Here is a 41777-nt window from a genome sequence, read left to right on the forward strand (position 1 = left end):
GTCTTTCGTTCAAAAAGGCGGACAGTAAGCGCAAATCGGGCGCTTATATCTGACGCTCGCCGGCCGGTGTGCTGTGCGCGGTGCGAAGAGGAATTCCCGCGCGTGGTGCCCGGCCGGCGTGCTCGGCTTCGGGCGGGTTCTGCCCGGCCCGTCGATACCGGATCCCGACATGTGGATCACGGCTCCGGGGCGGGTAGGGTCCGAGGCGTACTCTGCTTCAGCTGCAATGCAGCCTTGGGTCAATTCAAGGATCGGTCGGACGTACTTCGGGGCGGGCGGCCGAGTATCCGGAAGGAAACGTGTGGAAGCCAACACTCCGAGCACTGGGCGTCTGCCAGCTGCCTTCCTGACGCCTGGATCCTCGTCATTCATGGACTTCCTCGGGCAGCACTCGCCCGAGCTGCTGCCGGGCAACCGCCAGATGCCGCCCGTGCAGGGTGCCTTCGAGGCCCCGCACGGCACCACCATCGTGGCGGTCTCGTTCCCCGGCGGTGTGGTGCTCGCCGGTGACCGCCGGGCGACGATGGGCAACGTCATCGCGCAGCGCGACATGGAGAAGGTCTTCCCGGCCGACGAGTACTCGGCGGTCGGCGTCGCGGGCACGGCCGGACTCGCGATCGAGATGGTCAAGCTGTTCCAGCTGGAGCTGGAGCACTTCGAGAAGGTCGAGGGTGCCCAACTCTCCCTGGAGGGCAAGGCGAACCGGCTCTCGACGATGATCCGCGGCAACCTCGGGATGGCCATGCAGGGCCTCGCCGTGGTGCCGCTGTTCGCCGGCTACGACCTGGAGCGCGAGAAGGGCCGGATCTTCTCCTACGACGTCACCGGCGGGCGTTCGGAGGAGCACGGCTTCGCGGCGACCGGCTCCGGCTCGGTCTTCGCGCGCAGCGCGCTCAAGAAGCTCTTCCGCGAGGACTTCACGGAGCATCAGGCCGCCACCGCCGTCGTCCAGGCGCTCTTCGACGCGGCCGACGACGACTCGGCGACCGGTGGGCCGGACATGGCGCGGCGGATCTACCCGATCGTCACGGTGATCACCGAAGAGGGATGCAAGAAGTTGACCGAGGCGGAGGTCTCGGAGATCGCCCGCGCCGTGCACGAGCGGCGCCTCGACCAGCCCGACGGCCCGCGCGCCGCGCTGCTCTGACGGGACGGATGGTTTCGTGGTGCGCCCCCAGACAGCGAGAGAGCTTTTGACAGGAAGGGACGGATAGCCGGTGTCGACGCCGTTCTATGTCTCACCCCAGCAGGCCATGGCCGACCGCGCCGAGTACGCCCGCAAGGGCATTGCGCGCGGCCGCAGCGTCGTGGTGCTGCAGTACACCGACGGCGTGCTCTTCGTCGCCGAGAATCCCTCCCGGGCCCTGCACAAGGTCAGCGAGATCTACGACCGGATCGCCTTCGCCGCGGTCGGCAAGTACAACGAGTTCGAGAACCTCCGGATCGGCGGCGTGCGCTACGCCGACCTGCGCGGTTACACCTACCACCGGGAGGACGTGACCGCCCGCGGGCTGGCCAACGTCTACGCCCAGACGCTCGGCACGATCTTCTCCAGCGCCGCCGAGAAGCCCTACGAGGTCGAGCTGATCGTCGCCGAGGTGGGCAACGCCCCCGAGGACGACCAGATCTACCGGCTGCCGCACGACGGCTCGATCGTGGACGAGCACGGCTCGGTCGCGGTCGGCGGCAACGCCGACCAGATCAGCAGCTACCTCGACCAGCGCCACCGCGACGGGATGTCGCTGGCGGAGGCGCTGCGGCTGGCGGTCGACTCGCTCTCCCGGGACACCAACGGCGGCGAGCGGACGCTGACCGCCGAGCACCTCGAGGTCGCGGTGCTGGACCGCACCCGCCCGCAGAAGCGGAAGTTCAAGCGGATCCTGGGGCGGCAGCTGTCCCGGCTGCTGGACGAGCACGCCGCCGCGGAGAAGGAGAAGGAAAAGGGCAAGCCCGCGGCCGGCGAGGGCGAGTCCTCGGACGGCCCCGCGTCCGGCAACGGCAAGGGAGCCGGCAAGGACACCGCCGCGGAGGCGGACGGCGGCGAGTCGGAGTCCGGCGCCGCGGACGACTGAGGACCGCGGCACACCGCTTCCGGGCCGGCAGCCCGGACCGCGCGCCCCGGTGGGTCATCACCCGCCGGGGCGCGCGGTGTTGTCCGCGGCGTCCGGCGGCGGCGCCGTCGAGCCGCGCGGGACGAGCGTGACGGGGAGGGTGGCGGCGGCGGCCGGGGTGCCGTCCAGAACGGCCATCAGCGCCCGCATACCGGCCTCGCCGAACTCCTCGGCGGGGAGGCGTACGGTCGTCAGTTCCGGCTCCACGGCGACCGCGAGGGCCAGGTCGTCGAAGCCGGTGACCGAGATGTCCTCGGGGATCCGCAGGCCGAGGCGGCGGATCGCCTTGCAGGCGCCGGCGGCGATGATGTCGTCGTCGCACAGCAGCGCGGTGGGGCGGGGGCCGGGGGCCGTCAGCGCGGCGTGCGCGGCCCGCAGACCGGCGTCGACGCCCAGGGGGGCGGGCTCCCGGCGCAGGACCGTGCCGGGGACGTCGGCCAGGGCGTCGGTGAGGGCCCGGGCGCGCACGGCGAACGTCCAGGAGTCCACGTCGGCCGCGAGGTGGGTGATCCGGCGGTGGCCGAGGCCGGTGAGATGGGCGGCCAACTGCCGTACGCCGTCGGCGATGTCGAGGTTGACGGCGGCGGAGGCGGCGCGGTCGTCGGGGTCGCTGTCGAGCATCACCAGCGGCAGCCCGGCGCTGCGCAGCGCGGAGAGGGCGTCGGCCGCCATCGACGAGGCGATGACGCCGTCCAGCGCGGCGGCGGCGGAGTCGAAGGGGTCGGGGGCCGGGCCGGTGCCCTCGGGGGAGGGGTAGAGCACCACGCCGAAGTCGTGGTCGGCGGCGATCCGGGCGGCGCCGGTGTAGACCCGCGCGAAGAACTCGGTGGTGAGCGTCGGGACGACGAGCAGCGCGGTGCGGGTGCGGCCGGTGCGCAGGCTGCGGGCGGCGAGGTTGGGGCGGTAGCCCAGCTCGCGGGCGGCGGCCCGGACCACCTCGGCCTTGCCGGAGGAGACCCGGCCGTGCCACTTGTCGCCGAGGACCAGGGAGACCGCCGCCTGCGAGACGCCGGCGGCGCGGGCCACGTCGCGGCTGGTGACCCGGGCGGCGGCCCGGCCGGGGGTGCCGCCCGGTGGCGGCTGGGGGCCGTCGGGCGCGGCCTCGTGGCTGGTCACCGGGCGCGTCACTCCTTGGGTCCGGCACTGCGGGGGTGGACCCGCGGGTTGCCGTCATGGTACTTATGACGCCGCACGTTATACGTAACACTTCCCGGCTCGGGCCGGGCGGAGAGGGGCAGGCGTGGCCGCGGGATATGCGGATTTGCTCAAGACCCGGTATGCCGCTCGGCTGCTGACCGGGACGCTGGTGGGCCGGCTGCCGAACGCCACCGCGGCGCTGGCGGTGGTCCTCTTCGTCCGGGGCCAGGGCGGCAGCTACGCGCTGGCCGGCGCGCTCTCGGCGATCTACGGCGTCTGCAACGCCATCGGCCAACCGCTGCTCGGCCGCGCCGTGGACGTCTACGGGCAGCCCCGGGTGATGCTGCCGGCCTCGGTGCTCTCCGCGCTCGGCATGGCCCTGCTCGCCGCGGTCGGGGTGGAGCCGCGGTGGCCCGCCTACGCGGCCATGGCGATCGCCGGGTTCTTCACCCCGCCGCTGGAGGGCGGGCTGCGGGCACTGTGGCCGGGGGTGCTCCAGCGGGCGGACCGGGTGCACGCCGCGTACGCGCTCGACGCGGTGGCGCAGGAAGTGATGTTCGCGGTCGGGCCGTTGCTGGTCACCCTGTGCGTGGCGGCCTGGTCGGCCGCGGCGGCGCTGCTGGTGATCAACGCGATCGGGGTGCTCGGGGCGCTCTCCGTCGTGGTCTCCCCGCCGTCCCGCCAGTGGCGCAGCGCGCCCCGGGAGGCGCACTGGCTGGGGGCGCTGCGCTCGCCCGGACTGCTGGTGCTGATCAGCGCCTTCTTCTTCGTCGGGCTGGCGCTGGGGTCGATCGCGGTGGCGGCGGTGGCGTACGCCGACCAGCACGGCGGCGGGATGGTCTCCAGCTATCTGCTCTCCGCGCTCGGCGTGGGCGCGCTGGCGGGTGGTCTGGTCTACGGTGCCCGGGACTGGCCGGGACGCCCGGAGGCGCGGCTGCGGCTGCTCGTGGTGCTGCTGGCGCTGGGCTACCTGCCGTTGTTCCTGGTGCCCGGGGTGGCCGGGATGACGGCGCTCACCGGTCTCGCCGGGGTGTTCCTGGCGCCGGCGCTGGCCTGCGCGTTCGTGGTGGTGGACCGGCATGCGCCCAAGGGGACGGTGACGGAGGCGTTCTCCTGGCTGGTGACGACGTTCGGGGTCGGTTCGGCCGCGGGCGCCTCGGTCGCCGGCCCGGCGCTGGAAGGCGGCGGACCGGCCGCGGGGTTCGCGGTCGCCGGTGTCTCCGGAGTCGCCGGTCTGCTGGTGCTTTTGTCGATGAAGCGATTCCTGGGGGATCCGGTGCTGCCCGCCGAGGACGCGGTCCGGGCGGAAAATGATCGAAACGGGGCCGTCGAACCCGGTTTCAGAGCAGGCCATCAGGCGTAATGTTCAGTCATGGACCGCCGCATTTTCGGGCTGGAGAACGAGTACGGCGTCACGTGCACGTTCAGGGGACAGCGCCGACTGTCACCTGACGAAGTGGCTCGGTACCTCTTCCGCCGTGTCGTGTCATGGGGCCGCAGCAGCAACGTCTTCCTGCGGAACGGCGCCCGCCTGTACTTGGACGTGGGTTCACACCCGGAATACGCAACTCCCGAGTGCGACAACGTGACCGAGCTGGTCACCCACGACAAGGCCGGCGAACGCATTCTCGAAGGTCTGCTCGTCGACGCCGAACGCCGCCTGCACGAGGAGGGAATCGCGGGCGACGTCTATCTCTTCAAGAACAACACCGATTCGGCGGGAAACTCCTACGGTTGCCACGAGAACTATCTGGTGGCCCGTCATGGGGAGTTCTCCCGGCTCGCGGACATCCTCATTCCGTTCCTCGTCACCCGGCAGCTGTTGTGCGGTGCCGGCAAGGTGCTGCAGACGCCGCGCGGCGCGGTTTACTGCGTCAGCCAGCGCGCCGAGCACATCTGGGAGGGCGTCTCCTCGGCGACCACCCGCTCCCGGCCGATCATCAACACCCGGGACGAACCGCACGCGGACGCCGAGCGCTACCGCCGGCTGCACGTCATCGTCGGCGACTCGAACATGTCCGAGACCACGATGATGCTCAAGGTCGGGGCCACGGACCTGGTGCTGCGGATGATCGAGGCGGGCACCGTCATGCGCGATCTGACGCTGGAGAACCCGATCCGGGCGATCCGTGAGGTCAGTCACGACACCACCGGTCAGCGCAAGGTGCGGCTGGCCAGCGGTCGTGAGGCGTCCGCCCTCGAAGTGCAGCAGGAGTACTACGAGAAGGCCGTCGATTTCTGCGACCGCCGCGGAATTCGCACGGGCACCGTCGAACGCGTCCTGGAGTTGTGGGGCCGCACCCTCGAAGCCGTCCGTGACCAGGAGCTGGACCGTATCGCGACCGAGATCGACTGGGTGATGAAACATCAGCTCATCGAGCGGTACCGCGCAAAGCACAACCTCAGCATGTCCCACCCGCGTGTGGCGCAGATAGACCTCGCGTATCACGACATCCACCGCCGCCGGGGTCTTTACTACCTCCTGGAGCGGAAGGGCCAGGCGGCACGGATCTGTAACGACTTGAAGATCTTCGAGGGCAAGTCGGTTCCGCCGCAGACCACGCGTGCGCGGTTGCGTGGCGACTTCATTCGCCGGGCTCAGGAGCAGCGCCGTGATTTCACGGTCGACTGGGTGCATCTGAAGCTCAATGACCAGGCGCAGCGCACGGTGCTGTGCAAGGACCCGTTCCGTTCCGTCGACGACCGGGTGGAGAAGCTGATCGCCGGGATGTGACGCCAGGAAATCGCAGGGGTGCGCCGGGAGCATGAATGCTCTCGGCGCATTGCCGTGCAGCGGTGGGCTGCTGTGTTAACAGGAAGCGGTCACAGCGACAGGTCGTAGAGTGGCGGGCATTGCCCATCTTCCCCACGAGCCCGAGTTGGACAGATGCTGAATTCTCCCGGGGGGCGCTTCCCCCGTCCGTTCGCCACGCACGCCCGTCGCGCCGCCGCTGCCGCGCTGGCGGTGCCCGTTCTGCTCCTCACCGCAGCCTGCGGGTCCGATGACGGCAAGACCTCCGACGCCGCGGTGGCCAAGGTGACCGGCCAGCCCGGTGCGAAGCCCACGATCTCCGTGCCCAAGGACGCCAAGCCGGCCGACAAGGTCGTCACCAAGACCGTGGTCGAGGGCAAGGGCGCGGTCGTCAAGAAGGGCGACCTGGTCCGCCTGGACTTCACCGCGCAGACCATGAAGGGCCAGAACCTGGGCAGCAGCTGGACGCCGCAGCCGGGCGCCAAGCCGGGTGCGGCACGCAGCCAGGTCGTCACCGAGGTCACCGACCAGATGACGCAGCAGATGCTGCCGCCGAAGGTGCTGACCGCCGCGGCCGGGCAGAAGGTCGGCAGCCGGTTCGAGGTCGAGGGCACCGCCAAGGCGCTGATCGGCGAGGGCCTCAACCCGCAGTCGGGGATCAAGCCGGAGGACGGCCTGGTCTGGGTCGTCGACGTGGTCGGCGCACAGAAGGTCGACAAGAAGGCGAAGGCCGAGGGCACCCAGGCGGCGCCGGAGAGCGGGATGCCGGAGGTGAAGGCCGCGGACGACAAGGCCGCGACGATCACCATCCCCGAGGGGGAGAAGGCGCCCACCAACCTCAAGCAGCAGGTGCTGATCAAGGGCAAGGGCCCGGAGGTGAAGGCCGGTGACGGCCTGATCGCCCAGTACACCGGCGTGAAGTGGGAGGACGGGAAGAAGTTCGACTCGTCGTGGGACCACGGTGGGGCGACGGCCTTCCAGATCGGCACCGGGCAGGTCGTCCAGGGCTGGGACCAGGCACTGGTCGGCAAGCACGTCGGGGACCGGGTGGAGATCGTGATCCCGCCGAAGCTGGGCTACGGCGCCAGCCCGCAGCACGAGCTGGCGAAGAACACCCTGGTCTTCGTGGTGGACATCGTCGGCACGGTCTGACCGGACGGTCTTCGGGATCTGCAAGACTGGCCCGGTAATCGAAAAGATTCGCAGGTAGGAGCACATACGTGAACATCGACAAGCCCGAGATCGACTTCCCTGAGGGCCCGGCTCCCACCGACCTGGAGATCGTGGACCTGTGGGAGGGCGACGGGCCGGTCGCCAAGGCCGGGGACATGGTCTCCGTGCACTACGTCGGCGTCTCCTTCACCAGTGGTGAGGAGTTCGACGCCAGCTGGAACCGAGGCAAGCCGCTCCAGTTCCAGCTGGGCGCCGGCCAGGTCATCCAGGGTTGGGACAAGGGCGTGCAGGGCATGAAGGTGGGCGGCCGGCGCCGGCTGACCATTCCGCCGCACCTCGCCTACGGTGAGCGCGGTGCCGGCGGTGGCGTGATCGCCCCCAACGAGACGCTGATCTTCGTCTGCGACCTGGTCTCCGTCTGAGACCCGTCCGGCGTTCCGAGGGCCCATGCTTGATGGCATGGGCCCTCGGCTTTGCCGTAGGCACCCAGGGCGGTACGGTCACCCGTTGGGAGCTAACAAGAGAGGGCGTCGATGGCGATTGCCAAGGCTGAGCGGCTGATGAATCTGGCGCTGTGCCTGCTGGGGACGCGACGCCCGCTGACCAAGCACGAGCTGCGGTCGTCCATCGAGGCCTACGTCGAAGCCTTCGGGCCGGGCACGGGAGCGGGCTTCGGGGCGGGGCACTCCGCCGGCGACGAGTCCTTCAACCGGATGTTCGAGCGGGACAAGGACGATCTGCGCGAGCTGGGCCTGGTCATCGAGACCGTGGACGGCATCGACGGCGAGGTCGGCTACCTCGCCCGCCGCGACAGCAACCGGCTGCCCCCGATCACCCTGGACGCCGAGGAGTCCGCGGCCCTCGGGCTCGCGGCCAAGGTCTGGCAGCAGGCCCGGCTGGCCGGCGCGGCCAGCGGTGCGCTGCAGAAGCTGCGGGCGGCCGGGATGCCGCTGGCCGGGGAGCCGGACGAGGAGGACGCCGGGCAGCCGCACAGCGCGCTGGAACCCCGGATCCCCACCCACGAGGCGGCCTTCGAACCGCTGATGCTGGCCTGCCGGGACCGTCGTCCGGTCGTCTTCGACTACCGCAAGTCCAATGCGGCACGGCCCGAGCAGCGGCACCTCGAACCGTGGATCCTGGAGTGCTGGCGCGGCCACTGGTACGTGGCCGGCTGGGACCGGGACCGCAGTGCCGAGCGGGTCTTCCGGCTCTCCCGGATCACCGGCAAGGTCCGTTCCCGGCAGGGGAAGTTCACCGCACCGGTGCCCGACCACGTCACCGTCCGCGAGACCGTCGAGCGCTGGGCGGGGGAGACCGCCACCGGCACCGCCCGGATCAGGCTCCGCGCCGGGCACGGCTATCCGCTGCGGGCCCGCGCCCTGGCCGTCCACGCGGTGGACGGCGACTGGGACGAGCTGGAGATCCCCTACGGGCACGGACTCGACGCCTGGCTGGTGGAGTTCGGGCCCGATGCGGTCGTACTGGAGCCGGCGGAGCTGCGGGCCGAGGTCATCGACCGGCTGCGCGCGGTGGCCAAGGGCTGAGAGGGGACAGGACCATGGCTGCGAACGCGATCGACCAGACCCGCCGGATGCTGTCGCTGGTGACGTATCTGCGCGAGCGCCCCGGCGCCCGCGTCGGCGACGTCGCGCGCGCCTTCGGCATCACCGAGGACGAGCTGATCGCCGACCTCGACGTGCTGCCGATGTGCGGGACGAGCTTCCGCGGCGGCGACCTGATGGACATCGACACCGACGGCGACCGGATCTGGTGGCACAACCCCGACGACGTCGCCGAGCCGCTCCGGCTGGCCGCCGACGAGGCCACCGCGCTGCTGGTCGCGGCCCGTGCGGTGGCCACCCTCCCGGGGCTGCGCGAGGGCGACCGGCAGGCACTGCTGCGGGCCACCGCCAAGCTGGAGGCGGCGGCCGGGGAGGCGGCCGGGGCCAGTTCCCGGCTGTCGGTGACCTTCGAGTCCGAGGGCGGGGTCTTCGCCGACGTGGACCGCGCCATCGCCGAGCGGCGCCGGCTGTGGCTGCGCTACTACTCCCCGGCCCGCGACGAGCTGACCGAGCGCGAGGTGGACCCGATCCGGCTCTTCGCCGTCGGCCACACCTATATGGAGGCGTGGTGCCGGCTCTCCGAGGCCCGGCGCACCTTCCGGCTCGACCGGGTCGCCGAGATCAGGCTGCTGGACGCGCCGGCCGACCCGCCGCCGGTCGAGCTGCGCGACCTGTCGGAGGGGCTGGTGCAGCCCGCGGCCGAGGATCCCGAGGTCGCCGTCGAGGTCGGGCCCGGTGGCCGGTGGGTCGCCGAGTACTACCCGCACGACAGCGCCGAGGAGCTCCCCGACGGGGGGCTGCGGATCACGCTGCGCACCCCCGACCCGGCGTCGCTGCGGCGGCTGGCGCTCCGGTTGGGCGGGGACGGCCGGATCGTGTCGCCGCCGGCGCTCGCGGCGAGTGCCCGGGAGACCGCCCGGCAGGCGCTCGCGGCGTACGGCGAGTGAGGCCGGCCCGCCCCGGAGGCGGGCCGGCGCACCGATGACCGTAGGAGGAGGCAGCGAAGGATGACGACCACGATGGTGACGACCACTCTGGCGGGCATGACCGCTCCGGTGCTCTTCAAGGCGGCCTGCCCGGAGTGCCGAGGGCGTTTCGAACTGGCCTCGGACGCCTTCCGGCTGGCGATCGGTGGCAGCCGCCGCACCACCTTCTACTCCTTCACCTGCCCCGAGTGCGACCGGGCGGTGCGCAGGCCGGCCGGGGAGCGGATCGTGGAGCTGCTCACCGGCGGCGGGGTGCGCACGCTGCGGCTGCACACCGGCTGACCGGGACGAACGGATAGGCTCGCGGCATGCTCTGGCCCATGATCGCTGTCGCCCTCGGGTTCCTGGGGATCGCCGTCCTCGGCGTCCTCGCCGTCCGCGTCTTCGCGGAGGTGCGGCGGCTCGCCCGGGAGGTCGGTACGGCGACCGAGCGGATCCAGCGAGCCACGGAGGACCTGGAGCGGGCCGCGGTGCCGCTCGCCTCCCGGATGCACGACCTGGGACGCGAACGGACCTGAGCGCGGTCGCACCCTGCTGTCCCGTGCCCCCGGCAGGTAGGCTGCTGAGCAGTTCAGACCGTGCGGTGGTGCGGGCAATCCGGAGTATGCACGGGGATTGCCGGACGTTCACCGCCGAACGTTACGATCGAGGGACCACCAGGACGCCAGTCCGACCCCATCGGCAGGCACCACAGGAGACGCCGCCCCGGCGAGAAGGTAGTCGCACATGCTAGCCAACCTGAGGCTCCCCGAGATTCTGCTGATCATCGCCGTGATCTTTCTGCTGTTCGGCGCCAAGAAGCTCCCGGACATGGCGCGTTCGCTCGGCAAGTCGGCCCGCATCCTCAAGAGCGAGGCCAAGGCGATGAAGAAGGAGGGCGAGGCGGAGCGGTCGGCTGACGGCGGCACCGCGGCGCAGTCTCCGGCCGACGCCGCCCAGCAGGCGCCTCGTACGATTCAGGCTTCGCCCGGTGACGTGGCGAGCTCGCGCCCCGTGGCCGAGCCGAACCGCACCACCCAGAGCTGACCGAGCCGATCCCGGCCGTGCCGACACCGTCGGTGCGGCTGACGTACGAGACGAGGAAGTGGGTTGCCCAAGTCTGCCCGCAAGCAGCAGATGGACCCCGAGGGGCGGATGCCCCTCGCGGCACACCTGCGTGAGCTGCGCAACCGGCTGCTGAAATCGGTGCTGGCGATCGTCGTGATCACCGCCATCGCCATGTGGCAGTACGAGCCGATCGCCCACTTCATCACTGGGCCGGTCATCGATGCCGTCGGCTGTCCGAAGGGCGGCTCGCCGACCGCTGGGCGCGCGCACCCGTGCGCGGAGGTCACCGCCAATGGCCTGCTGGCGCCGTTCACGATCATGCTCAAGCTTTCGCTGACCACGGGGCTGGTCGCCGCCAGCCCGTTCTGGCTCTACCAGCTCTGGGCGTTCCTCGCACCCGGTCTGCACAAGCACGAGAAGAAGTACGCGCTGAGCTTCGTCGCCGCCGGCGTGCCACTCTTCCTCGGTGGCGCCTACCTCGCCTACGCCGTGCTGCCGACTACTGCCGGCGCGCTGGTCGGGCTGACGCCCAGCGACTGGGCCAACCTCTTCCCCGCCGACGACTTCTTCGACATCGTCACGCGGATGGTGCTGGTCTTCGGCTTCTCCTTCGAGCTGCCGCTGCTGCTGGTGCTGCTCAATTTCGGCGGGGTGCTCACCGGCAAGCGGGTGCTGAGCTGGTGGCGGTTCATGGTGCTGGGCATCACGATCTTCTCGGCGGTCGCCACCCCGACCGGTGACCCGCTGACCATGTCGCTGCTGGCCGCGCCGATCGTGCTGCTGTACTTCGGCGCCGTCGCCATCTGCCTCTTCAACGACCGCCGCCGGCGGCGGGCCAACCCCGACCGGGACCTGGCCGACGACGAGGCGTCCGAACTCGACCTGACCCCGTCCGAGGTCGACGCGATCGAGCCGGTCGCGCCCAGCCGGATGCTGCCGGGGCAGTCCGGCGGGGACGGTGCCGACACCGGACGGCGCGGTTACGACGACGTGACGTGACCGGTAGCCGCGGTGTCACATGAAGTGACCTTCCGTGGACCGGATTTCGCGGCCCCCGAGCTCTTCGAGCCGGGGGCCGCGGGCGTACCCGGGCCGGGGCGGGCGGTCCGGGTAAAGGGCCGCCATAAAGATCCGGTCGTTGTCAGAGGTGGCCGGTAGTCTCGTAAGCACGATGACCGAGGACATGTCCCCTGCTGAGCGCTATGCCGCCGCCAAAGTCCGCGCGGCCGAGCAGGCCACCGCACTCGCGCCGTTCCGGGAGCTCTACGACTTCGATCTGGATCCGTACCAGGTCGAGGCGTGCCAGGCTCTGGAGGCCGGAAAGGGTGTGCTGGTCGCCGCTCCCACCGGATCCGGCAAGACGATCGTCGGCGAATTCGCCGTCCACCTGGCCCTGGCACAGGGCCGCAAATGCTTCTACACCACGCCCATCAAGGCGTTGTCCAACCAGAAGTTCCAGGACCTGGTCAAACGCTACGGCCCCGACAAGGTCGGCCTGCTGACCGGCGACAACAGCGTCAACGGCGACGCCCCGGTGATCGTGATGACCACCGAGGTCCTGCGGAACATGCTCTACGCCGGCTCGCAGTCGCTGACCGGCCTGGGGTATGTGGTCATGGACGAGGTGCACTACCTCTCCGACCGGTTCCGCGGCGCCGTCTGGGAGGAGGTGATCATCCACCTGCCGGAGTCGGTGACGCTGGTGTCCCTGTCGGCCACGGTGTCCAACGCCGAGGAGTTCGGCGACTGGCTGGACACGGTCCGCGGCGACACCGAGGTGATCGTCTCCGAGCACCGCCCGGTGCCGCTGTGGCAGCACGTCCTGGCGGGCCGCCGGATCTACGACCTCTTCGAGGAGCGGAGCGGTGGTGGCGGCGGACGCCGGGAGGTCAACCCCGACCTGGAGCGGCTGGCGCGGATGGAGAACAGCCGGCCGACGTTCGGCCGGGACAAGCGGCGCGGCCGCAACCTGCGCGAGGCCGACCGGGAGCGGGAGCGGCGGCAGCGCGCCCGGATCTGGACGCCGAGCCGGCCCGAGGTGATCGAGCGGCTGGACAACGAGGGCCTTCTGCCGGCCATCACCTTCATCTTCAGCCGCGCCGGCTGCGAGGCGGCCGTCCAGCAGTGCCTCCACTCCGGCCTGCGGCTCAACGACGCGGAGGGCCGGGAGAAGGTCCGCCGGATAGTCGAGGCCCGGACGGCCGGTATCCCGGACGACGACCTGCACGTGCTCGGCTACTTCGAGTGGCTGGAGGGCCTGGAGCGGGGCATCGCGGCGCACCACGCCGGGATGCTGCCCACGTTCAAGGAGGTCGTCGAGGAGCTGTTCGTCCAGGGTCTGGTCAAGGCCGTCTTCGCGACCGAGACGTTGGCGCTGGGCATCAACATGCCGGCGCGGTCGGTGGTGCTGGAGAAGCTCGTCAAGTGGAACGGCGAACAGCACGCCGACATCACCCCCGGCGAGTACACCCAGCTGACCGGCCGGGCCGGGCGGCGCGGGATCGACGTCGAGGGCCATGCGGTGGTGCTGTGGCAGCGCGGGATGAACCCGGGCGCGCTGGCCGGTCTCGCCGGGACCCGGACGTACCCGCTGCGGTCCTCCTTCAAGCCGTCGTACAACATGGCCGTCAATCTCGTCTCGCAGTTCGGGCGGCACCGTTCGCGGGAACTGCTGGAGATGTCCTTCGCGCAGTTCCAGGCCGACAAGTCGGTGGTCGGGATCACCCGCCAGGTGCAGCGCAACGAGGAGGGCCTGGACGGCTACCGCGAGGCGATGGTCTGCCACCTCGGCGACTTCGAGGAGTACTCCCGGCTGCGGCGGGAGTTGAAGGACCGCGAGACCGAACTCGCCAAGCAGGGCGCGGTCCAGCGGCGGTCGGCGGCCGCGGCGGCGTTGGAGAAGCTCCGGCCGGGCGACGTCATCCACGTACCGACGGGCAAGTACGCCGGACTGGCGCTGGTGCTGGACCCGGGCATGCCGTCCGGGCGGACCAACGGCCACCGCGGCCTGGACGCCCAGGACGGCCCCCGGCCGCTGGTGCTGACCGCCGAGCGGCAGGTCAAGCGGCTCGCGTCGATGGACTTCCCGGTGCCGGTGACGGCCCTGGACCGGATGCGGATTCCGCGCACCTTCAACGCCCGCAGTCCGCAGTCGCGCCGCGATCTGGCGTCCGCGCTGCGCACCAAGGCCGGCCACCTGGTGCCCTCGCGGCATCGCAACCCCCGCTCCGAGGCGGCCGACGACCGTGAGATCGCCCGGCTGCGCAAGGACATCCGGGCCCATCCCTGCCACGGTTGCGACGAGCGGGAGGACCACGCCCGCTGGGCGGAGCGGTACCACCGGCTGAGGCGGGACACCAGTCAGCTGGAGCGCCGGATCGAGGGCCGGACGAACACCATCGCGCGGACCTTCGACCGGATCTGCGGGCTGCTGACCGAGCTGGACTACCTCGAAGGCGACACCGTCACCGACGAGGGCCGCCGGTTGGGCCGGCTCTACGGCGAACTGGACCTGCTGGCCAGCGAGTGCCTGCGGGACGGCGTCTGGGAGGGCCTCGGCCCGGCCGAACTCGCGGCCTGCGCCTCGGCGCTGGTCTACGAGGCGCGGCAGGCGGACGACGCGGTGGCGCCGAAGCTGCCGGCCGGCAAGGCGCGGGACGCCCTGGCGGAGATGGTGCACATCTGGGGCCGGCTGGACGCCCTGGAGGAGGAGCACAAGATCAGCCAGGCCGAGGGCGTCGGCCAGCGCGAGCCCGATCTGGGCTTCGCCTGGGCCGCGTACCGCTGGGCCTCCGGCTTCGGCCTCGACGAGGTGCTGGGCGAGGCGGACATGCCGGCCGGCGACTTCGTCCGCTGGTGCAAGCAGCTGGTGGACGTCCTCGGGCAGATCGCGGCGGCGGCCCCGGCCGAGGGCACGGTGGCGCGGGCCGCGCGCAAGGCGATGGACGGGGTGCTGCGCGGGGTCGTGGCGTACTCGTCGGTCGGCTGACGGGCCGCCGGGCCGCGCCGTCGGGGGCGGGATGCTCCGCGACGGTGCGGCCCGGCGGGCGCCGTGGGGGCCGTGGTCAGGACGCCGTGCGCTCCGCGGTCCGTTCGGCCTCGCGTGCGGCGTCGCGCTTGGCGACCTCCTCGCGGACGAGCGGGATGACGTGCCGTCCGAAGTCGATGGCGTCGTCGAGGAGGTCGTAGCCGCGTGCGGAGAGGACGGTCACGCCCAGGTCGTAGTAGTCCAGGAGGGCCTGGGCGACGGTCTCCGGGGTGCCGACCAGGGCGGTGGAGTTGCCGGCGCCGCCGGTCTCCGCGGCGGTCGGCGTCCACAGTGCCCGGTCGTGCCGTTCGCCCTGCGCCGCGACCGCCAACAGCCGCTGGGAGCCCGCGTTCTGAGGGTTCGTCAGGGGGTGTCGGCGGCTGAGTACGCCGCCCTCCTTGCGGGCCCTGATGCGGGCCAGGGTGCGGTGCGCCTTCTCCCAGGCCAGTTCCTCGGTGGGGGCGATGATCGGCCGGAAGGCCACCTGGATCCTGGGTGTGTCGGTGCGGCCGGCCGCCGCCGCGGCGGCCTTGACCGAGGCGATCTGCTCGGCGGTCTGCGCCAGCGGCTCGCCCCACAGGCAGTAGATGTCCGCCTCGGCGCCGCCCGCCGCGTACGCCGCGGGCGATGAGCCGCCGAACGACACCTGCGGGTGCGGCTGCTGGACGGGGAAGGTGTCGGAGACGAAGTCCTGGAAGCTGTAGTGCGTGCCCTCGTGGTCGAAGGGCTCGTGGCTCGTCCAGATCTTCTTGACGATCCGGATGTACTCGTGGGTGCGGGCGTAGCGCTCGTCCTTGGTGAGGGTGTCGCCCTCGCGGCGCTGTTCGTGGTCGTTGCCGCCGGTGATGAAGTGCACCGCGAGCCGGCCGTCGCTGATCCGGTCCAGTGTGGCGAAGGTCTTCGCGGCGAACGTCGGGTAGGAGACGTTGGGGCGGTGCGCCACCAGGAGTTGGAGCCGTTCGGTGCGGGCCGCTATGTAGGCGGCGGCCGGGGAGGGGTCGGGGGAGCCGGAGCCGTAGGCGAACAGGACCCGGTCCCAGCCGTACTCCTCGTGGGCGCGGGCGAGTCTGAGGGTGTAGTCCTTGTCGAAGGAGGCGCCGGAGCGCGGGGTGACTTCGGAGCCGTCGTGGGTGGCGGCGATGCCGAGGAACTCGACAGGCATGGGTGCGGCCTCGTCTTCTCGTCGATCATGCGTAAGTGGGCATGGCGAGCGCATGCGCGGTGCGCGGGAATTCCGGCAGGGCGGCATGCGGGTGCGCGGGGCGGAGCGCCCGACGCGGCACCGGGACGTCAGGGGCAACAGGAGGCGGACCACACGCGACCGAAGTCGATGTGGTCCCGGGTGACCAGCCGTTGCTGAGGTCGCATGGGGTCAGTGGAACAGGCGGATGTATGCGCCGTCAACCATTTCCCGGGAAGGCAACTGCCCCGACGTGCCGCGCACTTCCCCGTATTCAGGTGGATGATCGCGCCAACTCGCGTGCCATGGCGGTCAGTTCGGGTACCCGCAGGACCTCGTCGCCGTCGCCTCGGTCCCAGCCGCCGCCCGCGTGCATCGCGGCCCGGCCGTCCGGGAAGCGGGCGGTGTACGCGCCGGGCGGGCCGAACTCGAAGGGCGCGCCCGATGCGTCGCCGACCGCCGACCCGAGGACGGCGCCGAGGGCGCGGTCGGTACGGGAGGGGCGGCCGGGACGGTGCGGACAGGCGGGGTGGCGCATGCGGGGACGGTAGCGCGCCCGCGGGGGCCGGGGCGGGCCGGGGCGCCGCGCCGGTCGTCCGTAACGGTGTTACAGGTGAACGAGCTCCCGCTGTAACGGTGTTACAGGTGAACGAGCCGCCGCTGTAACGGTGTTAGGGGCGGGCGGCGGTGCCGGTCGCGGCGGTGGCCGTCCGTTCCGCCGGTCCGCCGCGTCGGGACCGTCGGCGGACCGCGCCGCGCAGGCCCAGGAAGAGCAGGACGCCGATGGGGGAGAGCAGGATGGTCAGGACCAATAGGGGGCCCATCGCAAGGGGGTGGATGCCCAGCGTGCGGGCCTCGCGGTACATCCACTGGCCGAGGAAGAGGTCCCAGGCGATCAGTTGCGCCCAGATCGCCCCGGCGCCGCCGCCGAGCGCCAGCAGCTTCTGGAAGCCGGCCAGGTCCGGGTGGCTCACCGCGGCCCACAGCTGCGGGAACACCGGTATCGCCAGGGCGAGGTAGACCCCGATGACCGGCACCATCGGCAGCGGTGAGGCGGCGATCCGGTCGGTCCAGCGCCGGCCGGGCGCGAGGATCAGCAGGGCCCAGAACGGGGCCGCGAGGGCGAACGCGAGGCTGAAGAGGGTGCGGTCGGTCATCCGGTCGGCTCCATGGTGCGGGTGGGCTGGTGGGCGTCGGTGTCGGGAGTGCGCGGGGTGCGGAGCGCCGCGCAGCCGCCGGTGGCGGTGGCGGCGACGAGGGCGGCCAGCGCGACGAGGGTGGCCGGGTCGGGGTGGAGCAGGGCCTGGCCGCGCAGCGCCTGCCAGGTGACCAGGGCGAGCAGCCCGGTGAGGAAGCCGGCCGCGGTGAGCACCAGGCGCAGCCGCACCCGTTCGTCGCGCAGCCGGGCGCGGCGGCGGGCCAGCGCCTCGATCCCGTAGAGGAGGAGCGGCAGGGCCTGGAGGGCGTGCATGCCGACGAAGTGCGGCACGCGCAGGTCGCCGCCGGTGGTGTTCCAGCCGGTCAGCGGCATGGTCGGGCCGCCGTCGGGGACGCCGACGCCGTGTGCGCCGACGACCGTGGACACCAGGCCCGCGGCCCGCCGGGCCTGCTGCTCCGGGGTGGGCAGCAGCATCAGGCCGCCGAGCAGCAGCCCGGCCAGCGCGATCAGTGCGCCGAGCCGGATGGCCCAGGTCGTGGGCCGGTCGCCCAGTCGGGTCCGGAAGAGCAGGACCGCGATGACCAGGGTGGCGACCCACAGGGCGCCGATGGTGCCGCCCATGGTGAGGAACAGGCCCCGGTCCAGCGGGGTTTCGACGTTGAAGTGGCTGCGTCGGCCGCGCAGTGTCTGGCCGACGATGACGGACATCTCGATCAGTCCGGTGACCACGACGGTGTGCGCGGCCCAGGTGCCGGCCCGGCTCGGGGCGGGCCGGCGGGACAGCATCCAGGCCAGCGTCAGTCCGTAGGCGGCGAACGACACCGCGAACTTCAGCGGTTTGGACCAGATCGGCACGCCGACCAGCACCCGGTCGTCGACGATCATCCCGGCCGCCGCGACCACGGCCAGCCCGGCCATCGCCCACGAGAAACCGAGCAGCGAACGGTATCTGGACATGCGAAAGGAACCCCCCAGAACGGATAGTGGAACTATGGATAGCAGCGCTTACTGCTATCTGATAGCGCGACTATCTATGATGGGAAGCCGATTGGCAAGGCCGATTGGCGAGCCGGGCGGGGGCGGGGCGCCCGGAAGATCTGGAAGGCGCGGATTCCCGAGGTGGATCCGGGGAGGAGAGCACGTCAGATGCGCATTGGTGAGCTGAGTCGCGAGACGGGCGTGGCGGTCCCGACGATCAAGTTCTACGTCCGCGAGGGACTGCTGCCCGCGGGCCGGCTCACCAGCCCCAATCAGGCCAGCTACGACGAGGGCCATGCCCGCCGGCTGCGGCTGATCCGCGGGCTGATCGACGTCGGCGGGCTCTCGGTCGCGACGGTCCGCGAGGTGCTGACCGCCGTGGACGCCCCGGGAGGGTCGGTGCACAAGGTGCTCGGCGCGGCGCACGACGCGATCACTCCGGTGCCGGCCGGTCGCCCGGAGGGGCTGCCGGATGCCCGCCGCACGGTCGCCGAGCTGATCCGCCGGCGCGGCTGGCGGGCCGGGGAGGACCACCCGGCCGCCGAGGCGATGGCGGTCGCGCTGGCCGCCTTCCAGGACCTCGGCCAGGGGGCGTTCCTGGAGGAGGTGCTCGACGACTACGCGGAGGCGTGCGAGCGGATCGCCGACGCAGACCTGGCGTACGTGGGGCGCCATGCGGACGTGGAGGCGCTGGTGGAGAGCGTGGTGGTGGGGACCGTGCTGGGGGACGCGGTGCTCACCGCGCTGCGGCGGCTGGCGCACGTCGACCGCTCGGCGCGGCGGTTCGGGCAGTGGGGGGAAGGGGCGCGGGCGGTGCCCGGCCCGTCGGGGGAGGGTACGGAGAAGGGCGGCGCGGACCCGTCCTGAGTCGCGCCGCCTCTGGTGTGGCGGTGCTGGGTCAGGCGGCGGCCGCGGGCTCCTGCTCGGCCTCCACCTGCTGGTTCCAGGCGCGCTTGCCGGCCTGCCAGCCGTCCTCGTCGTGGCCGGTGCGCCAGTAGCCGGAGATCGACAGCGCCTCGCGCGGCAGGTCGTGCTCGACGCGGAGCAGGCGGCGCAGCTCCTTCACGCAGCCCGCCTCGCCGTGCACGAACGCGTGCACCCGGCCCGGGGGGAACTCCAACGCCCGTACCGCGGCGACCAGTTCGCGGCCGACCGGGGCGGTGCCGCGATACAGCCAGGTGACCTTCGCGCCGGGCGGGGCGGTGAGTTCCTGGCTCTCCTCCGGGCCGGCGACCTCGATGAAGGCGTGCACCGCGGCGTCCGCCGGCATCCGGGCCAGGGCGGCGGCGATGGCCGGCAGGGCGCTCTCGTCACCGGCCAGCAGGTGCCAGTCGGCCGTCGCGTCGGGGGCGTAGGCGCCGCCCGGGCCCAGGAAGGCGATCTCGTCGCCCGGCTGGGCGGCGGCCGCCCACGGACCGGCCAGCCCGGTGTCGCCGTGGACGACGAAGTCCACGGTCAGCTCGCGCGCCGCCGGGTCCCAGGCGCGCACGGTGTACGTGCGCGTCCGGGGCCACTGGTCGCGCGGCAGCTCGGCCCGGATGCGGCCCATGTCGAACGGCTCGGGGTAGCTGACGTGCGGCAGCGGGAAGACCAGCTTGACGTAGTGGTCGGCGTACTCGCCCGCGTCGAACGCCGCCAGTCCCTCGCCGCCGAGGACGACGCGCACCATGTGCGGGGTGAGCCGCTCGGTGCGCCGCACCCGGGCGCGGTGCAGTGTGGGCGTGCTGCGGGCCGGTCGCTCTGCTGCCACGGCTGTTCTCCCCTGACGCGGTCGACGGCGGGTGCGCCTGCGGGGCGCACGCCGCCAGTTAGGTATACCTAACCTAACAGGTCACCGCCGGAGCGTGACCAGCAACCGCTGCAATGCGCCACCCAGGCCCCACTGGGCGGCCAGCGCCTCCAGGCGCTCGGGGTCGGCCGGTTCGTCCGGCAGGGCGTGGTCGGTCTCCGGGACCGGGACGTCGGTCGCCACCTGGACCACCTTCGGGGCGACGGCCAGGTAGGGGGCCGCCTCGGTGAGCCGCTTGCGCTGCGCCGGGGTGATCTTCGATGCCGGGTCCTGGGCGGCCGCGATGATCCCGGCCAGGTCGCCGTAGGCGTCCAGCAGCTTGGCGGCGGTCTTCTCGCCGACGCCCGGGACGCCCGGCAGGCCGTCGCTGGGGTCGCCGCGCAGCAGTGCCAGGTCCGCGTAGCCGGGGCCGTCCACCCCGTACTTCTCGCGCAGCAGCGCCCCGTCGGTGATCTGGAGGGTGCCGACGCCCTTGAGGGGGTAGAGGACGCGGATGCCGCGGGCGTCGTCGACGAGCTGGAAGAGGTCGCGGTCGCCGGTGACGATGTCGACCGGGCCCTTCGCCCGCGCGGTCAGGGTGCCGATGACGTCGTCGGCCTCGTAGCCCGCGGCGCCGATCCGGGCGATGCCCAGCGCGTCGAGCACCTCCTCGATTACCGGGACCTGCGGCGAGAGGGTGTCCGGGATCTCCTCCTCGTCGGGGCCGGCCGACCCCGCGGGGGCTTCCTCGGCGACTCGGTGCGCCTTGTAGGAGGGGATCAGGTCGACCCGCCACTGGGGGCGCCAGTCGAAGTCCATGCAGGCGACCAGGTCGTCGGGGTGGTGGTCCTGGACGAGCCGGGCGATGAAGTCCAGCAGGCCGCGCACCGCGTTCACCGGCGTGCCGTCCGGGGCTTTGACTGATTCCGGTACCCCGAAATAGGCGCGGAAGTAGAGGGAGGCGGTGTCGAGGAGCATCAGGCGTCGAGTCACACCCCGCATGATGCCGTATGCCCCAATCGCGACTCCGTTGTGAGCTGAATCACCGATGTGTTTGAGCCCCATAAAGCCGGGCAGGCGCGCAGCCGGAGCGGACCCGGTTGCGATTTCAACATGTCATCGGTGAAGACGAGCGGAACTCGTCCCGCACCACGACCTGCCTACGGGGGTGGCAGGTCGTTTCTCGTGCGACAAGAGAGGCATATGTGTCCAGGCTTCAAGCCGAGCACCTGTACAAGGTGTTCGGCAGACGACCCGATGACGCGGTCCGCAAACTCCAGGCCGGCGCCGGCCGCGACGAACTGCGGGCCGAAGGCACCACCGCCGCGGTGATCGACGCCTCCTTCGAGGTGGGCGAGGGCCAGATCTTCGTCGTCATGGGTCTGTCCGGATCCGGCAAGTCCACGCTGCTGCGCATGCTGAACGGACTGCTGGAGCCGACCGCGGGCACCGTCCGCTTCGACGGCCAGGACCTGACCTCGCTCAGCGGTAAGGAGCTGCGCGCCGTCCGCTCCCGGAAGATCTCCATGGTCTTCCAGCACTTCGCGCTCTTCCCGCACCGCAGCGTGCTGGAGAACGCCGCCTACGGCCTGGAGGTCCAGGGCGTGCCGCGCGCCGAGCGGGAGCGCCGCGCGACCGAGGCGCTGGAGCTCGCCGGGCTCAAGGGCTGGGAGAAGTCCTGGCCGGACGAGCTCTCCGGCGGTATGCAGCAGCGGGTCGGTCTGGCCCGCGCGCTGGCGACCGACGCCGACCTGCTGCTGATGGACGAGTCCTTCAGCGCGCTCGACCCGCTGATCCGCCGCGACATGCAGGACCAGCTGCTGGAGCTCCAGAAGACGCTGAAGAAGACCATCGTCTTCATCACCCACGACCTCAACGAGGCGATGCGGCTCGGCGACCGGATCGCGGTGATGCGCGACGGCCGGATCGTCCAGACCGGCACCGCCGAGGACATCCTCGTCCGGCCCGCCAACGACTACGTCGCCTCCTTCATCCAGGACGTGGACCGCAGCCGGGTGCTGACCGCCGGTGCGGTGATGACGGACGTCGAGAGCGTCCTCGGCACCACCGCCCAGGACGGCACCGAGCTCGCCACGGCCGCCGACTTCCAGGCGGCCGCGCCCGCCACCGTCGGCCCCGACACCCCGCTCGCCGACCTGTTCACCGCCTGCTCGGCCAGCGACGTGCCGGTCGCCGTCACCGACGAGAGCGGCGAGCTGGCCGGCGCGATCACCGGGGAGCGGCTGCTCGCCGTCCTCGGTGAGTCGGGCCGGCCGGACGCGCCGGCCGACGTGCCCGCCCAGTCCGGGCCGGCCGCCGACCCCGCGCCCGCCGGTGCGCCCACCGACTCCACCAAAGCGGCCGACACCGAGCCCGCCGGTCCGACCGAGGGGACGGTGACCACCGATGCCTAGGATCCAGATAGGCAGCTGGGCGAACGACGCCGTCAACTGGCTGCGGGACAACCTCGACTGGCTGTTCAACCTCATCACCACGGTCCTGAACGGCCTGTACAACGCCATCCACGCCGTCCTCGCGGCCCCCCAGCCGCTGCTCCTCGCGGGCATCCTGGCGGTGCTCGCCTGGTGGCTGCGCGGTCTGCCGGCCGCGGTGCTGACCTTCCTCGGCTTCGCGCTGATCGACTCCATCCAGCAGTGGAGCCCGACCATCGAGTCGCTCTCGCTGGTGCTGGTGGCCTGCCTGATCACCGTGGTGGTCGCGGTGCCGCTGGGCATCTGGGCGGCCCGCAGCCGGGTCGTCGGCGGCATCCTGCGCCCGGTGCTGGACCTGATGCAGACCATGCCGGCGATGGTCTACCTCATCCCCGGCATCCTCTTCTTCGGCCTCGGTGTCGTCCCCGGCATCGTCGCCACCATCGTGTTCTCCATGCCGCCCGCGGTGCGGATGACCGAGCTGGGCATCCGGCAGGTCGACGGGGAGCTGGTCGAGGCGGCCGAGGCGTTCGGTACGCACCCGCGGCGCACCCTCCTGCGGGTCCAGCTGCCGCTGGCGCTGCCCACGATCATGGCCGGTATCAACCAGGTCATCATGCTCGCGCTGTCCATGGTCGTGATCGCCGGCATGGTCGGCGGCGGCGGCCTCGGCGCGTCCGTCTACAACGCCATCAGCTCGGTCAACGTGGCCCTGGGCGCGGAGGCCGGCCTCGCCGTGGTCATCCTCGCCATGTACCTGGACCGGATGACCGGTGCGCTCAACCAGCGGGTCTCGCCGCTCGGCCGGCGGGCGCTGGCCAAGGCGCAGGCGGCACTGGGCCGCTGGAAGTTCCTGCAGTGGCGGCCGGCGACCTCGGTGGCCATGGTCGGCGTCGTCGTCCTGGCGCTGCTCGCCGGCGGGATGAGCTTCCTGGGCAAGAGCGGCGGCGGCGCGTCCGGCGCCGACGGCAAGCCGATCACCCTCGGCTACGTCAACTGGGACGAGGGCAAGGCCACCACCTACCTCTGGAAGGAGATCCTGGAGGAGCGCGGCTACAAGCCCAAGGTCCAGGCCCTGGAGGCCGGCCCGCTCTTCGCCGGGCAGGCCCGCGGCGACATCGACGTCCAGACCAACGCCTGGCTGCCGACCACCCACGCCGAGTACTGGAACAAGTACAAGGACAAGCTGGAGGACCTCGGCACCTGGTACGACAAGACCTCCCTGGAGATCGCCGTCCCGTCGTACGTCAAGGACGTCAAGACGCTCGACGACCTCAAGGGGAAGAGCGCCGAGTTCGGCGGCAAGATCACCGGCATCGAGCCGGGCGCCGGCGAGATGAAGATCCTCAAGGACAAGGTCCTCAAGGACTACGGCCTCGACGGCGAGTACCAGGTGCAGGAGTCCAGCACCGCCTCCATGCTGAGCGAGCTGGACCGCGCCATCCACGACAAGAAGCCGATCGCGGTCACCCTGTGGTCCCCGCACTGGGCGTACGACAAGTACCCGCTCACCAAGCTCAAGGACCCCAAGGGCTCCTTCGGCTCCGGTGACGGGCTGCACCTGATCGGCCGCAAGGGCTTCGGCAAGGACATGCCCGAGGTCGCGAAGTGGATGAAGAACTTCCACCTCGACGAGAAGCAGCTCACCAGCCTGGAGAACGACATCAAGTCGGCTGGTGAGGGCCACGAGCAGGACGGCGTCCGCACCTGGCTGAAGAAGAACCCCGGCCTGGTCGAGAAGATCGCCCCGTCCGCGCACGCCACCTACGCCAAGGGCGCGGACGCCGGCAAGGCCCCCAACATCGGCTACCCGGCGTGGGACGAGGGCATCGCCACCGCCTACCTGTGGAAGAACGTCCTGGAGAAGCGCGGCTACCACCCCAACCTGCGCAACCTCGACGTCGGACCGATGTGGACCGGCCTGTCCACCGGCCAGATCGATGTGGAGACCGACGGCTGGCTACCGGTCGCCCAGAAGCAGTACTGGGACCAGTACAAGGACGACCTCACCGACGTCGGCGCCTGGTACGACAAGACCTCCCTGGAGATCGCGGTCCCGTCGTACGTCAAGGACGTCAAGTCCATGGACGACCTGAAGGCCCACAAGGACGAGTTCAAGGGCAAGATCATCGGCATCGAACCGGGCACCGGCGAGATGCAGCGCCTGAAGAGCACCGTCCTGCCCGCCTACGGCCTGTCGGACTTCGAGGTCACGTCGGCCGGCACCAGCGCGATGCTCGCCGAGCTGGACCGGGCGTACCACAAGAAGGAGCCGATCGCGGTCGTCCTGTGGTCGCCGCACTGGGCGTACAGCAAGTACCAGCTCACCAAGCTCGCCGACCCCAAGGGCACCTGGGGCGCCAACAACCAGATCAAGACGCTCGGCAACAAGAGCTTCCCGAAGAAGTTCCCGGAGCTCTACGGCTGGATGAAGAACTGGAAGATGACCCCCGACGAGCTCGGCAGCCTGGAGAAGGGCATCCAGGACGCCGGAAAGGGCAACGAGGACAAGGGCGTCGAGAAGTGGATCGGCGACCACCCGGGCATCGTGGACAAGATGGCACCGGTGAAGTAGCCCCGGACCACGGGCACATGGCGGCGCGCCCCGCCCCGGCAACGGCCGGGGCGGGGCGCGCCGTCCTGCGCGGGCGCGGCGGCGGGCGGCCACCCCACTGGGCGCGCCCGCCTGGCCGGTCGGGCCGGCCGGTGGTTCGCTCGGCCTGTGCCGGTGTCCGTCCACGGCGGCCGTGGCGGCCGCGGCCGGCCCGGGAGCCGACCGTGAACCCTGCGCGTCCGACCGCCGCCGTGCTGCTCGGCCTCCTCGCGGTCACCGCCGCCGCACCCGCCGCCCGCGCCGCGGCCGCGCCCGATCCGGTGGTCGCCGGTGAGCGGGTCAGCATCAGCGACGGCGGGTGGTGCGGCCCCGTCCAGGAGGCCACCGCGGCCTCGGAACTGTTCGGGGCGGTGGCGCTGCGGCCCGGTGAGGAGGGGATGACCGCCGAGGTGCGGGTCGACGAGCGGACGGAGCCGGGGCCCTACCGGGTGACCATCGAGTGCGGGCCCGGCGGGGCCCGGCACGTCGAGACCGTCACGGTGACCGACGGGCGGCCCGAGAACGTCGGCGTGGCCCAGGCGGTCGGCGGGCTGGCGCTGCTCGCGGTGGCGGGCGGGGCGGCGTACTGGTTGCGGCGGGCGTCGGCGCGGGGGTGACGCCGGGGGCCCACCACCTCCCGTGGGTGGATGGGAAGAGGTGGTGGTGGGCCGGGCTGGGTGGTGTCAACCAGGTGGTGTTGGTGGGGGGTTGGGGAATCGTGAGGTGCGTGTGAGGGGCGTACCGTGGGGGGATGACTCTGCGTAGCGCCGATCGGCGGGTGGTGTCCCTGGTGCCGTCGTTGACCGAGGCGGTGGCCGTGAGTGCGCCGGGGCTGCTGGTGGCGGCGACGGACTGGTGCAGTCATCCGGCCGGACTCGACGTCGTCCGGATCGGCGGCACCAAGAACCCCGATACGGCCCGGATCGCGGCCCTGGCCCCGGACCTCGTGCTCGCCAACGAGGAGGAGAACCGCCCGCAGGACCTCGACGCGCTGCGGGCCGCCGGGCTGGCGGTCCTGGTCACCGAGGTCCGCACCCTGGAGCAGGCGTTCCGGGAGCTGGGCCGGGTGCTGGTGGACGGCTGCGGGCTGACCCGGCCCGGCTGGCTGGACGCCGCCGAGGCCGCCTGGCGGCCGCTGCCGCCCCGGCCGCCGGAGCGGGCCGCGGTGGTGCCGATCTGGCGGCGGCCGTGGATGGTGCTGGGCCGGGACACCTTCGCCGGGGACGTGCTGGCCCGGCTCGGGGTGCGCAACGTGTACGGCGACCACGCCGACCGGTACCCGCGGATCCCGCTCGACGAGCTCAACGCCGGCCCGGCGGACCTGGTCGTGCTGCCGGACGAGCCGTACCGCTTCACCGCCGGGGACGGGCCCGAGGCGTTCCCCCGGCTGCCCGCCGCGCTGGTCAGCGGGCGCCATCTGACCTGGTACGGGCCGTCGTTGGTGGAGGCCCCGCGGGTGCTGGCGGCGGCGCTGGACGGTCCGGCGCTGCTCCACCGCACCGGACCGTGAGCCGCTACGCCGTGAGCCGTTACGCCGCGGCCGGCTGCCGGGGCGGCTCGGCGGGCTGCGGCGGCGGGGCGAGCAGGGTGCCGCGCAGCAGTCCGTGCGCGGTGCGCGTCCCGGCGACCGCGACCGCTGCCACGAGGAACGCGTAGAGCGCCACCGAGAGCCAGCCGAAGGCCGCCAGCCCGGTGTGCCGGGTCAGGCCCGCGGCGCCAGTGACGCAGGTCCCGATCGGGAAGGTGAAGCCCCACCAGGTCATCGCGAAGCCCATCCCGTGGCGGGCGGCGCGCACCACCAGCGCCGCCGCCAGCGCCAGCCACAACAGGGCGAAGCCCATCACCGGCACCCCGTAGAGCACCGCGAAGGCGCCCATGGCGTGCGCGTACGACGGGGTGACGACGCCGGGAGCGGCGTCGGCGAGGTTGTTCACGGCGGTGGTGGACTGGCCCAGCGGCCCGAGGACGAGGAAGAGGGTGGGGGTGAGGGCGAGCGGCAGCGGGCCGTGGTGGAACAGCCGGCTGACCACCAGCGGCAGGACGATCAGGGTCATCAGCAGGGACATCCCGAACAGCGCGTAGCAGGCCAGCAGCATCGCCTCCTGCGCCTGGCCGGGCGGCAGATGCGGCACCAGCGCGGGGCCCAGCGCCGCCGAGACCATCGGGGCGACCAGCGGCAGCAGCCACACCGGCGAGGCGCTGCCCTCGGCGATCCGGTGCCGGACCACCATCAGGTACGGGATGCCCGCGGCGGCGGCCAGGCCGACCAGGGTCCCGGCGGTCCACAGCACGGCGTCGGCGGCCACCGCGGCGGGCTCGCCGAGTACGTCCTTGCCGACCGCGAGGGTGCCGCCGCCGACCGCCAGCAGCGCCATCGCCAGGCACCCGTAGAACGGGGCGACGGTGGGTTCGAGCAGCTGGCGGCGGGCCTGGTCGCGGTGGCGGACCCAGTGGACGGTGCGGGCGGCCAGCAGCGCGAGCAGCATCAGTGCCGACAGCGCCCAGACCGCCCGGTAGGCCACGCGGAGGCCGGGCGCGTTGAGCGGCAGCGTCGCCCCGGCGTTGGCGACGATCGCGGTGCCCATGACGGCGGCGTACCAGTTCGGGCCGAGGTGACGGACCGACGGACCGGTGCCGGGGGCGTTGCCGCTGGCGGCGGAATTCTTGGACGGTGCGTGGGCGAGCGTTGGCATGTCACCAGCGTCACCGGCGCGGGCGGCGCCCACCAGGGACCTTGTCTCTATGACGGCATAAGCTGGAGTGATGAGTGGGGAGACGTATGGGTGGTCCGGGCCGCCGGACGCGGACGACGCGGTCGGCGTACCGCTGCACCACCGGGTGCCGGACCTCGGGGCGATGGAACTGCTGCTGGCCGTCGCCCGGCTCGGCAGCCTGGGGCGGGCCGCCCGGGCGCAGGGCATCACCCAGCCCGCCGCCAGCAGCCGGATCCGGTCCATGGAGCGGCAGTTGGGGGTGGCGCTGGTCGAGCGGTCGCCGCGCGGCTCCCGGCTGACCGACGCCGGGGTGCTGGTCACCGACTGGGCGCGCCGGGTGGTGGAGGCCGCCGAGGCGTTCGACGCGGGCACCCAGGCGCTGCGCGGGCGGCGCGACTCCCGGCTGCGGGTCGCGGCCAGCATGACCATCGCCGAGTACCTGCTGCCCGGCTGGCTGATCGCGCTGCGCGCCCAGCGCCCGGGGACGGCCGTGTCGCTGCTGGCCGGGAACACCCGCGCGGTCGCCGAGCGGCTGCTGGCCGGCGAGGCGGACCTCGGCTTCGTGGAGGGGCTGGATGTCCCGGCGGGGCTGGACGGCGCGGTGGTCGGGCAGGACCGGCTGGTCGTGGTGGCCGCCCCGTCCCACCCCTGGACCCGGCGCCGCACCGAACTGGCCCCCGCCGAACTCGCCGCGACCCCGCTGATCCTGCGGGAACGCGGCTCGGGCACCCGTCAGGTGCTGGACGCGGCGCTGGCCGGGGCGGGCGGCCTGGCCGAGCCGCTGCTCGAACTCGCCTCGACCACCGCGGTGAAGTCCGCGGTGGTCAGCGAAGCGGCCCCGTCCGTGCTGAGCGAGCTGGCGGTGCGGGAGGAGCTGACCGCGCGCCGGCTGGTGGAGGTTCCGGTGCGGGGGCTGCGGCTGGGGCGGGAGCTGCGCGCGGTGTGGCGGGCCGGCCAGCGTCCGGTGGGCCCGGCCCGCGACCTGCTGGGGCTGACCCGCGGCACGCCCTGACCCGGCCGGATCCCGGCCCGCCGCGCTCAGCCCGCCCCGGCCGGCGCCGCCCGGCCGGCCGCGTCCAGCCGGCGGAAGAGCGCCGACAGCACCGCGGCGGTGAGCGCGGCGGCCGGCACGCCGCTGCCGAAGAGGGTGTGCGCCCAACCGGGCAGCGGCGCGTACAGCCGCGGGGCCAGCACGGGGAGCAGGCCGGCGAGGAGGGAGAGGGCGACGACGGTGGAGGCGGCGCGGTCGGCGAGGTCGGTGCGGCGCAGCATGTCGATGCCCATGGCGGCGATCACCGCGTAGATCACCAGGGCGGCGCCGCCGACGACCGGCACCGGCAGCGCCGCCAGCAGCCGGGTGACCGGGGCCAGCAGACCGCCGAGCACCAGCAGCGCCCCGGCCGCCGCGGTCACGAACCGGCTGCGGACGCCGGTGAGTCGGACGATGCCGATGTTCTCCGCGCTGGTCACCATCGTCGGGCCGCCGAACAGCCCGGCGGCGAGCGAGGCCACCGCGTCCGCGCGGGCGGTGCGCGGCACGTCGCGGGACGGTTCCGGGATCCGCCCCACCGCCTCGCTGTTGAGCACCGTCTGACCGGTCGCCTCGGCGAGCGAGGCGAGGGCGAAGACCAGCAGCGGCAGCGCGGCGAGCAGGTCGAAGTGCGGGATGCCGTAGGGCAGGAGGCGGGGGAGGGCGAGGACCGCGTCCCCGGGGACGGCGCGGAACGGGGCGCCGGACAGCGCCGCCGCGGCGGTGCCCACCGCCATGCCGAGCAGGACCGACAGCTGCCGCCAGACGCCGCGCAGCAGCAGGAAGCCCAGTGCGGTGGCGGCGACCGTGACCAGCGCCGACCCGCCGCCGGCGGCCGCCATCGGAGCCGCCGCGGAGACCATGTTGACCCCGATGACCAGCACCGTCGTGCCCATCACCAGCGGCGGGAAGAACCGCACGATCCGCCCGTACAGCGGCAGTACGGCCAGCAGCAGCGCGGCCGCGAGCAGCACCGCACCGGAGGCGGTGGCCGCGCCGTGCTCCCGGGCGATCTGGAGGAAGAGGGCGGCCGCCGCGCCCCCGGGCAGCATCACGAACGGCAGCCGGGCACCGATCCGCAGCACCCCGAGGGACTGCAGCAGCGCCCCCGCGCCGCACAGCACGAGGGTGGCGCTGAGCAGGGCGGCGGTGCGGTCGGGCGGCAGGTGCAGCCCGCCGGCCAGCAGGAAGACGGTGGAGACCGGGGCGGCGATCATCGCCAGGACGTGCTGGGCGGCGAGCGGCACCAGCCGGGGCAGCGGCACCCGTTCGTCCACCGGCGCCACGGCGGGCCCGGGCCCGGGGGCGGCCATCGCTCACACCTGCCGCTTCAGCCAGGGGAGTTCCCCGGCGGCGTAGCGGTAGGCGCGGAAGACCGCGTTGTTCTGGGTGGGGAACAGCTCGCCGACCTCCGGTTCGCGGTACGCGCCGAACTCCGGGACGACGTACTCCCAGCACACCTCGCCCTCGGCGGTGACCTCGAAGAGCCGGCCGGCGGGGGAGTCGGTGACCAGTGTGTTGCCGTTGGGCAGCCGCTGGGCGCTGCCCATGAAGGGCGCGAAGAACGCCTCCCGGGCGGGGTCGTGGTACTCCCAGACCACCGTGCCGGTCGCCCGGTCCACCTCGATGACGCGGGAGTACGGGACGTCGCAGCCGGGCCGGAAGACCCCGTTGTCGAAGATCAGGAAGTTGCCGTTCGGCAGCTCGGTGGGGTGGTGCTGCTGGGAGACCAGCCCCGGTGCGGTCCGCCAGCGGACCTCGCCGGTCGCCCGGCTGATGACGATCACCGCCGAGGAGCTGCGCAGGCTGGCCAGGACGTCGCCGTCGGCCAGCGGCAGCACGGAGTTGATCAGCGGCCAGTGCTCGCGGGAGTAGGCGGGGTGCAGGGCGTAGGCGTCCGGGTCGAGGTGGTCGGCGGCGTTCCAGGACCACCGCAGCCGCCCGTCCGCGTCGACCTCGCGGATCGTGTCGGCGTAGACCGTGCCGTGCGGCTCGGAGCCGGGGACGCCGCCGCGGACCGCAGCGGCCCGGTCGCCGGTCAGCGGCTCCAGTGCGGAGTACAGGATCCGCCCGTCGCCGTAGTGGTGGGCATCGTGGTGCTGGAGCGGATCGGTGAAGGACCGCAGCACCGTGCCGTCGGGGGCGATCTCCTGCATCAGCCCGCCGCGGTACTTGTGCCACATCGGGAAGAGGGCGTCCTGGTCGGGGAGGGTGGCGTTGTAGGCGAGGTTGCCGTTGGGGAGGATGCGGGCGTGACGGCCGGGGCGGTGCGGCAGGTGCCAGCGGTGCACGACGATGCCGTTCAGGTCGATCAGGAGGACCTGGCCGCCGCCGGTGAGCGGGGCGTAGAGCGTGTAGCCGTCGTGGGCGGTGGTGGCGTCGAGCGCGATCAGGCCGGTGCCGCGGCGACGGCGTGTGTTTTGATCGACTGCGGTCAGGCCGGGTTTCATGCCGAATTCCCCTCGTCAAACTACGTCTTGTCAAACTTTGTTTGATGGGATCAAACAGCGTAGACGCTAGGGCCGGTGTGTTGCAGGGCTGTGAACGGCTCGATAAGGAGCTCGGTGAGGAGCTCGACGAGGGGTGCGCGATGGTGCCGGTGAGGGGCGAGCGATGAGCGGGACCGAGGCCGCGGCGGAGGTCCCGCGGGTGGGGGCGGCGGTCCGACGGCGGCGCCGCGCAAGGGAGTTGACGCTGGCCGACCTCGCCCGCGCCACCGGCCTCTCCGCGCCCTTCCTCAGCCAGGTCGAGAACGACCGGGCCCGGCCCAGCATGCGCTCGCTCCAGCTGATCGCCGACGCCCTGGAGACCACCGCGGTCCGGCTGTTGGCCGCCGCCGACGGGCCGCGCACGGTCGATGTGGTGCGGGCCGACTCCGCCGCCGTCCCCGAGGACGGCGAAGCCGGCCGGGTGCGCCCGCTGGTCCGCGGCCACCAGCAGTTGCACGCCCTGGAGTTCACCGGCCGGCACGACTGGCAGCGCGCCTTCCGGCACCCGCACGACGAGGTGATGTACGTGGTCGAGGGCGCGGTGGAGGCCGAGGCGGACGGCCGGCGCTACGAACTCGGGCCCGGCGACACCCTCTACTGCGCCGGTGGGGTCACCCACCGCTGGCGGTCGCTGGCCCCGGCGACGCGGGTGCTGCTGGTGGGGGTCTCGGACGACTTCCGGGGGTGAGGCGCCGGTCGGCGGGCCGGCCGCTTGCACGGCCGGCCGCCCACATGGTCAGGAGGTCGTCCCCTCAGGCGGTCACACCCCGGCCGGGGCCGTCCCGCGGGCCGCCGCGACCAGCGCGTCCATCACCCGGGTGTCCTCACCGGCCTCCGGATGCCACTGCACCGCCAGCGTGAAGACCGGTGCGTCCGGCAGCTCCACCGCCTCGATGGTGCCGTCCTCCGCGTACGCCGAGACCGTCAGCCCGCGGCCGAGCCGGTCCACGGCCTGGTGGTGGTAGGTCGGCACGGCCACCGGCTCGGGCAGCGCCGTGCTCAGCAGCGTGCCGGGCACGGGGGTGATCTCGTGCCGGCCGAAGACCCCGGGCGGGCCGGAGTGCCCGTCCAGGTGCTGGACGAGGGTGCCGCCGAGTGCCACGTTCAGCAGCTGGAGCCCGCGGCAGATGCCCAGCAGCGGCACCCGGGCCGCCAACGCCGCCTCGATCAGGGCCAGTTCCCAGGCGTCCCGGTCCAGTGCGGGCGGGCCGGTGCGAGGGTGCGGCTCCGCCCCGTAGCGGCCCGGGGCGATGTCCGCGCCGCCGGCGATCACCAGTCCGTCCAGCCGGGCGACGGTCGCCGCGGCGGTCTCCGGGTCGCCGGGCGGCAGCAGCGCGGCCAGCCCGCCGGCGCGCCGCACCAGGCGGGGGTACCCGGCGGGCACCAGCGCGGCGGGCAGCGTCCACACCCCCCACCGGGCCTCTTCCTGGTAGGTGCTGATGCCGATGAGGGGCGGCTGCGACTGGGACATCGGGCGGATCCTCCGTACGGTGCGGTGCGGGGCGGTGCGGGGCGGTGCGGGGCGGCGGGTCAGTCGCGTTCGAGTTCGGCCTCGGCGGCGGCCAGCGCCGCGAACTCCTCCTCGGGCGCGGCGGCCACCAGCCGGTGGCGGGAGTAGAAGGCGAAGTAGGCCAGGGCGACCCCGTAGACGCCGAGCGCGATGAACGCGGCCTCCTTGTCGACCAGGAACGTCGCCACCAGCGCCGAGCATGCCAGGACGAAGGCGACGGCGGAGGTCAGCATGCCGCCCGGGGTGCGGTACGGGCGGTGCAGACCGGGCTCGCGGCGGCGCAGCACGAGGTGCGAAAGGGCCATCAGCGCATAGGAGATGGTGGCGCCGAAGACCGCGACGTTGAGCATCCGGGCGCCGTCGCCGGTGGCCGCGGCGAGCGCGAAGCCCAGCGCGCCGGGGACCAGCAGCCCCAGGTAGGGCGCCTTGCGGCGGCTGGTCAGGGAGAGGAAGCGGGGCAGGTAGCCGGCCCGGGAGAGCGCGAAGAGCTGCCGGGACCCGGCGAAGATCAGGGAGAAGAAGGACGCCACCAGTCCGGCCAGCCCGGCGTAGTTGACGATCCGGCTGACCGTGGTCGGCGTGCCGTGCGGCTGGAGCGCCTGGACCAGCGGGTCGCCGACGGACTGGATCGCGGCCGAGCCGCGCGCCCCGGTCGCCGCGGTGAAGGTGACCACCGCGAGGAGCAGCAGCACGCCCATCGCGGCCGCCATCGCCCGGGGCAGCGAGCGCACCGGGTCCTTGGTCTCCTCCGCGGCCAGCGGAACCCCCTCCACGCCCAGGAAGAACCACATGCCGAACGGGAACGCCGCCCAGATGCCCAGCACGCCGAACGGCAGCCAGGAACTCGCCCCGAAGGCACCGGACTTCACCGGAATGTCGTTGAGCGTGTCCACATGGAAGTTGCTGAGCGCGGCGACCGCGAAGACCAGCAGCGCGGCGACCGCGACCGCGGTGACGATCAGGCTGAACCGCAGCGCCTCGCCCACGCCCCACAGGTGGATCCCGATGAAGATGACGAAACAGGCGAGGTAGACGGGCCAGCTGGAGTGGAGTCCGAACAGGCCCAGCGATTCGACGTAGTCACCGATGAAGATGGAGATCGCGGCGGGTGCCAGGACGTACTCGATCAGGATCGCGGTGCCGGTCAGGAAGCCGCCCCAGGTGCCCAGCGCGCGGCGGGCGAAGCCGTAGCCGCCGCCCGCGGTGGGCAGGATGGAGGCCAGCTCCGCCAGTGCGAAGACCAGGCAGGTGTACATCAGGCCCATCAGGACCGCGGCGATCGCCAGACCGCCGAAACCGCCCTGGGCCAGGCCGTTGTTCCAGCCGGAGAAGTCGCCGGAGACGACGTAGGCCACCCCCAGGCCGGTCAGCAGCAGCGGGCCGGCGCTGCCGCGGCGCAGGGTCCGCCGCTCCAGGTAGGCGTCGCCGTCGCCCGGGGGCCCGCCGCCCGGGGAGGCGGCGGTCGCTGCGGTCTTCGCACGGGTGCTGTCGGCCATGAGCCGCTCCTGCCTTGCGGGGACAACCGGAGTAAAGGTTTAGCCGCATACCTTTGTCGTCCGGAGGGGGTCAGCGCAAGACCCGTGCGCAAAAGACCGGCGACGAGGTGCCGGAGCGCGGGCGGCAGGCGGGACTTTGCGGGCACGCCCTAGCGGACCGGCGCGGCCAGGAAGCCGCGCAGCAGCGCCGCGGTGCCGCAGCAGTGCTCCCGCATCACCTCGCGGGCCCCGTCGGCGTCGCCCTCCAGCACCGCCTCCACCAGCGCGGCGTGCTGTGTCTGCGAGTGCTCCAGGTTCCGCACCAGCAGCGGGATGCAGTCCAGCAGGTCGTTGACGCCGGCCCGGACCGCGGCGTACTGGGCGGCCAGCGACGGCGACCCGGACAGCTCCGCCAGGGTCAGGTGGAGCAGCGTGTCGTGCCGGCGGTAGTCGGCCAGCGGCGCGTCCTGGGTCGCGGCCAGCGCCTCGCGCAGCCGCTCCGCCTGCGCGTCCGACAGCCCGTGTGCCGCGCACAGCCCGGCCGCGCCGACCTCCAGCACCTCCCGGAAGCGGAGGATGTCCTCCACATCGGTCTTGTCGATCCGGCGCCGCAGCTCCGCCTCGCCCGGGTTCTCGGTGCGCATCCGTACGAAGGTCCCGCCGTACCGGCCGCGCCGGCTCTCCACCAGCCCCTCGTCCTGGAGGACCTTCAGCACCTCGCGCAGGGTGACCCGGCTGATCTGCAGCCGCTCCGCCAACTCCCGTTCGGCGGGCAGCCGTTCGCCCTGCGGGACCAGCCCGAGCCGGACGATCTGGAGTATCTGCTCCAGCGCCTCCTCGAAGCCGTTGCCCGCCCGGACCGGCCGCAGCACCGGCGCCAGCCGATCGGCCGCACCGTCCATCTGAACCCCTTCCCAATCAATGGTTCGTGTGCCTACCTTATGACCTCCGGATGCACCGACAGGAGGCACCACCGTGGCAGACCGCACGCCCCCGCTCTCCGTCGAGGAGCTCAGCGTCCTCGTCGACAACGGGGAGATCGACACTGTCGTCCTCGCCTTCACCGATATGCAAGGCAGGCTCCAGGGCAAACGGTTCGCCGCCCGCTACTTCCTCGACACCGTCCTCGAACACGGCACGGAGGGCTGCAACTACCTCCTCGCCGTCGACGTCGACCTGAACACCGTCGACGGCTACGCGATGTCCTCCTGGGAACGCGGCTACGGCGACTTCGCCATGCACGGCGACCCCGCCACCCTCCGCCGCACCCCCTGGAACCCCGGCACCGCCCTGATCACCGCCGACCTCGCCTGGCACGACGGCTCCCCGGTCGTCGCCTCCCCCCGGCAGATCCTCCGCCGCCAGCTCGACCGGCTGGCCGAGCGCGGCTGGCGCGCGTACGTCGGCACCGAGCTGGAGTTCATGGTCTTCAAGGACACCTACGAGGACGCCTGGTCACGCGGCTACCGCCAGATGACCCCGGCCAACCAGTACAACGCCGACTACTCCGTCCTGGGCACCGGCCGCGTCGAACCCCTGCTGCGCCGGATCCGCAACGAGATGGGCGCGGCCGGGATGACCGTGGAGTCCGCCAAGGGCGAGTGCAACCTCGGCCAGCACGAGATCGTGTTCGTCTACGACGAGGCGCTCACCACCTGCGACCAGCACAGCATCTACAAGACCGGCGCCAAGGAGATCGCCGCCCAGGAGGGCACGGCGCTCACCTTCATGGCCAAGTACGACGAGCGCGAGGGCAACTCCTGTCACATCCACCTCTCGCTCCAGGACGAGCAGGGCAGGCCGGTGCTGGCCGACGACGCCGGCCCCTACGGCATGTCGCAGACCATGCGGCACTTCCTCGCCGGCCAACTCGCCGCGATGCGCGACTTCACGCTCCTCTACGCCCCCAACATCAACTCCTACAAGCGGTTCCGCCCCGGCTCCTTCGCGCCCACCGCCGTCGCCTGGGGCCCGGACAACCGCACCTGCGCCCTGCGGGTGGTCGGCCACGGCCGCGGCCACCGCCTGGAGAACCGCCTGCCCGGCGGCGACGTGAACCCCTACCTCGCGGTCGCCGGCATGGTCGCGGCCGGCCTGTACGGCATAGAGCACGAGCTCGAACTCCCCGACGCCACCACCGGCAACGCCTACACCGGCGACGCCGCACACGTCCCCACCACCCTCCGCGAGGCCGCCGAGCTGTGGGAGCACAGCCCGATCGCCCGCGCGGCCTTCGGCGACGAGGTCGTCGACCACTACCGCCACATGGCCCGCGTCGAACAGGACGCCTACGACGCCGCCGTCACGGACTGGGAGCGCTTCCGCTCCTTCGAGCGCATGTAAGGAACGCCCGTGCTGCAAGAGCTGACCATCCTCAACCCGGCGACCGAGGAGGTGGTGGCCACCGTCCCCACCACCTCGCCCGCCGAGGTCGACGCGGCAGTCCGCCGGGCCGCCGCCGCCCAGGAGGCGTGGGCCGCGGTGGCCCCCGGCGACCGGGCCCGCCTGCTGCGCCGGTTCGCCGACGTCGTCGACGCCCAGATCGAGCCGCTGGCCCAACTGGAGCTGCGCGAGGCCGGCCACCCCCTGGGCAACGCCCGCTGGGAGGCCGGCAACGTCCGCGACCTGCTGCACTACGCCGCCGGGGGAGTGGAGCGCCTGACCGGCACCCAGATCCCGGTGGCCGGCGGCCTGAACATCACCCTCCAGGAACCGCTCGGCGTGGTCGCCGTCATCGCCCCCTGGAACTTCCCGATGCCGATCGCCGCCTGGGGCACCGCCCCCGCCCTCGCGGCCGGCAACGCCGTCCTCCTCAAGCCCGCCGAGACCACCCCGCTCACCGCGCTCCGGCTCGCCGAACTCGCCCTGGAGGCCGGGCTCCCCGAGGGCCTCTTCCAGGTCCTGCCCGGCGAGGGACCGGTCACCGGCAGCGCACTGGTCGACCACCCCGGCGTCGCCAAGGTCGTCTTCACCGGCTCCACCGCCACCGGCCGCCGGATCGCCGCCCAGTGCGCCGCGCAGACCAAGCGGCTCACCCTCGAACTCGGCGGCAAGAGCCCCAACATCGTCTTCGCCGACGCCGACGTCGAGGCCGCCGCGGCCGCCGCCCCCGGCTCCTTCCTCGACAACACCGGCCAGGACTGCTGCGCCCGCAGCCGCATCCTGGTCCAGCGCGGCGTCTACGACCGCTTCCTGGAGCTGCTGGAGCCCGCCGTCAAGGCGTTCACGGTCGGCGACCCGTCCGATCCGGCCACCCAGATGGGCCCGCTGATCTCCGCCGCCCAGCGCGACCGGGTCCGCTCCTACGTCCCCGAGGACGCACCAACCGCCATCCGCGGCGAGGCCCCCGCCGGCAAGGGCTTCTGGTACCCGGCCACCGTCCTGGAAGGACGCCCCGAGGACCGCACCGCCGTCGAGGAGATCTTCGGCCCGGTCGCCGTCGTCCTCCCCTTCGAGGACGAGGCCGAGGCGGTCCGGCTCGCCAACGCCACCGACTACGGCCTGTCCGGCTCGCTGTGGACCCGTGACGTCGGCCGGGCACTGCGCGTCTCGCGCGCCGTCGCGGCCGGCAACCTCTCCGTCAACTCCCACAGCAGCGTGCGCTACTGGACCCCGTTCGGCGGATTCAAGCAGTCCGGACTCGGCCGCGAGCTGGGCCCGGACGCGCTGGCCGCCTTCACCGAGACCAAGAACGTCTTCATCGCCACCGAGCCGGCCGGCTCGTGACCCGCACCGCAACCAGCACCGCCACCACCCGCGAGGAGAGCAAGTGACCGACCAGACCGCCGTGTGCCGCCGCCTCGTCGGCCGTACCGCCGTGATCACCGGAGCCGGCAGCGGCATCGGCCTGGCCACCGCCCGCCGACTGGCCTCCGAAGGCGCCAACGTCGTCTGCGCCGACATCGACGAGACGGCCGGCAAGGCCGCCGCCGACGAGGTCGGCGGCACCTTCGTCCAGGTCGACGTTACCGACGCGGAACAGGTCGAGGCGCTCTACAGGACCGCCTTCGACACCTACGGCTCGGTCGACATCGCCTTCAACAACGCCGGGATCTCGCCGCCCGACGACGACTCGATCCTCACCACCGGACTCGACGCCTGGAAGCGCGTCCAGGAGGTCAACCTCACCTCCGTCTACCTCTGCTGCAAGTACGCCCTGCCCTACATGCAGAGCCAGTTCGAGCAGACCGGGCGCGGCGGCTCCATCATCAACACCGCCTCCTTCGTGGCCGTGATGGGCGCCGCCACCTCGCAGATCAGCTACACCGCCTCCAAGGGCGGCGTGCTGGCCATGTCCCGCGAACTGGGCGTGCAGTTCGCCCGCGAGGGCATCCGCGTCAACGCGCTCTGCCCGGGGCCGGTCAACACCCCCCTGCTCAAGGAGCTGTTCGCCAAGGACCCCGAGCGCGCCGCGCGCCGCCTGGTGCACGTCCCGGTCGGCCGGTTCGCCGAGCCCGAGGAGATCGCGTCCGCGGTCGCCTTCCTCGCCAGCGACGACTCCTCGTTCGTCAACGCCGCCGAATTCCTCGTCGACGGCGGCATCGCGGGCGCCTACGTCACCCCCCTGTAGCCGCCCTGTAGTCTCCATGATCAACATCGGGACCGGCGCCTCCGCGTGCCGGTCCCGGTGTGCTTTCCCCCCTTGACCACGGAGGACACATGACCGCCCCCACCAGACGGCTGCTCGCCCTGGGCCTGGCCGGCACCGCCGCGCTCGCCGCCCTCACGGCCACCACGCCGGCCACCGCCGCCGCTTCCGCCCAGGCCCCGGCCCGCGCCCACTGCCCGCAGCTCTCCAAGGACATCCCCTGGTACGGCGACAACCGCGCCAAGCTCCAGAAGATGATCGACGAGCGCGGCACCTGTTCCGCCCACCCGTCGCCCGACCTCCACCCCGGCCGGATGCGCTCCGCGCAGCCCCTGTCCATGGGGCCCCGCCCGGTCGCCGCCTTCGACTGGGACAACACCGTCGTCAAGAACGACATCTCCGACGCCACCCTCGCCTGGATGGTCAAGCACGACAAGGTGCCCCGCCCCAAGAACTGGCGGGACACCAGCCCCTGGCTCACCGCCGCCGCCGACCGGGCGCTGACCCGGGCCTGCGGCATCGGCACCCCCGGCCGCCCGCTGCGCACCTCCACCAACACCGCCTGCGCCGACGAGATCATGGAGATCCGCGGCGAGGCGAAGACCATGAGCGGTGCCGCGGCCTTCGCCGGCGAGTGGAACCACCGCCGCACGGTCCCCGACTACGCCTGGGTCCCCCAGCTCTTCGCCGGCCTGAAGCCCGCCACCCTCACCGCCTACGCCAAGCAGGCCCGCGCCGAGAACCTCGCCGCGCCGATCGGCACCGTGCAGACCGTGGGCACCCACAAGCTGGCCGGCTACATCCGCTACTACGACCAGCAGAAGGACCTGATCCGCACCCTCAAGGCGGCCGGCTTCGACGTCTACATCGTCTCCGCGTCGTCGGAGACCGTCGCCGAGGCGTGGTCCGGCGGCGTCGGGGTGGACGCCCGGCACACCATCGGCATACGGAACCGCGTCCGCGACGGCCGCCTCACCACCACCATCGCGGGCTGCGGCGACGTCAAGGACGGCCCCGGCGCGGTCATCCCGTACATCGACGGCAAGCGCTGCTGGATCAACCAGGAGATCTACGGGATCAAGGGCGCCGAAGCCTGGCGGAAGCAGGACCCCGCGCACCGCATCGCCCTGGGCGGCGGCGACGCCAACACCGACGTCACCTTCGTCGGCGACGCCACCGGCGCCCACCTGGCCATCAACCGCAACAAGGACGAGCTGATGTGCCGCGGCTACGACAACGCCGACGGCCGCTGGGTGGTCAACCCGATGTTCATCGACCCGCTGCCCGGCAAGTCCGGCGCCTACCCCTGCGCCACCAAGGGCTACACCAACACCGACGGCACCCTCGGCCCGGTCCGCCGCCCCGACGGCACCGTCGTCGCCGACCAGCAGGACCGGATCCACGGCTGACCCGGACCACCGACCGGCCCGGTGGGGGCCGCACCGCCGACCTGTGACGCCGTTACAGGAAGGTGTGGCCCTCGCCCCGGTACGTCGGCACCGTCCCCACCACCCGATCCCCCTCGATCAGGTGCAGCTCCGCGAACCGCTCGCACAGCTCCCCGGCCTTGGCGTGCCGGAACCACACCTTGTCGCCGACCGTCAGCCCGTCCGCCGCCGCCCCCAGCAGCGGCGTCTGCACCTCGCCCGGCCCCTCCTGCGGGTCGTAGCGCAGCCCGGCCGGCAGATACGGCTCCGGCAGCCGGTCCGCCCCGGCCACCCCCGACGCCGGATAGCCGCCCCCCAGCACCGTCACGACACCGGGCCCCGGCCGGCGCACCACCGGCTGCGCGAACAGCGCCGCCGGACGCCCGCGGAACGACCGGAAGTTGTCGAACAGCCGCGGCACGTACAGCCCCGAACCGGCCGCTATCTCGGTCACCGCCGCCTCCGCCGCGGTGTGCTGCACACTCCCCGTCCCGCCGCCGTTGACGAACTCCAGCCGCGGCGCCACCGCCCGCACCGCCCGCACGGCCTCCCAGCGCCGCCGCGCCAGCTCCTTCCGGGCCGCCGCCTGCATCAGCCGGATGGTCCGCGAGAACACCGGCTTCCCGGCGACCTCGTCGCCCACCCCCGCCACATGCCCCTCGTAGGCCATCAGCCCCACCAGCCGGAATCCGGGGCGCCGGACCACGGTCCGGGCCAGCGCGGCGAGCGCCCGCGGCTCCCGCAGCGGCGACCGCCGGGCCCCGACCCGGACCTTCCCGCCCAGCAGCCGGTACGAGGTGTCCAGTTCCAGGCAGACCCGGAGCTCCTCGCCGCGGCCCGGACCGGCCGGGCGCGCGGCGTCGATCAGGTCCAGCTGCGCCGGGTCGTCGACCATCACCGTCACCGCCGCCGCGAGCCGGGGATCCCCGGCCAGCTCGGCGAAGCCGGCCCGGTCCGCCGACGGGTACGCCAGCAGCACGTCCGGGAAGCCCGACCGGGCCAGCCACAGCGACTCGGCGAGCGTGAAGCTCATGATCCCCGCGAAGCCGTCGCGCGCCAGCACCCGCTCCAGCAGGGCCCGGCAGCGCACCGATTTGCTCGCCACCCGGATCGGCTTCCCCTTCGAACGGCGCACCAGATCGGCGGCGTTGGCGTCGAAGGCCGCCAGATCCACGACGGCCAACGGCGCGTCGAGAGGGGCGGTGGCCCGGTCGTAACAGGCTTTGTCGGCATACGCGGCGGCGAGGTCCTGGGGCATGGCCCGCAGCCTGCCAGACACCGCTACCACTGGGTAGGGGGACGAACCACGCCGGAAGCGACGTCGGGGCGTCCAGGGGTTGGAGCGGCGGCCGGGGCAGCCCTTACAGTGGCTCGACACCGCAACCAGCAGGTCAGCGGCGTGATGTCCGGATACGAACCACCCTGCCCCGATTGCTTGTCGGGTCCGGGGCACACCGTGCGAGGGGGAGCGCTGGTGAGCGCCGACGCCGATTACGCCGATGCTCCACGCATCCCGCCCATACCTCCGCGACCGCCGCACCGTCCCGCCGAGCCGCCCGCCGACGAGGACCCCAAGACCACCGTCCTGCGCCCGGTCCCCGCCGACCCCACCATCCCGCCGCCCGCGGCCCCGGCCCCG

The 41777-nt window shown here is 72.6% G+C and carries 39 protein-coding genes and 1 pseudogene (1 of these 40 running past the window's edge); 26 read left to right on the forward strand and 14 right to left on the reverse strand.

All coding sequences use genetic code 11. From position 1 onward, the window contains the following. The 4 genes and pseudogenes from CG747_RS33660 to prcA form a co-directional block, all read left to right on the forward strand. Positions 1-28 carry the 3' portion of a ubiquitin-like protein Pup gene (locus CG747_RS33660; RefSeq protein ID WP_016570828.1) on the forward strand. The gene continues 191 nt to the left of window position 1, outside the view, so the window shows 28 of its 219 coding nt (coding positions 192-219); its start codon lies beyond the left edge, outside the window; its stop codon occupies positions 26-28. A gap of 140 nt (positions 29-168) precedes the next feature. After that, positions 169-350 (forward strand): annotated as a pseudogene (locus CG747_RS49965) (endonuclease domain-containing protein); the annotation flags it as partial. Continuing rightward, on the forward strand, positions 302-1147 hold the full coding sequence (gene prcB / locus CG747_RS33670) for a proteasome subunit beta (RefSeq protein WP_100605660.1): 846 nt from the start codon (positions 302-304) through the stop codon (positions 1145-1147). The pseudogene CG747_RS49965 and the gene prcB, both read left to right, overlap by 49 nt. 70 nt (positions 1148-1217) lie before the next feature. Continuing rightward, positions 1218-2072 carry a proteasome subunit alpha gene (gene prcA / locus CG747_RS33675; protein WP_100605661.1) on the forward strand — a complete coding sequence of 285 codons (855 nt, stop codon included), beginning with the start codon at positions 1218-1220 and terminating at the stop codon, positions 2070-2072. Between the two features lie 57 nt (positions 2073-2129). On the opposite strand, the gene CG747_RS33680 is transcribed toward prcA, so the two are convergent. Beyond that, the gene (locus CG747_RS33680) at positions 2130-3227 is read right to left on the reverse strand and encodes a LacI family DNA-binding transcriptional regulator (RefSeq protein WP_100605662.1); all 1098 of its coding nucleotides are present in this window, start codon (positions 3225-3227) and stop codon (positions 2130-2132) included. Between the two features lie 124 nt (positions 3228-3351). Between CG747_RS33680 and CG747_RS33685 the strand changes: the two genes are divergently transcribed. From CG747_RS33685 to CG747_RS33735, 11 genes are all read left to right on the forward strand, one after another. Next, positions 3352-4611, forward strand: coding sequence for an MFS transporter (locus CG747_RS33685; RefSeq protein ID WP_100605663.1), 1260 nt, complete (start codon positions 3352-3354; stop codon positions 4609-4611). A gap of 9 nt (positions 4612-4620) precedes the next feature. After that, positions 4621-5982 (forward strand): Pup--protein ligase, encoded by a 1362-nt coding sequence (pafA, locus tag CG747_RS33690; RefSeq protein ID WP_100605664.1) that lies wholly within the window; start codon positions 4621-4623, stop codon positions 5980-5982. A 153-nt stretch (positions 5983-6135) separates the two neighbouring features. Next, entirely contained in the window at positions 6136-7152 is a 1017-nt protein-coding gene (locus CG747_RS33695) for an FKBP-type peptidyl-prolyl cis-trans isomerase (protein ID WP_180985808.1), read from the forward strand. Between the two features lie 68 nt (positions 7153-7220). Continuing rightward, positions 7221-7595 carry an FKBP-type peptidyl-prolyl cis-trans isomerase gene (locus tag CG747_RS33700; protein WP_100605665.1) on the forward strand — a complete coding sequence of 125 codons (375 nt, stop codon included), beginning with the start codon at positions 7221-7223 and terminating at the stop codon, positions 7593-7595. 111 nt (positions 7596-7706) lie between these two features. Continuing rightward, positions 7707-8717: a YafY family protein gene (locus CG747_RS33705; protein ID WP_100605666.1), complete on the forward strand. Its 1011-nt coding sequence runs from the start codon at positions 7707-7709 to the stop codon at positions 8715-8717. A gap of 14 nt (positions 8718-8731) precedes the next feature. Then, a complete protein-coding gene (locus tag CG747_RS33710) occupies positions 8732-9682 on the forward strand; it encodes a YafY family protein (protein ID WP_100605667.1) in 951 nt (316 codons plus the stop codon). A 60-nt stretch (positions 9683-9742) separates the two neighbouring features. After that, positions 9743-10003, forward strand: a complete 261-nt coding sequence (locus CG747_RS33715; RefSeq protein ID WP_100605668.1) for a hypothetical protein — start codon at positions 9743-9745, stop codon at positions 10001-10003. A 26-nt stretch (positions 10004-10029) separates the two neighbouring features. Then, the gene (locus CG747_RS33720) at positions 10030-10239 is read left to right on the forward strand and encodes a hypothetical protein (protein WP_100605669.1); all 210 of its coding nucleotides are present in this window, start codon (positions 10030-10032) and stop codon (positions 10237-10239) included. Positions 10240-10447: 208 nt separating this feature from the next. Continuing rightward, positions 10448-10747, forward strand: coding sequence for a Sec-independent protein translocase subunit TatA (gene tatA, locus CG747_RS33725; protein WP_100605670.1), 300 nt, complete (start codon positions 10448-10450; stop codon positions 10745-10747). 63 nt (positions 10748-10810) lie between these two features. After that, entirely contained in the window at positions 10811-11767 is a 957-nt protein-coding gene (tatC, locus tag CG747_RS33730) for a twin-arginine translocase subunit TatC (protein ID WP_100605671.1), read from the forward strand. A gap of 172 nt (positions 11768-11939) precedes the next feature. Beyond that, complete coding sequence (locus CG747_RS33735) at positions 11940-14756, forward strand: RNA helicase (RefSeq protein ID WP_100605672.1); 2817 nt, start codon at positions 11940-11942, stop codon at positions 14754-14756. A 76-nt stretch (positions 14757-14832) separates the two neighbouring features. On the opposite strand, the gene CG747_RS33740 is transcribed toward CG747_RS33735, so the two are convergent. The 4 genes from CG747_RS33740 to CG747_RS33755 all read right to left on the reverse strand — a co-directional run bounded on the left by CG747_RS33740 (position 14833) and on the right by CG747_RS33755 (position 18052). After that, entirely contained in the window at positions 14833-15957 is a 1125-nt protein-coding gene (locus tag CG747_RS33740; protein ID WP_100605673.1) for an LLM class flavin-dependent oxidoreductase, read from the reverse strand. A 292-nt stretch (positions 15958-16249) separates the two neighbouring features. Next, positions 16250-16513: an ADP-ribosylglycohydrolase family protein gene (locus tag CG747_RS33745; RefSeq protein ID WP_107490330.1), complete on the reverse strand. Its 264-nt coding sequence runs from the start codon at positions 16511-16513 to the stop codon at positions 16250-16252. Positions 16514-16646: 133 nt separating this feature from the next. Further along, entirely contained in the window at positions 16647-17132 is a 486-nt protein-coding gene (locus CG747_RS33750) for an ABA4-like family protein (protein WP_100605674.1), read from the reverse strand. Then, a complete protein-coding gene (locus tag CG747_RS33755) occupies positions 17129-18052 on the reverse strand; it encodes a hypothetical protein (RefSeq protein WP_100605700.1) in 924 nt (307 codons plus the stop codon). Before CG747_RS33755 ends, CG747_RS33750 begins: the two co-directional genes overlap by 4 nt. Positions 18053-18280: 228 nt before the next feature. Between CG747_RS33755 and CG747_RS33760 the strand changes: the two genes are divergently transcribed. Next, positions 18281-18979 (forward strand): MerR family transcriptional regulator, encoded by a 699-nt coding sequence (locus CG747_RS33760; RefSeq protein WP_100605675.1) that lies wholly within the window; start codon positions 18281-18283, stop codon positions 18977-18979. 31 nt (positions 18980-19010) lie between these two features. On the opposite strand, the gene CG747_RS33765 is transcribed toward CG747_RS33760, so the two are convergent. Continuing rightward, on the reverse strand, positions 19011-19862 hold the full coding sequence (locus CG747_RS33765; RefSeq protein ID WP_100605676.1) for a siderophore-interacting protein: 852 nt from the start codon (positions 19860-19862) through the stop codon (positions 19011-19013). Between the two features lie 81 nt (positions 19863-19943). Then, the gene (locus CG747_RS33770; RefSeq protein WP_100605677.1) at positions 19944-20858 is read right to left on the reverse strand and encodes a 5'-3' exonuclease; all 915 of its coding nucleotides are present in this window, start codon (positions 20856-20858) and stop codon (positions 19944-19946) included. 227 nt (positions 20859-21085) lie between these two features. Here CG747_RS33770 and CG747_RS33775 point away from each other — a divergent pair, with 227 nt between their 5' ends. The 4 genes from CG747_RS33775 (at position 21086) to CG747_RS33790 (ending at position 26415) form a co-directional block, all read left to right on the forward strand. Next, positions 21086-22294, forward strand: a complete 1209-nt coding sequence (locus tag CG747_RS33775) for a glycine betaine/L-proline ABC transporter ATP-binding protein (protein ID WP_100605678.1) — start codon at positions 21086-21088, stop codon at positions 22292-22294. Continuing rightward, entirely contained in the window at positions 22287-24887 is a 2601-nt protein-coding gene (locus tag CG747_RS33780) for an ABC transporter permease/substrate binding protein (protein WP_100605679.1), read from the forward strand. Before CG747_RS33775 ends, CG747_RS33780 begins: the two co-directional genes overlap by 8 nt. Before the next feature lie 203 nt (positions 24888-25090). After that, a complete protein-coding gene (locus CG747_RS33785; protein WP_257980917.1) occupies positions 25091-25522 on the forward strand; it encodes a hypothetical protein in 432 nt (143 codons plus the stop codon). A 134-nt stretch (positions 25523-25656) separates the two neighbouring features. Beyond that, complete coding sequence (locus CG747_RS33790) at positions 25657-26415, forward strand: helical backbone metal receptor (RefSeq protein ID WP_100605680.1); 759 nt, start codon at positions 25657-25659, stop codon at positions 26413-26415. A gap of 19 nt (positions 26416-26434) precedes the next feature. Here the strand turns inward: CG747_RS33790 and CG747_RS33795 are convergent, their stop codons facing one another. Beyond that, positions 26435-27598 carry a TDT family transporter gene (locus CG747_RS33795; protein WP_100605702.1) on the reverse strand — a complete coding sequence of 388 codons (1164 nt, stop codon included), beginning with the start codon at positions 27596-27598 and terminating at the stop codon, positions 26435-26437. Between the two features lie 70 nt (positions 27599-27668). Between CG747_RS33795 and CG747_RS33800 the strand changes: the two genes are divergently transcribed. Continuing rightward, positions 27669-28631, forward strand: a complete 963-nt coding sequence (locus CG747_RS33800; protein ID WP_374701854.1) for a LysR family transcriptional regulator — start codon at positions 27669-27671, stop codon at positions 28629-28631. A gap of 26 nt (positions 28632-28657) precedes the next feature. Here CG747_RS33800 and CG747_RS33805 read toward each other — a convergent pair whose 3' ends face one another. After that, positions 28658-29962, reverse strand: coding sequence for a uracil-xanthine permease family protein (locus CG747_RS33805; RefSeq protein ID WP_100605681.1), 1305 nt, complete (start codon positions 29960-29962; stop codon positions 28658-28660). A gap of 3 nt (positions 29963-29965) precedes the next feature. Further along, on the reverse strand, positions 29966-31099 hold the full coding sequence (locus tag CG747_RS33810; protein ID WP_100605682.1) for an aryl-sulfate sulfotransferase: 1134 nt from the start codon (positions 31097-31099) through the stop codon (positions 29966-29968). 163 nt (positions 31100-31262) lie between these two features. Between CG747_RS33810 and CG747_RS33815 the strand changes: the two genes are divergently transcribed. Continuing rightward, on the forward strand, positions 31263-31826 hold the full coding sequence (locus tag CG747_RS33815) for a helix-turn-helix domain-containing protein (RefSeq protein WP_100605683.1): 564 nt from the start codon (positions 31263-31265) through the stop codon (positions 31824-31826). Between the two features lie 72 nt (positions 31827-31898). Here the strand turns inward: CG747_RS33815 and CG747_RS33820 are convergent, their stop codons facing one another. The 3 genes from CG747_RS33820 to CG747_RS33830 form a co-directional block, all read right to left on the reverse strand. After that, positions 31899-32609 (reverse strand): gamma-glutamyl-gamma-aminobutyrate hydrolase family protein, encoded by a 711-nt coding sequence (locus tag CG747_RS33820; RefSeq protein WP_100605684.1) that lies wholly within the window; start codon positions 32607-32609, stop codon positions 31899-31901. A gap of 59 nt (positions 32610-32668) precedes the next feature. Then, the gene (eat, locus tag CG747_RS33825; protein ID WP_100605685.1) at positions 32669-34144 is read right to left on the reverse strand and encodes an ethanolamine permease; all 1476 of its coding nucleotides are present in this window, start codon (positions 34142-34144) and stop codon (positions 32669-32671) included. A gap of 149 nt (positions 34145-34293) precedes the next feature. Beyond that, positions 34294-35025 (reverse strand): FadR/GntR family transcriptional regulator, encoded by a 732-nt coding sequence (locus tag CG747_RS33830; protein ID WP_100605686.1) that lies wholly within the window; start codon positions 35023-35025, stop codon positions 34294-34296. Between the two features lie 73 nt (positions 35026-35098). Between CG747_RS33830 and CG747_RS33835 the strand changes: the two genes are divergently transcribed. The 4 genes from CG747_RS33835 to CG747_RS33850 all read left to right on the forward strand — a co-directional run bounded on the left by CG747_RS33835 (position 35099) and on the right by CG747_RS33850 (position 40120). Next, positions 35099-36466, forward strand: a complete 1368-nt coding sequence (locus CG747_RS33835; RefSeq protein WP_100605687.1) for a glutamine synthetase family protein — start codon at positions 35099-35101, stop codon at positions 36464-36466. Positions 36467-36475: 9 nt separating this feature from the next. Continuing rightward, entirely contained in the window at positions 36476-37849 is a 1374-nt protein-coding gene (locus CG747_RS33840; RefSeq protein ID WP_100605688.1) for an aldehyde dehydrogenase, read from the forward strand. Between the two features lie 43 nt (positions 37850-37892). Further along, the gene (locus tag CG747_RS33845) at positions 37893-38693 is read left to right on the forward strand and encodes a 3-oxoacyl-ACP reductase (protein ID WP_100605689.1); all 801 of its coding nucleotides are present in this window, start codon (positions 37893-37895) and stop codon (positions 38691-38693) included. Between the two features lie 89 nt (positions 38694-38782). After that, on the forward strand, positions 38783-40120 hold the full coding sequence (locus CG747_RS33850) for a hypothetical protein (protein WP_100605690.1): 1338 nt from the start codon (positions 38783-38785) through the stop codon (positions 40118-40120). 52 nt (positions 40121-40172) lie between these two features. On the opposite strand, the gene CG747_RS33855 is transcribed toward CG747_RS33850, so the two are convergent. After that, complete coding sequence (locus CG747_RS33855) at positions 40173-41396, reverse strand: amino acid deaminase/aldolase (RefSeq protein WP_100605691.1); 1224 nt, start codon at positions 41394-41396, stop codon at positions 40173-40175. Positions 41397-41777: the final 381 nt, after the last annotated feature.

The organism is Streptomyces sp. CB02959 (assembly GCF_002803155.1).
Classification (GTDB): Bacteria; Actinomycetota; Actinomycetes; order Streptomycetales; family Streptomycetaceae; genus Streptomyces.

Excerpts from the sequence above, each read along its gene's own strand:
- CG747_RS33810 (WP_100605682.1), bottom strand. The coding sequence starts at position 31,099 with ATGAAACCCGGCCTGACCGCAGTCGATCAAAACACACGCCGTCGCCGC.
- CG747_RS33755 (WP_100605700.1), bottom strand. The coding sequence starts at position 18,052 with ATGGCCGGGCTGGCCGTGGTCGCGGCGGCCGGGATGATCGTCGACGAC.
- CG747_RS33695 (WP_180985808.1), top strand. The coding sequence starts at position 6,136 with ATGCTGAATTCTCCCGGGGGGCGCTTCCCCCGTCCGTTCGCCACGCAC.
- CG747_RS33780 (WP_100605679.1), top strand. The coding sequence starts at position 22,287 with ATGCCTAGGATCCAGATAGGCAGCTGGGCGAACGACGCCGTCAACTGG.
- CG747_RS33710 (WP_100605667.1), top strand. The coding sequence starts at position 8,732 with ATGGCTGCGAACGCGATCGACCAGACCCGCCGGATGCTGTCGCTGGTG.
- CG747_RS33705 (WP_100605666.1), top strand. The coding sequence starts at position 7,707 with ATGGCGATTGCCAAGGCTGAGCGGCTGATGAATCTGGCGCTGTGCCTG.
- CG747_RS33740 (WP_100605673.1), bottom strand. The coding sequence starts at position 15,957 with ATGCCTGTCGAGTTCCTCGGCATCGCCGCCACCCACGACGGCTCCGAA.
- CG747_RS33750 (WP_100605674.1), bottom strand. The coding sequence starts at position 17,132 with ATGACCGACCGCACCCTCTTCAGCCTCGCGTTCGCCCTCGCGGCCCCG.
- pafA (WP_100605664.1), top strand. The coding sequence starts at position 4,621 with ATGGACCGCCGCATTTTCGGGCTGGAGAACGAGTACGGCGTCACGTGC.
- CG747_RS33735 (WP_100605672.1), top strand. The coding sequence starts at position 11,940 with ATGACCGAGGACATGTCCCCTGCTGAGCGCTATGCCGCCGCCAAAGTC.
- CG747_RS33745 (WP_107490330.1), bottom strand. The coding sequence starts at position 16,513 with ATGCGCCACCCCGCCTGTCCGCACCGTCCCGGCCGCCCCTCCCGTACC.
- CG747_RS33790 (WP_100605680.1), top strand. The coding sequence starts at position 25,657 with ATGACTCTGCGTAGCGCCGATCGGCGGGTGGTGTCCCTGGTGCCGTCG.
- CG747_RS33820 (WP_100605684.1), bottom strand. The coding sequence starts at position 32,609 with ATGTCCCAGTCGCAGCCGCCCCTCATCGGCATCAGCACCTACCAGGAA.
- CG747_RS33800 (WP_374701854.1), top strand. The coding sequence starts at position 27,669 with ATGAGTGGGGAGACGTATGGGTGGTCCGGGCCGCCGGACGCGGACGAC.
- CG747_RS33720 (WP_100605669.1), top strand. The coding sequence starts at position 10,030 with ATGCTCTGGCCCATGATCGCTGTCGCCCTCGGGTTCCTGGGGATCGCC.
- CG747_RS33815 (WP_100605683.1), top strand. The coding sequence starts at position 31,263 with ATGAGCGGGACCGAGGCCGCGGCGGAGGTCCCGCGGGTGGGGGCGGCG.
- CG747_RS33715 (WP_100605668.1), top strand. The coding sequence starts at position 9,743 with ATGACGACCACGATGGTGACGACCACTCTGGCGGGCATGACCGCTCCG.
- CG747_RS33850 (WP_100605690.1), top strand. The coding sequence starts at position 38,783 with ATGACCGCCCCCACCAGACGGCTGCTCGCCCTGGGCCTGGCCGGCACC.
- CG747_RS33795 (WP_100605702.1), bottom strand. The coding sequence starts at position 27,598 with ATGCCAACGCTCGCCCACGCACCGTCCAAGAATTCCGCCGCCAGCGGC.
- CG747_RS33770 (WP_100605677.1), bottom strand. The coding sequence starts at position 20,858 with ATGCTCCTCGACACCGCCTCCCTCTACTTCCGCGCCTATTTCGGGGTA.
- CG747_RS33805 (WP_100605681.1), bottom strand. The coding sequence starts at position 29,962 with ATGGCCGCCCCCGGGCCCGGGCCCGCCGTGGCGCCGGTGGACGAACGG.
- CG747_RS33760 (WP_100605675.1), top strand. The coding sequence starts at position 18,281 with ATGCGCATTGGTGAGCTGAGTCGCGAGACGGGCGTGGCGGTCCCGACG.
- tatA (WP_100605670.1), top strand. The coding sequence starts at position 10,448 with ATGCTAGCCAACCTGAGGCTCCCCGAGATTCTGCTGATCATCGCCGTG.
- eat (WP_100605685.1), bottom strand. The coding sequence starts at position 34,144 with ATGGCCGACAGCACCCGTGCGAAGACCGCAGCGACCGCCGCCTCCCCG.
- CG747_RS33830 (WP_100605686.1), bottom strand. The coding sequence starts at position 35,025 with ATGGACGGTGCGGCCGATCGGCTGGCGCCGGTGCTGCGGCCGGTCCGG.
- CG747_RS33855 (WP_100605691.1), bottom strand. The coding sequence starts at position 41,396 with ATGCCCCAGGACCTCGCCGCCGCGTATGCCGACAAAGCCTGTTACGAC.